Below are 46,391 nucleotides of genomic sequence, written 5' to 3'. Positions count from 1 at the left end.
AGAAAAGTGGAACCGCCTCGCTCAGGACCGACAAGCATAAGACAAAGATCAGTGAAGGTTGCTCTTTAACCTTTGCTGGGCTTTGGCTTATGACCTCGAGGGACTAGGCGGTGGAACTAGACATCACGAAAAGTGGAACCGCCTCGCCCAAGACCGACATTTTTAAAAAAACTGTCTTTATCGCTAAGGCCCTCAAAAAAAAAGTCCCTACTGTTTACACAGTAGGGACGAACATTCTAGTCGCGGTACCACCCTAGTTATTAGTACTCAAATATAACAATACTAATATCTTCATTTCATAACGGCTCTTCACCGTCTTCCCCTCACTATTTCGTTTCGAAGAAGATGCTCCGGGACTGTAATTCATGTTGTTTTTTGTACTGATTTGCACCAACCATCAGCTCTCTGTCACAGGGAAAACATCACTACTTTGTTCCTTTCATTGCTTTACACTATTCAATTTATTTTTACTTAAAAATAAAAAAAGTCCCTACTGTCTACACAGTAGGGACGAAATGGTTAAATTCGCGGTACCACCCTAAATTATTAGTATGTAAATTACTATACTAATATCTTCATTTCATAACGGCTCTTCACCGTCTTCCCCTCACTTTATTGCTTCGAGGAAGATGCTCAAGGATTGTAATTCATGTTGTTTTTTGTACTGATTCACACCACCATCAGCTCTCTGTTACAGGGAAAACACCACTACTCGAGTTCCTATCATTGCTTTTCGTCATTTGATTAATAACAACTTTATTCCTAAACGAACCAAATGTCAACAATTTTTTATCCCAAAATAAAGTTATACTAATATATTTTACAGGACTTATCTATTTAGAATAGGACATTAAAACATTTTTTTAACCGAACAAATTATTTTTTATACTAAAGTAAACAATACATCGAATCGTTTTCTCCAAAAAGACAGTCAATTCACATGGTGCTAGAGTAATTCACCTAAGAACATACTTTACTGCAGTCTCTCAACAACTTATCTATTCAGTAGAATGCTAACATTTCCACTCCACTAAACTCCTTATCAAATTTAATTATTTCGATATAATTACTCACGATATTCTTGCTAAATAAAATTCTATCTTTATCTTTATCCATACAGCACAAAGTCAATAGAAAAAGCACAATCTTAATAGATTGTGCTCTTTTAAAAACTTATGCAGTTACATCTCGTTTTGAAAATACGTAAAAAGCTAGGAATAGGAAAACAATCAAATAACATATTAATACAATGCTCGAGAAAGCCATCGTCATTCCTTCAACTAAAGGTGCTCCATCCATATATTGCATTAGATTTGTGTTTGCAAAAAGTATGTATTTTGCCCATTCATATTTTGCCGCAATCAACGTAGTAATTATATTTCCCATAAATAATAAGAAGATTGATAAACCGATGGCAATCGTATTGTTTCTAAAGATTGTAGAGACCATAAATGCCATCGTAGCAAGCATAAATGTGTCAATGAAACTTAGTAAATATAGCTTTGCAGAATATAGTAAACGACTTTGCTCTTCAACATGCCCATCTACATATGCTAAGTAAGATGGATTCCCATCAGCTGGGCCAAAAAGTATTAAACCTATTACTAGAGATGCACAAAATAAAACCGCTAAAAATACAAGACCAAACAGAGTACTAGTTAAATATTTCGCTAAAATAATTTTACTTCTAGAATAAGGTCTAATTAGTAACAATTTAATCGTTCCCCAGTTAAATTCACTTGCTACAATATTTGCAGCAATAATAATTGTGAATAAACCCACTAGTACAATCACGTCTGATGTGCTATCAATAAATGTCCAAACATTTCTCTCCTCATTCGGAGTTATATCATGTTTTATTCTATATTCATTTACTGCTATGTTTTTTTCAATAAATTTTCTATTTGGATCGTTTTTACCGACTTCTTTTAAATCTTTTTTCATTGAATCCGTTTCTTGTTGTAATACTTGTTTCCATTTATCATCAGTTACTTGTTGAGATTTACCTTCTGAATATTTTGTAAAACCTCCTATCACTCCTACTAAAATAATAACAAGAGCAATCATGACAAGTGTTCCCGGTCTTTTTATAATTTTTATCCATTCATTTTGTATCAATTTTATCATAGTCATATTCCCTTCTCTTAGAAATACTCAAAGTATGTATTTGTATTTATTTTCACTATCTTACACCGTTGAATTACACATTCGTTATTTCAAGGAAACGGTCTTCTAATGTTTTTGAATTCACCTTAATTCCATAAATTTTTACACCTGCATGAACTAATTTTTCTATCATATCAGGCACGTCTTCCCTAGATGCTTGAACATACAAATCACCTTTACTCACATCAACACTATATACAGACAGTATTTTTTGAGCAGAACTTATATCACTAACTTCAACAATATATGTTTGAGATTCTTCATTAATCAGTTCATTTACCGTTTGCACACCGACGAGCTCACCTTTTTGAATAATGCCAATTCGATCACACATCATTTCCATCTCAGATAAAAGATGACTAGATACAATAACAGCCATTCCTTTTTCTCGTGTTAATTTTTGTAAATAATCCCTCATCTCACGAATACCAGCTGGGTCAAGTCCATTTGTTGGCTCATCCAAAATAAGTACTTTTGGATCGTGCAATAAGCATTGTGCTAGTCCCAGTCGTTGCCTCATACCGAGTGAATAAGTTTTTACTTTACTGCGAATCGCACTTGTTAACCCTACAAGCTCGACAACCTCATCAATTTTCTCTTTCGTGATTCCTTTTACCATTCGTGCATATTGCATTAAATTATCGTATCCGCTTAGAAATTTATATAACTCTGGATTTTCAACGATCGCACCAATATTCGCAACAGCTTTTTCAAAGTCCGTTTTTATGCTGTTTCCGTTGATGATTACATCACCTTCAGTAATACTCATTAGACCAACCATCATCCTAATAGTCGTTGTCTTCCCAGCACCATTTGGACCTAAAAACCCAAAAACTTCTCCTTCATAAATATCAAAACTTAAATCAGAAACAATTTTCTTATTTTTGATTTCTTTGGATAAACCTTTAATTTGTACAATCGCTCTTCCCATGTTGTCCTCCTTATTAATAGCTGCTTAAAAGTATTTCAAAATAAAAAAATCCATCATACTTCTTTTTCTATTAAATTATTAAAAATCCTTTAAAAATGTTAAAATTTTCCTTTTTATTTATCGAATGTAGCTTTTTTGTATATTTTATTCACTTAAACTTAGATAAAAAATCAGATAGTACAATCAAAAATGAAACAAGCGTAATATGATATACAAATGGATCAGTGAGCTATTTTTCAGAAGTTCAAAGATAGAAAAATGGCATCACACTAACATCCAAATTTAAAAAGAGTACAGATAGAACATTATTGGAGCTTAACATAAAGTTAGTCATAGCTAGTTCTTGAAACATACTTTTAAACAATTTGTCATACGATTTAACACAATTATATTTCTTCATTACGTAATGCTTCTAAATGAGATAGTATCAACTGATGATCAATATTCACATGCCTAATTATGCGATTTTGATGGAGGATACTTGATTGGTAAACTATTTAAAATTATTTATGTATATTATTTTTTTACTTGTCGCAATTTATTTGGATATAAAATTGTAACTCGTCATTCTTTTGAATAGAAAGAAGAGAAAACCATGTTGGTGGTTTTCTTTTTTTATGTCGTATTTAGTTATTGACAATTTTTGCTTATAAAATATAATTAACTTATCATATGTTAACTAAAAATATAAATAAGTTAACATTAAGAATGGGGGATTTAAAATGCATCCAGAAAGATTGAAAATGCTTATTACTTCAGCTTTATTTGCATCGATTATTGGTATACTTGCACAAATATCTATTCCTTTACCTTTTTCTCCTGTACCGATTACAGGTCAAACACTAGCAATCGGACTTGCTGCAACAATTTTAGGCAGAAAATACGGAACGATATCAGTACTTATCTATTTAGCAATTGGTGCGATTGGAGTACCTGTATACGCTGAGTTTTCAGCTGGATTTAGTGCACTTATAGGGCCTACTGGTGGCTATTTAATTGGATTTATACCAACTGTATTAATCATTGCTTACTATATAGAAAAAACTAGATTCACAGTCTTACAAGTATTCATAGCAAATACGATTGGAATGCTAGTTACATTAATATTTGGAACAATTTGGTTAAAAATCTCTTTGGATTTAGGTTGGAAAGCAGCACTAACAGGTGGATTTTACCCGTTTATCATTTTAGGACTTGTTAAAGCATACTTAGCTGCTACAATTGGCGTTATTGTAAGAAAGCGTCTTGAGAAAGCTAATTTATTAAAAGTTGAAAGTAATATTTCAGCTTAATTAAAAAAAGAACCCTTTTAATGGGTTCTTTTTCAATATATTCATCTTCTTAATGAAACGTTTGTTTAGTTATTTCCCTATACATCTCCCTATGAAAAAGATAAACCACTCAAATGAGTGGTTTTCTTGTTAGTTTGAGACCTTAACTGATTGAACAACTGCACGGTCCTTTTTTTGTTTAATTGTTACAATATAATCTTGACCTGATTGATTATACTCATCCATTTGATGTTCTGGAATATAAAATCGATCAAGATTATGGTTGATATTCATTACTTTTTCGCCATTATCATATGTATCGTAGAGATATGATATTTTGGCACTAATATATTTTAATTTTTCAGGGCGTTGATCTGTTACAAAATCAAAAACGTAGAGCCCCTTTTCACTCTTTTTGAACACAATATAAACCTTCTGCCCTTCTTTTGGTTTCGCTTTACCTTTCCAATCCTTATCTTTAATTTCATCGAATTTATATGATAGTGCCGCATAGTGACCAAATAATGGCTCGATAGGATCTAAGCTTTCTGCCTCAATCTTAAAAGTCTCAGCAGTTTGTTTAAAGTACATAATGCTTCCAAGTAATGAAAGTAGCAAAATCAACTGAATAAGTGACAATAATATTAGTTTCATTTTATTTTGCATGTTCATCACCTCTTGCTTTTTTCGATTGTAAAAAGACGATATAGAGTATAACTGCAAGAATAATGAATACGATTGATTTACCTATGAAAGTAACAGATAAACCTGTGTAAATACCAATTACAAGAATAATAAAAGTAATAAAGCCAATGATCATACTTCTTTTTTCTTCATGTGAAACACCAAAGAATAAGCGAATACAAGAATAAGCGAATAATATTAAAACACCAACAATCATATTAGCTAATTCATCTTGAATACCCAAAATTGGTAATAGGAAAATGAATAGATAAATCCAGAGATAATTTTTAATTTCCTCATTATTTTTCCATTTTCTATAAACTGTATAGATGGCTAATAAAATGCACAATAGCATTAGAATATTGAAAACTGGAAAGGCTAATTCTTTTTGAATTTCATGGATTACATCATAAGTTACTCCCATGATCGTAATGATAAATGTAGCAATCCAAATAAATGGAGAAATGAAAGGTAGTAATACATAATCAATCACTTCAAGTTCATTAAGTAGCCACAAAACAAATATTACCGTGATAATTGGTATAATATACTGACGATCAGAAATTGTTTCAAAAAACACGATGATAGTATAGCCTAAAAAAGTATAGTTGAAGCTCGCATTCCAGCGAGTTTTCATTTTCATAAGGAAATAAATTGAACAAAGTAATAATGGTAGCTGTAAGAGATATACATAAGACGTTCCATTATCAGCACTATAGTTTAAACTAAATAATCCAATTCCTAAGAATAAATAATAAAACATGTCGTGCTTTAAAAAGTAATAATATAGAAAGGCTAATAAAGTCCAAGTTATAAGAAAAATTGGGCTATCGCTAGAAAATTGATACATTTGTACAATTAAAACGAAGGCACACGCATATCCAATTACATTTATGAAATTCAAACAATTTCCGAAAAGCTCTTTACCTTTTTGATAACTGATAAACGCCGCTGAATGAAAAATGATTAATGTAACAAAAATAATGACTAATCTTACAGTTTGATCGTAATTATTCCAGTTGCTTCCAACGAGCGCTAGTATTGAAAAAGCAACTAGTAAAGCAATAAGAAAGGGTACGATATTCGTTAAAAAGGACTGCTTCTCACTTTTATTCCTATGATTTTCATAGGTTAGGATTCTGCTTACAGTCTCGTCATCTATTAACTCATGAGACCGCCACTCTTTTAGTTTTTGATCGATTTTATTCATTGTTTGCCCCCTGTTTTGTAGTGCAAAATAAATACGCTACTTAACATCAAAATAATTCAATTGATTAAGAAACTTTTAATGTTTTAATATCATTATAAGCTCCAAATACTGTTTCTAGTATAAATAGTTCTAAGATTTAGATGATTAAGAGAATGAATCAAACGTTTGTTTAACTATTTGTTAAAAAAAGAAAAGCACCCCATTTCTGGAATGCCTCAAAAACATGTCCTATTTTCTTTTCTTCAATATTCTCTATATCTATTAATCCCAAATATTCGGTCGTTCAATATTCATTGTTCGCATGTAGTCCAATAATTGGCCAGTATGAACAGATTCATGATAAGCCACTCGTAGTAACATATCTCCTAGTGTACGGATATATCCTACGTCTGAACGATCTATTTTTACACTCTCTAGTTCAGAAACTTCTATTGATTTAAGATAGTTAATAAATTCATTTCGAAGAGGTACTGCTCTATCTAAATCATCTTGTACATTCGTAAATTCAATTAAGTCGTATGGATTTTCAGGATTTGATATACTTTTTCTATTTTGTAAGATTTGAAGATAAATATATTCACTTTCAAGTACATGCCGAACCATTTCCGCACAAGTTAAAGCTTTTTCATCTGGCTTCCAATTTAACATATTAGTAGGAATTGCTTGCCAAACTTTCAAACTTCTACGTCTAATTTCTTCAAAATTTAGTACAATTAAATCGATTTGGTTCATAAAAATCCCTCCTTATATTATTAGTAAATTATACCATAAATCAACTCGCAAAAAGAACTAATGTTCTCATTTTAATTTGGCCTACTTCTTTGTTTTTGCGTTTATTGTAGATTCCCTTTTCGTATGATAGTCTTTTCATGACGAGTAAATACTGAATATTCTTTTCAAAATGGAGGTAAAAATGTTCAAAATCATGATTGTAGAAGATGATGAGAAAATTAGAAAAATAGTCTCTGAAACTTTACAGAAATGGCAGTTTGAAGTAATTGAAATCAATCAGTTTGATCAAGTACTTACTGAGTTTGAGAAAGCTCAACCTCATTTAGTATTATTAGATATTAATCTACCGTCTTTGGATGGCTTTTATTGGTGTCAACAAATTCGGACGGTTTCTAAGGTTCCCATTATATTTCTTTCATCAAGAAATCAAAATATGGATGTCATAATGGCTATTAATATGGGTGGAGATGATTTCGTTCAGAAACCATTTGATTTAGGTGTTTTAGTCGCAAAAGTAAGTGCATTACTAAGAAGAAATTATACATATCAGGATGAAACTAATACGCAATTAATTCATCGTGACTTAAAGTTTCATTTAAATAACTCATCAATTGAATATCATAATAATTCAATTGAGTTATCTCGAAATGAATTTATTATTATGCAAATTTTAATGAGAAACATTGGTAAAATCGTATCGCGCGAGAATTTAATGCAAGCTTTGTGGAATGATGAACAATTTGTGGATGATAACACTTTGACTGTAAATGTAAATCGTTTAAGAAGAAAAATAGCTGGACTTGGTCTTGAAGAATTTATCATTACACGTAAAGGGCTAGGTTATCTAATATGAAGCAGTTTTGGCTATTTTTAAAGTTCGAGAAATCTTATCTTTATATGTTCATTATTAATAACATTGTATTAGGTGCTTTATTTTATACAGACCCGACAATCTCTTTAAAATGGCAAACATTCATATATGCAACTACATTAAATTTACTTATTTTAGCTGGTTTTTTACTTTATCGTTTTCAGAAAAACATTCATATTGTTCGTCGAATCGATGAAGAAGATCACGAGAACTTATCATTTGAAGGTTTCTTTTATCAACAGCATTTAGAGGAATTAAAAAAAAATCAAATTCGAACAATAAATGAAATTCAGTATAAACAGAAAGAGTATCATGATTTTATTGTATCGTGGTTTCATGAAATCAAAACGCCTATTTCAGTATTAAGTTTAATGCAGCAAACTGAATTTGATGAGAAAAGCTTAGGGGAAGAAATAACTAAAATCGAGCATTATGTAGACCAAGCCCTTTATTATGCAAAACTAGAAAACTTTCATCAAGATTATGAAATCGTAAATTGTAATGTGGAACGGATTGTAAAAGAAGTTGTGAAGAACAACTCAAAAGCGTTTATTGCTAAAAAAATCCGCTTGCACTTATCATTACATTCTACGGTTGTACAAAGTGATTCCAAATGGCTACAGTTTATTTTAAATCAATTGATTAGCAACAGTTTAAAATATACTAATAGTCATGGAGAAATCTCAATTTCTACTGAAGATACGGTGAAAGAAAAACGTTTAATTATACAGGATACAGGTATTGGTATTGATCAGCAAGATCTCCCTCGCATTTTTAATCGTGGGTTTACAGGTAAAAATGGACGTATTTATACAAAATCAACTGGTATGGGACTTTACTTAGCACAGGAGTTATCAAATAAACTCGGGCATTATATTACTTGTACGTCTGAAGAAAATGTTTTTACGAAATTCGTGATTCATTTTCCTAAAAATAATGATCCTTATTTATCGACGATAAAGGAAAATACATATTAGTAAACGAAAAAATCACAATTAAACTAATAAATAACATGAATATTAAAATTGGTAATGGTGGCGTACTAAGGTCTGATTGACTTAAGGACACCACTTTATAATTATAAAAAAGTATGTGTTGATTTCCACTGCAGGATGCTCGCTTTCCGTGGGGCGTGCGCTGAGCCTCCTCGGCGCTTTCGCGCCTGTGGGGTCTCACCTGTCCCGCTTCTCCCACAGGAGTCGAGCACCTTCCGTTGCAATCTTATTGTTTAATGAGAGGATGACTCTAAGTACTATCTTAAAATTACTGCCATTATAAAATACAATATTTATAAATTAAAGATCTACTTTTTATGTTTTTAGTTTAACCACCCTCTCTGACCAATTCAGTGTCATAGATACCTATAAAATATAAAAGTAAGAAAAAAATATATAAACATTTGAAGAAGACTTTGATGGTCACATCCTAAAAACAGTAAGAATGGTTCTGAAAGTGTAAAACTCTCATGTAGCTAGTTTTTTAACTAAATAATTAACGATAAATAATATGAGGACCAAATCCAATGCGATTTAGTCCTCTTATTATTTATCCTTATACACTTAAGCTGATTCCACACATGCATTGTCATTGTTTTTGTGATTCTTAACGTCTTTGGTTCACTATTTTATAGTAAATACTTGTAGATGATAAATATAATAAACAGTAAATCAAGGTATAGACTAGTAGGACTCCTAAAATTACACTTGTTAGTTCTGGAAAGTCTTGAACAGAGTCTAGCATGTAGTATTTTAGAATCAGCCAGCTATGAATGATGCCTAATACTAAAGGGGGCATGAAAACGAATAGTAATTGTTTACGAATTACTTTTTTCAAAACTTTATTATTTACTCCTATTTTACGTAGTATGGCATATTGTTTTTGCTCTTCAGTTGCTTCACGTAATTGTTTAAAGTAAATAACACTGGCTAGCGCAAACAGGGCTATGATTGCAAGGAAGCATGCTGAAAAAAGCATTAGTGAAGAGCTTTCAATTTGTTTTGAATATACATCAGCAAAGGATGAGTAATAGGCATTTGGTGTTTTTGCAACTACTGAGTAAATTTGTTTTGAAAGTGATTCAGCATTTTTGGCATTTTTAATTGTATAAATCTCATACTGTTGTTTGGTTGCATGGTCCTTTAACTCTGAGTATGCTACATCTGAAATAACTAGAACTGATGGTTTTTTGTCCATTGATCCATGTGGACTTGTTGCCCATCCAATTAGGGCATAATCCTTCTTTTCTACCAAACTGAAGGTCTTTTCTTGATTCGTTTTGATACTAAACTTAGGTCGCTTATTTCGCTCATATACTACTCCAAAGTCAGTTCCTTGAGAAAGCGAGACAGCTTCTGTTCCCTTTAGTTTAACTTTTTGGTCATCGCCTCGTTTTGAAACGATTTGATTGTAGGTAGTTTCGTTAAAAAGAAAAACTTCTTTTGAGAAATATGAAGGCTCCTCAAATGCTAATTTACGGTCAGAATTTGCTTTAGATACTAACCCCTCAATTGTTTCGTGATCTTCAATTTTATGATTTGATTTTATAATCAGACTTTCAATTTTCTCATTTGTTTCTTTATTAATAGATTGGTAAGCAATATTGTTCGGTAGGTTCCTGTCAACTGCCTCAAATTGTACCTTGTAATTAATCGTTACAAATCCAATTAATATGATTAAAATGGCACTAAATAAAGTTATAAACGTTAAGTTTAACGTATTACTTCTTATTTGAAACTTTAACGATGACGCCCAAAGTACTGTGTTACCTTCTCGATAATTTTTTCTACTACTAATATATTGAAGTAACCATCCAGTAAACTGACGGAAGAATAAATAAGTTCCACCTAATATGCCAATTGTTACTGTAATTAACCCTATTTTTGCGTGCTCCTGCCATAAAACCGACTCTCTACCACTACTAATACAAAAAATTGAAATCCCTAATAACAAGATTGATAGTAGTGCTAAAAATGGTGATGATTTAAACACCTTTTCCATTTTTGTATGAGCATGAAAAAGTTCAATTAATTGGACTCTTCTAATCATAAAGAAACTTTGAAAACTGATAATAACGGCAAGTAAAAAGAATAGTAATACAGTAGAACCAATCGCTTCAATTGGAAAATTCAAAGAAATGACGTTCGTATAATTCATTAAGTTCATTAGTAACATACCAAAGAACTTTGAAAGTAGTCCTCCTATTAACATGCCACTTACTAAAGAAAAACCACCGATCATTAGATTTTCATAGAATATCATTAATGTAATTTGTGTTTCACTCATTCCAAATAATAGATACATTCCAAACTCTTTTTTTCTTTGTTTCATAAAAAAGGAATTAGCATATAAAATAAAGAAAATGATAAATAGGAATATGACAACTGTCGCGATCATCACACCCATTTGGAAATTTTCCTTATTCTTAAGTGCATTAATAATATCTTCGTTATACATTAAAGCCGAGAATGTAAATTGAATAATAACACCGATAATCATTGAAACTAGGTAAATTGTATATAAACGAAAATTGCGCTTTATATTACGTCTCGTTAGCTCGAGAAGGCTCATGATTAATTACCTCCCATCAAGCTTTGAGTATCTAAAATGCGATCATAAAATGTTTTTTGATCCTGATCTCCTTTATAAAGCTCATTGACAATCTTTCCGTCTCTTAAAAAAATGACACGTTTACAATAACTTGCAGCATATGGGTCATGTGAAACCATTAATATCGTAGTTTGAAATATCTCATTTAGGTTCACAAGTTGTTCCAATAATTGTGTTGCCGAACGTGAATCAAGTGCTCCCGTTGGCTCATCTGCAAAAACAATAGCTGGATTTGTTATGATTGCGCGAGCAGAAGCAGCTCGTTGCTTTTGCCCCCCTGAAATTTCATTTGGATATTTATGAAGAATATCTTCAATATTTAAAGCCTTAATGATTGGACTTAAACGCTCTTCCATTTCTTTTGATGATACATTCCTTAGAGAAAGGGGTAATAAAATATTTTCTTTTACATTTAATGTATCTAGTAAGTTATAATCCTGAAAAATAAATCCCATATGTTCTTGCCTAAATTTTCTCAACGCCTTTTTATTTAAATCTAATAAGGATTGTTCTTCTAACCATACTTCTCCGCCAGTGAATTGATCGATTGTAGATAAAACATTCATTAATGTAGACTTACCTGATCCAGATGGACCCATTATTGCTGTAAACTCTCCTAAATTAACTATCAAATCAATATTTTTTAAAACGGTTGTTTTTCCGTAGTTTTTAGATAAATTCTTTGTTCGGATTACAGTTTTCATATTGATGACCTCCTATTCATGTTAAATATAATCTGAATTGATTTAGATAACCATCGATTTAACATGAACTAACATGACGATATTGTCACTTTCAAACAATATTTTGTTTTATGTTACCCTGCTACTGATAACTGATGCACGTACAGCACTCCCCAATCTATTCATAAAAAAACAGCCCTTTATCAAGGACTGTTATCTTTAATTATACCGGATATACACCATGCTTTTTCGTGCTTGGCGTTTCGTATGATTCCGAGTAGTACTCAAATCGTTTAATTAGTTCAGATCGAAGCTCTTCTGGTTGAATGACAACATCAACAACTAATTCTGATGCTAAACGGTAAATATCAATATCCTCTGAATACTCTTTACGCTTTTCTTGAATGAATGCAGCTTGTTCTTCTTTTGGTAAGCTTGCAATTTTATTAGCGTATACTGCGTTTACTGCAGCTTCAGGACCCATTACTGCAATTTGAGCAGATGGAAATGCAATAACGCAGTCAGTTTCAAATGCAGGACCAGCCATTGCGTATAAACCGGCACCATATGCTTTACGAACAATTACCGAAATTTTTGGCACTGTTGCGTTACTCATGCTGTATAACATTTTCGCACCGTGTCGGATAATTCCTGCACGTTCTACTTTTGTGCCAATCATAAATCCTGGTACATCCATTAAGAATAATAAAGGAATATGGTAAGCATCACATAAATTGATAAATTTAGCTGCTTTATCCGCTGAATCAGGGAATAATACCCCACCTTTAACCTTAGGTTGATTTGCTACAATTCCAACACTTCGTCCATCAATTCTAGCAAAACCAGTTACTAATTCAGGTGCGAATAATTTTTTGATTTCAAAGAATGAATCTTCATCTACTACTCGATCGATAAACTCATAAATAGAAAATGGTACGTTTTGATTACCTGGAATCATTTCAGCTAATGATTTTTCTTTTACTACTGGGTTCTTAGCTTCTACAACAGGTGACGCTTGTTTAAAGTTGGCAGGTAAAAATGATAAATACTCTTTTACTTGTCGAATTGCATCTTCTTCTGACTCACATAAAACATCCCCACATCCTGAAACTGAACAGTGCATTCTAGCTCCGCCCATTTCTTCAAGCGTTACTTTTTCACCGATAACCATTTCAGCCATACGAGGTGATCCTAAATACATAGATGAGTTGCCTTCAACCATGAATACAGCATCACAAAATGCAGGTATATACGCACCACCAGCAGCTGATGGGCCAAATAATAAACAAACTTGAGGTACTTGGCCAGACAGCTTAATTTGATTATGGAATATTCGTCCTGCGCCTCGTCTTCCTGGGAACATAAATACTTGGTCAGTAATACGTGCGCCAGCTGAATCTACAAGGTAGATTAATGGGCATAGCATTTTTTTGCAAGTTTCTTGGATACGAATAATTTTCTCTACTGTTTTTTCACCCCAAGATCCTGCTTTTACAGTAGAATCATTTGCCATTACACAAACTGTACGACCATTAATCTTTCCGATTCCTGTAATAATTCCGTCTGCTGGAAACTCATCATTTACGCAATTGGCAAACAAACCATCTTCTACGAAACTATCTTTATCTACTAGCTGATTAATTCTCTCTCTAGCAAAAAGCTTTCCAATTTTAGCATTGCTCTCATGATACTTTTCTTTCCCACCAGAAAGTATTTGGTCTTTTCGAGCTTGATATGTTGCTTCGTTTGACATGTGAGTTACTCTCCTTTGTATTGTGGTTTACGTTTTTCTTGAAACGCATTTAAGCCTTCCATACGGTCCTCAGTATGTAGTAATCTTTCGTACTCGTATGTTTCTAATCTTAAACCTAAATCTAATGGTAGATCGAAGCCAGATTGAATCGCTTTTTTTGCTGCGCGTATTGCAAGAGGTCCCTTACTTGCAATTGCTTCACAAATTTCTAATGCTTTATTTTGTAATTCATCTAATTCAACAACATGTTCTAAAATTCCAATTTGCTCAGCTTCTTGTGCATTTAATCGTTTACCTGTATAGATTAATTCCTTAGCTTTTCCAATTCCAACCAAGCGTGGTAGTCTTTGTGTTCCACCAGCTCCAGGAATAATCGCTAAGGATGTTTCTGGTAAGCCTACTATTGCATCTTTATGAGCAAGGCGAATATCACAAGCTAAAGCAAGTTCCAAGCCTCCGCCTAATGCAACGCCATTAATAGCTGCGATTGCTGGCATTGGAAGCTTTTCAATTTTAAAGAATAGGGATCCAATCATAGCAACGGTTTCCCTAGCTTCACTTTCAGTCATGCCTCTTCTTTCCTTTAAATCAGCTCCACTGCAAAAGTAAGAAGAACCACTACCTGTAAATAATACTGCACGAATATCTGATGCTTTTGATAATTTGTCCATTTCATCATGAAGAGCATCTAATAACTCGCGAGATAAGGAATTTGCTTGTTTCGTTCGGTTAAGCGTAAATACTCTTACATGTCCAATATCATTTACAAGTAAACAGGATTCCATTTAAATACTCTCCTTTGAACCATTCCATACGGAAAATAATTTACTAACTGGCGTCAAGTTCATCGTCTCAGAAATATAATTTGTCGCATGGTGAAGTTTCTTTTCATCAACACCAGTTGAAATACCTAATCGATGAAGTAATGAAACAATATCTTCAGTTGCTACATTTCCACTTGCTCCCGGTGCATATGGACAGCCACCTAACCCTCCAGTTGACGAATCGAATCGTTCAATTCCAAATAACAATGAAGTATATAGATTTGCCATCGCACGACCGTATGTATCGTGAAAGTGCATTGCAATCTGATCAACAGATATTTCTTTTAATAAATCCTCTAAAAATTCATTTACTTGATATGGTGTAGCAATGCCAATCGTGTCTCCAAAAGAAATTTCATCTACACCATAGTCAACTAATTGATTAGCCATTTTAATAACTTGAACAGTATTGATATTGCCTTCATAAGGACAACCAAATACTGTTGATATATATGCTCTTGTAGATTTTTTATGCTGTTTACATTCAGTAATCATCGAACGAATTTCACTCATTGACTGCTCAATACTAGCATTTTTATTTTTCAAATTATGTGTTTCACTGGCAGAAACGAAAAAGTTAATTTCATCTGCATCAGCTTCAAATGCACTGATTAGTCCTCTTTTATTTGGGACAAGCGCTGCATAAGTAACCCCATCTTTTTTGTTAAGTTTTGTGAATAGATCAACAGAGTCACTAAGTTGTGGGATCCAGTCTGGCCTAACAAATGATGAAACTTCAATATAAGATAAACCACTTTCTACTAATAAATCGATCCATTCAAGCTTCTTTTCTGTTGGAACAAACTGCTTCTCATTTTGTAACCCATCACGTGGTCCAACTTCCCTTAAAATAACTGATTGAGGTAGTTTCATTTGTTTACTCCTAACCTAGCTTTTCAACTTGGATTAATGAGTCGCCTTCATTCACAAAATCGCCTTCTTGCACAAATACATTTACAACCTTGCATTTATATGGTGCAGCATGTGGAATTTCCATTTTCATAGATTCTAAGATGACATATTCGCCGTCACTATTGATTTCGTCTCCTACTGCTACTAGTAATTTCCATACGCTACCTGCCATCATTGCCGTTAAATTTTCCATTATATAAACCTCACTTTACTTTTTGATATTCACTAATAAAATTAGTCGCATAATCGCCTTCTTGGAATGACTTCGTAGAAAGAATATCAATTAAAAATGGCACATTCGTTTTAATTCCTTCAATACGTACATTTGATAAATACGACTGAAGTTGATGCACTGCGTCTTTTCTAGTTTTTGAAGTCACAATTACTTTCGCTAAAAGTGGATCATAAAATGGCGATACAACCCAACCATCGTAAAGATGTGTATCAACCCTCACACCTTCTACCTCTGGAAAACTACAATGTTGAACAGTTCCAGGAGATGGGAAAAACGTTTTAGGATCCTCCGCATAAACCCTTACCTCAATCGAGTGTCCATTCATCTCTACATGATGTGGACGAATTGGAAGAATTTCACCAAATGTAATGCGGAATTGCCATTCAACTAAATCAATTCCTGTAATCCCTTCAGTAACGCCGTGTTCTACTTGTAATCTAGTATTCATTTCTAAGAAATAGATATTTTCGTTCTCATCTACTAGAAATTCAATCGTACCTACATTTATATATTTCATTTTTTTAGCAATTGTAAGTGCATACTCTTCTAATTTTTTGCGTCCATGTGATGAAAGAAATGGTGATGGTGCCTCTTCAACAACCTTTTGGTTTCTTCTTTGAATTGAGCAGTCTCTTTCAAACAGGAACACTATATTGCCAAGTGTATCTGCTGCAATTTGTGCTTCAATATGTCTTGGTTTTAAGATTGCTTTTTCAATAAATACATCATCATTTGCAAAGAATTGAAGTGCTCTTGTTTGAGTTGCAGCAAATTCCTTTTCTAGTTGCTCTTGATTCTCGATTAATTTCATACCAATCCCACCACCACCACTGGAGGCTTTTAACATGACAGGATAACCAATATCGAATGCAATTTCTTTTGCTTCTTCTACAGATTGAATTGGGTGAGAGTTCCCTTTGATAACAGGAATATTTAATTGCTCCATGAGCTGTCTAGCTCTAATTTTTTCACCCATCATTTCTAAATGTTCAGGCTTAGGACCTACAAATAAAATTCCAGCTTCTGCACATTTTTTAGCAAAATCACTATTTTCTGATAGGAAACCGTAACCTGGATGAATTGCAGTTACGTTGTTTTCTTTAGCCAACTGAATAATATAATCGCTATTTAAATACGTATCTTTTGTATGGTTTCCTTTAAGAGGGAAAGCCTCATCACTTAACTTAACATGCAAACTTTCCTTATCAGCCTCTGAGTAGATAGCAACAGTTTGATAACGCAGTTTTTTACATGTTTGGATAATTCTGCATGCGATTTCCCCGCGGTTTGCAATCAGTATTTTGATCATATTCTCGCTCCTTATCGGCATCCTAATTGTCTTGCAATAACGATACGTTGAATTTCAGAAGTTCCTTCACCAATTTCAAGTAACTTAGCATCACGTACTAAACGTTCAATACCATATTCCTTCATGTATCCGTAACCGCCATGAATTTGTAATGACTCATTCGCAATTTTGGAAGCGATTTCAGAAGCGTATAACTTAGCAAACGCCGCTTCTTTTGTAAAAGGTTTTCCATTATCCTTTAACCATGCAGCTTTGTGTACCATATTTCGAGCTAGTTCAATTCCCATTGCCATATCTGCTAGCTTAAATTGAATTGCTTGGAAGCTAGAAAGAGGCTGGTTAAATTGTTTACGTTCTTTTGAGTAAGCTAATGCCTTATCAAAAGCCTTTTGTGCAATACCTACAGCAAGAGCTGCGATTGAAATTCTTCCACCATCTAATGTATATAAAAACTGGCCAAACCCTTTATCCGGATTACCTAGAATATTTTCTTTCGGTACTCGTACTTCATTTAAAACAATTTGAGTCGTATTTGATGCCCTTACACCCATCTTGTCATAAGGATCTGTAATCGTTAATCCTTCTGAATCGGTAGGTACAATAAATGCACAAATATTTTTCTTTCCTCTTTCATCTATTGAAGTATAAGCTGTAACAATAATTGTATTTGAATATTGAGCATTCGTAATCCAGCATTTCTCACCTGTAATCACGTACTCGTCTCCATCTAATACTGCTCTTGTTTGTGTTCCCCCAGCATCAGAACCAGCATTAGGTTCTGTTAAGCCGAATGCGCCAAGCGTTTTTCCTTGTGCCATTGGAACCAAGTACTTTTGCTTTTGTTCTTCCGTACCAAAATAATAAATTGGAGATGCGCCAAGTGAAATTGTGGCAGCAAAACTTAAACCAGTTCCACCACATGCACGTCCTATTTCTTCTACAGCTATTGCATAACTAATTGTATCGCTTCCGCTTCCACCGTATTCTTCAGGAAAAGGAATACCTAACAAACCTAATTCACCCATTTTTTGGAATGTTTCAATTGGGAATCTACTATCGCGGTCATTTTCTTCTGCAAAAGGCTCAATTTCCTTCTCTGCAAAGCTTCGTACCATTTCTTGAATCAATTGCTGTTCTTTAGATAATAAAAAATCCATGTGCTAGTCACTCTCCTTTTAATAGTAAGGTACGTTTTAAAAAACGTAAGAATGCCTCCAACTGTCGGTTTTCTCAGTGGAGTCAGTTTATATCTATATTAAAAAATAATATAGTCTTACAATTGATAATATTCGATATATTATACCAATTTCCTTTGTGCAAAATTCTTATAATTTCGACAAATTAAGACAAGTGGTTAGTACAAGGTATTGAATGCCGATATTTCATTCCAAATACAAAAACACTACCTTAAGTAGTGTTTACTTAATATATATATGAAGTTAGTAATATAGACATTCCTTTTATTTTGTCCATGTTTAGGAATAAATTGGTCACTTGAACAGCTTGTTCGGTGACATATATCAAGTCTCATCAGTCCCTCTATTTATATCTACCGCCATAATGAATCCTTGTTCATTTATCCCTTACATTTAATAAAATCTTACCAATACTTTGTCGACTCTCTAGTAATCTATGAGCACTCACGGCTTCTTCTAATGAAAATTGATGACCTATTTTAATCGTTAACTGGCCATTTTCAATAAAGTTGAATATTTGTTTAGCCGTTTCCTTCAATAACTCAGGGCGTTCTTTTCTTGTTGTACCTAAACTAAATCCTAAAATAGATCGACAACTTGAATGCAACTGTTCTGTATTAAAATGTCCTACTTCCCCACTTGAGTTTCCAAAATGAACGAGCCGACCATATGGTGCTAAACATTGTAAACTTTGCTCAGATATTCTACCAGCTATTGAATCTAGTACAATATTTGCTCCTTTACCGTCTGTTAATTCATTTACTTTTTGAGCAAAGTCTTCCTTTTCATAACAAATAACATCATCAGCACCAGCAGCTTGTGCAACTTCAGCCTTCTTTTCGTTTCCAACCGTGCCAATGATTTTACCTGCACCTAAAATCTTAGCAATCTGTATAGCTGTAGTCCCTACTCCTCCAGCTGCAGAATGGATTAGGACTGTTTCTCCTTTTTCAATTACAGCTACATCGGCTAATAATTTATATGAAAGAAAAGATACAGTTAGACATGACGCAGCTATATCAAATCCGACTCTTTTTGGTATATGAAATGTTAAATTTTCATTTGCTACTACGTATTCAGCATATGAGCCACCAACTGGAAATGCCGCTACTCTCTCTCCGACTTTAAATTGCGTTACTTCCTTTCCAACAGCAATAATGACACCAGCAGCATCCAATCCTGGGATAAATGGAAATGTGCCTTGCCCTTTTTTTCCGTATCTTGATTTTATATCTGCAAAATTAACACTGGCTTTTTCTACTTTAATTAACACTTGCTTTGAGTTAAATGTAGGGATATCTAAATCAACATACTTTAATACTTCTGGTTTACCGAACTTAGTTACAACAACCGCCTTCACGCTATTCACCTCATTTATAACCTTTACTTTCATTTTACAATTTGAAAGACTTGTTTAAAAATAGCGTTTTATTATGAGGTACAATAAGAAAAACTTATTCATGATTGGATCATATCGATTTCACCAATAAAAAAACTACCTTACCATATAGATAAGATAGTTTTACAATTAATCATTCATTTTAATGATGAATGTTTCTGCTGCTCCTTTAATATCTTCTTTCCCTAAAATAGCAGATACAATGGCAACACCGTCTATTTTCGTTTTCATCAGTTCAGTTACATTTTCTTCATTAATTCCACCAATCCCAACAATTGGAATCGAGATTGCTTCACGGATTACGTGTAATTGTTCTAGTGATACAGACTTTGCATCTAATTTTGTACTTGTTGGATAAATAGAGCCAATCCCAACATAATCAGCACCTTGTTCTTGTGCAAGAAGCGCTTCTTCTAATGTCGTTGCAGACACTCCAATAATCATATCTTTTCCGACGATTTCCCTTGCTACCGTGAGTGGTAAATCCTCTTGACCAATATGTAAACCTTCTGCTTTTATTGCAAGTGCAATATCTAATCGATCATTGATAACGAGTGGAACACCATATTTTAATGTTACTTCTTTTACCTTTAGCGCAAGTTCATAAAAGTCTAAGCTACTGCAGTTTTTTTCTCTTAGCTGAACAATCGTTGTTCCACCTTTAATTGCATCCTCAACTGACTGGATTAAATCCCTTCCCCCTAATACATCTCGGTCTGTCACTAGATACAGCTTATAGTCAACTTTATTTCTTAATACACTCATTCAATTTTACCTCCTTTTAGCAATGTTTCTGCTGACATTTTGGAGATTTCATCAAATAAGTTTACTTTAAATGTTCCAATTGCTTGGTCCTTTGTTAAACGTTCCTTTGCCAACTCACCACTTAACCCCATAATCGTAATGCCGGTAATTGCAGCAAGAAAATAATCTTTTGTTACACCAGCGAATGTTCCAATTAAAGATGTACTCATGCATCCTGTTCCTGTTACATCTGCAAGCATTTTATCACCATTTGAAATTTTACAAAGTTTATCTAATGATGCCACAATGTCAACGGCTCCAGTAATGGCTACAACCGTACCTAATTTCACTGCTAAAGCTCTAGCAATTTCAACGCCATTTTCTTCATTCGCAACTGAATCAACGCCTTTAATCTGTACATTTATTCCTGCGATTATTTTTATTTCAGACATATTTCCACGTATGACCGCGAATCGAACTTCTTTTAATAAAATAGCCGTTGTCTCCGTTCGGAGTGTAGTAGCTCCTACACCAACTGGATCCAAAATAACTGGGATTCCAAGTTGGTTTGCTTTTTTTCCTGCCGTGATCATTGATTGAATTGTTCTTTCGTTCAACGTACCAATATTGATGACTAGTGCTGATGCAAAAGCTAACATTTCCTCAACTTCTGCTAAATCATCTGCCATGACTGGCGAACCACCAATCGCAAGAACCATATTTGCACAATCATTAACCGTTACATAGTTTGTAATATGATGTACTAATGGTTTTTTACCCTTTACATCTCCAATTAACTGACTGATTTCATTAAGAACTGACATGTTTATTTCCCCCTACATGCTGATTAGTAAATTTATTTATAACAAATTGAACGACAATATAAATCAAACCAATGACTACCATACTAGGAATAGTTGCTCCTAGAAAACTATCAAATTGTACAAACTGTCGATAGATAAATATCCCAACTACCCAAATAAGCATAGCAACCCAATCTAACATTAAGGTTTTTCTAATTTTTGTACGCTTTAAAATAAAATAATCCGTTAACAAAATTGCATACAAAGGTGCAAAAAAAGAACCAATTAAATATAAAAATCCTTCATATTTTTCAATCGGAAATACCATTGCAAGTATTGTTCCTATAATCGTCAATACAATTGCGACATGCTTTCCATTTAATTTGGGAAATACAGTTGTCAATGAAATACCACCAGAATATGCATCCATAAAAGTAGTCGTAACTGTTGCTAACACAACGATTCCAACTGCAAATAATCCAAGATTTGCACTCATTAGAACTGCCACTGGATCATATTCATTAAATGCTAGAGCAGCCCCTAGTCCGATTGCATACATCCATGAACTACCAACCATATAACCAACGAAACTTCCAATTGCACCTTCACGAGTTGACTTAGCAAAACGAGTATAGTCACTTATTAATGGAAGCCATGATAATGGCATGATAACGGATAGTTCTACTGCAGCACCAAAAGACATCTCAGAAGTACCAGGTTTAAAAAGGAATTCACTATGCTTGAAAATAACAAAGCACAAAACAATCGTTAGTAAAAATAATAGCGCTACTGCTACACTATTTAACTTCTTCCAAGCATTTTGACCAAAATATAACCAAATACAAATCAATAAGCCAACAATAAGACACCATACCCAAGGCTGATTAAAATGAAAATCAGATCTAGTTACTACATTAATAGATCTAGCTCCTGTAACAATCATAACTGCCGTCCAGCCCACTAGTTGCAACACATTTAATATAGAAAATAAATAACTGCCATATCTTCCAAATGATATTTTAGTAGATTCCATTGCCGTTAAACGCTCTCTTGAACCGATAACGCCACCTAACACAAGAAGTAGCGTACCAAGTAAATGTCCGATTAGAATAGCAGTCAATCCTTTTGTAAAACCTAAAGGTGCAATGAGCGCACCAGTCATAATTTCAGCGATTGAAACTGCGGCACCAAACCAAAGTGTTGCGAAGTTCCATCTTGTTAAATTGCCAGTTTGTTTAGACATGCAAAATACCCGCCTTTTGATACATTGAATAAAAATGATGTACGGGACCTACGCCCTTCCCGATGGAGAATGAATGTTGAATTGCTAATGTTATGTATTCTTTTGCCCTACTAATTGCTTCGTTTAATTGAAATTCATTTGCCAGATTAGAAGCTATGCTTGATGATAAAGTACACCCTGTACCATGTGTATTATTGGTAGCTATTCTAGTACTCTTATAATAAGTAAATTCATCCCCATCATAGCTAACATCTGTCGCATCGTTTTCTAAATGACCACCTTTTACAAGAACAGCTTTAGCACCTAATGTATGAATCAAAATTGCAGCCTCTTCCATCTCTTGAATAGTTGAAATGCTTTTACCTGTAATTACTTCTGCCTCAGGTAGATTAGGTGTTATGACAGTTGCTAATGGAATCAATTCTTGAATTAACGCTTCTTTCGCATCTGGGCTTAACAAATCATAACCGCTTTTCGAAACCATAACTGGATCAACGACAATGTGCTTTGGCTTATACTGTCTTAGTTTTTCAGCAATGATTTTAATCGTATCAATTTGTGATACCATCCCAATCTTTACTGAATCAACTTCAATATCAGTAAAGATTGCATCTAGCTGACTTGCTATCATTTTTGGTGTTATATCTTGAACTGCAAATACACCTTGTGTATTTTGAGCCGTCACTGCGGTAATCACACTCATGCCAAAAACACCATGAGCTGAAAATGTTTTCAAATCCGCTTGAATTCCAGCCCCACCACTTGAGTCAGAACCCGCAATTGTTAATACTTTTTTCAATTTTTTTCCTCCCATTTAGTGAATAGACTTTTTTGATCTACAGATAGAAGTTGTGGATTGATTTAGAGAACAAAAAAAGCACAAATCCCCATAGGGACTTGTGCTCGAACAAATCAATGTTGTAAATGCATATAAATATGCATTTAATCGCTCACTTTCCTACGCTGGCATTATCCAGATCAGGTTAAAGGGTCAAAGACAATTGTGTCTTAATCTCAGCCGACCATTTACGGCACCCCTAGTACTATTCAAAATATCAAATTGTATTTCTCTTACATATTAATTAATACTATTACTAAATTCAAGTAGTTAGACTAATTTATTCATCTTGAATGATTTACATTTAGTTTGAAGATCATTTGTTGGTCAAATTTGGTCTTAGCTTATCCATTTTTCACAAGGAGTTGTTCGCTTGTTAATAGTAAGCCAGAATCAATATAAAACCGCTCTGGATGTGGATGGCTGAGAAAATCATGATGAGAAATAGACCAACCGTATGCCCCTGCATAGCTAAATAAGAGAATATCACCTACTCTTAATCTAGTTATATTTACATCTCTTGCAAGTACATCATTAGGAGTACATAACTCACCTGCTACTGTAATGTTCGCATTCATTAGTTCAGGACGCTCAAATGAGTATGACCAATTTTCTACTGGAACAATTGTAAAAGGATGATTTTGTTTCCAAGCAGCTGGAAGTCTTAAATGGTGACTTCCACCACGGAGTACACAAAAATATTGTTCATGATTTTGTTTAATATCTAAAACCTCAGTCGCATAATATCCACATGATGAGGTAATATAACGTCCACATTCAAATAAAATTTGCCAGTTTTTATCTTTGTTTTTTTCTATGATTTTATGTAAAACAATCATAAATTCTTCCCAGTTAAACTGGTCATGTAATTCTAGATAGTTAATACCGATTCCACCTCCTACATTCAGGTAGGAAATATCTAGATTAAACTCACTTTCCCAAGCTCTAGATAATGCAAAGCAATGGTCTACAAAATAAGCATGTGCCATCGCATCAATATTATTAGACATGGCATGAAAATGAAAACCGCATAGTTTTATATTTGGCATTGATTTCACTAGTGATATTGCCTTTGGTATCTCTTTTTCATCAATACCAAATTGAGTTGGAACACCAGCCATTTTTAACTTGGCATTCGGTACAGACCGGCGAAGATTCACACGAAATAAAATCGATACATTAATTTCTCTTTTTTTGGCAATATGGTTCACTACATTTAGTTCATGGAAACTCTCCACATGTAATAAAGTCACACCGTGATGGATTGCCATGTCAATTTCTTCATAAGTTTTTCCAGGACCACCGAACAAAATCGGAATATGCTGATCGACTGACCTAACTTTTTCAATTTCCCCTAAAGAAGCAACTTCAAACCCACTTACATGTGGAGCTAACGTTTTAAGCAGCGTTTCATCAGAGTTGGCTTTAATTGCGTAGAATAACTGACAGCTTGCTGGAAGAGTTGTCAAAAGTGCTTCTACGTGACTACGTAATTTTGATAAGTCATATATATAAGCACAAAGTGGTTTCTCTTGTTTCATTCGATAAGTTTGCACAATATTTTCAATCAACTTTCTAAAACCTCCATCGAATTATATTTTCATGATTTGTTTTCTTTTCATCACAATCATTAATGTCGTTATAATACAACCTAATCCCATTACATTACCTGCCAAGTGAGTTCCTAAACTCGTTGCTATTGCTCCAATTAATAACGCTCCTAAAGGAATAAAGCCTCTGTCCATTAAAGCGATACTTAATATTCTGCCACGAAGATGATCTGGTACTTGCTTCTGTAACGTAATGCGGCTTAATGTACGATAAGTTTGACTAGTTAATCCAACTAAAAACATCGCGATACTGGCAATCATTAGATTTGTTGTTCCAATAAATAAAAGTAAAGAGCAGCCAAAACTAATGATTGAATAGATTAACCATTTACCTGGTTCATTGATTTCTTTACCGATAGATAACCATGTCGTGCCTGCAATTGCTCCGACTGATGAAATCGATAGTAACATTCCAAACCCTTCAGGTCCTAAGTGTAGAAGCTCTCTAGCAAATAATGGCGTCATTGTTGTATAAGGGAATCCAAATATCATTGGGACAATCGCAAGTATGAGTAATGACTGCACTGACGGTTTTTCTCTAACAAATGTTACTGCCTCTAATAAGGTAATTTTCTCTCCTTCTGCTTTCCTTTTTAATGGTTGAAAGTTTTTGCGAATAAGAGATAAAGAGATTAATACACTAAACGTCCCCCAAGCATTGATATAAAATATATTGGCAATATCAGTCATTCCAATTAATAATCCTGCAATTGCTGGCCCAATCATACGTGATAGATTAATGATCATCGTATTAATTGCGATTGCACTTGCCATCGAAGATTGAGGGACAAGATTTGGAATAAAAGCATTACGGACTGGTGGATCCATAGCTGCAAGCATGGCCCTTAAAGTCACAATGAAGGCAAATAACCAAAATGCTGGTTCCTCCTTAATGAGAAATCCGAGTATAAATGTTAATAACATCATGCCGATTTGCAGCCAAATCAATACTTTTCTTCGGTCCATCCTATCAGCCAATATTCCAGCTGGTACACTTAGTAAAAATGTAGGAACTAAGCGACAAGCATTAATAATACCTAAATGAATAGGCGAATTTGTAAACTGGAGGACTGCCCAATTTAGTGCAACTAAATCCATCCAATCGCCTACCCTAGAAATGAAACTGCCAGTCATGAATATTGTGAATGACTTAGATTGAAACGCAAAGCGCGGTGTTTTCTTTATATCTTGAACTTCAACTTGTGCCATATAACTTACTTTACCTTTCACTTAAAATCATGAAGTGGATTTGGGACAATTGCATACGAATACCCTTTCATATCCGGATCTAAACGCATTTTCGCAAGTGCCTTGTGTTCTACTTTCGCTTTATATAAAGCATCTCGATCAATAATGACATTTTCAGCATACAAAACATCAGCTTCAAGCTCTTCAAACACTTTACGACATAATAAGTGAATTTCATTCCATAACTCTCTTTCACTTAATCCATAAGTTTTACAGGCTTGAAGAATTAACTCACCAAAATGATTTTGGAAAACTGTATAAAATAGTTTATTATGCACTTCATTTAACTGACTCGTTACTGTCACTGATCCAGGATAAAAATCAGCATGAAATTGATGTTTTTCAAGCCTTTCCTTATGTATTCGAACACCACCCCAATCTCGGAAAAGCAAACGAACAGGTCGACCATCTTTAAATACCATCACACTATTTTGTAAATGTCCTTCTAAACCAATTCCATATTTAACAAGAAGTGTTAGAGCACCCGGAATGATAAGTGAAGCGTATTCCTTGATAAACTGAGTCACAGCACTTCTGACAGATGTTTCATTCGTTTCTTTTGAAAACTTCTCAATTAATTCAGCAAATATCATCTTTTCCGAAATAGGTGACTCAGAAAATAGTGAGCTACCGACAATTGCAACTTCATTCTCTTCTATAAACGATTCAATATTTTCTCGAAGAACCGCTGAAAGGTTTCTATTCTTATGCTGGTTATCTTCATTTATTTTAAAATTATAGCCAGCCACCTCACATACAGGAATAAAAGTTTTACGTAACCCATTCTCCATATTCATTATGGTTCGGATGAGTCTAGTAAAGACTGTTGAATTATTGGTTGTATTTGCAGATATGGTACGTACTGTAGAGGTCATCTGACTATTTACTGCTACTTTTATTGCAAATGAATCCACATCTCTATTTTCAAGAGGCACTAATGTTCTAAATGATGAAGTTGAGCCACTTGAAACAGTATAATCATCGATCGGTACGACCACTTTCTCTGCTATTTCCTCTTCATAAATACCAGGTATGGCATTTTCAAGTTGCCATTGGTGTACTGGCACAATTACATAATTTTCAATTAAAAGATTTATGTCTCTAAATTGCTTTTTTACCACTCTTTCTAAGTCGGGGTAAGATTGGAATAGAAGAGCATTCGCATCCACTTCATTTTCATTTACTACACACCATTCAGCATACTCTTTTTTAATCGCTACAAAATGGATTTGTGCAACACCATCGAATTCTGGAGAAAATCGAAAAACATCATCAGGCTCCATGCCAATCTTTGTTTTCGTACCCGGGTGAAGATTATGACCTTCTATCGTTAATTGCTCGAAAAACAAGCTTGAATCAAATTGACTCACTTGTTTTTTCTTTTTTATTACCCAATCAATCGCATTAAACACGCCTAACTTTTTTACATCACTTTGTAGTTCTTTCTTCTTTAGCTCCCAGTATGCGTAGGACAATGCCAAGTTGGCGCTGCCATTTACCAATTCATCTGCTAATTGCTCCCAAGCGAATATAATTCCTTCTTGATAAGCTACTTTATGTCGTCGGATTAACTCCAAAAACTCCACCGAATGATTGATTACATTAACATTACTTTTTGACACGTGTAAAATAGCGCCATCAACATCAATTCGATTAAAAGCATAGGTTTTGCTGATAGGAATTACAATGCATTCATTTTGGTGCAGTGGATAAATTTTATATGTTCTTCCGATATCTAAACCGAACGATTGTAGCTTTTGAAGAACTGCTTGCCAATACTCATCAATCGCAGATACATTTAATGCATAAATCGTATCAATCACATATAAATCATGAGATTTAGAAGTAAGTTCAAAAATATTTTCTCTTAACATTGAACCGACAAGTCGCTTTAATATCCCTGTTCTTCCTTTTTCAATTGAGTTCATGAAGTAAGAAATCAAATTAGGATTATGTTCTTCTAAGAATGTTTTTATCTTCAATTCGTCTTTTAATAAATGACCTTCTCGAATGGTTTTGAAGGCTGTTTCCAAATCATCATCATCAAGAACTTGAGTTAATCTTGTATTCATAATTGATTCGCCCCTTTCCAATTATCACTCATTGGATTTTGAACCTTCATAAATGAATAGGCAGAGATATCTCCTCGAAGTCTCATTGTAGCTAAAGCTTTTAAGTTAATCATTGGTTGGAAAAATGCTTCTTCATCTGCAGCCGCTTGGTCTTTGATTGTAGCGTCCTTTTTCAATTCTTTAAAAATAGCTCTACTAACTTTTATGACTACTTTCCAAAGTTGCTCTTCTTCAATATCTAAAGCACGTACAATGCATGTGATTAATTCCGCAAAATGATTTTGCATAACAGAATACGAAATAATACTACGTAATTGACTTTCCTGGTTTGTGACAATAGATGAGTTCGGATAAAAATCTGCTTCATATCCCTGTCTCCATAATCTTGCAGGTAATATTCGAATGCCACCAAAATCTCTAATTAACATACGCACAAGTTCTCCGTTTCGGAAAACAGATACACTATTTTGCATATGACCTTCCAAACTAATTCCATATCTAACCATTAATGTTAAAAATCCGGGTAGAGCTACTTGTGCATATTTTTCAATAAATAGATTAGTAGCTTCTATACGATCCATTCCATTATGTTTTTTCGCGAATTCTTCAATTAATTCAATAACGATTGGCTTTCCACTAATCGGTGATTCTGCTATTAATGAAGCTGCTGCCATAGGAATTTCATCCTCATGACGAACATAACTTTCAGGATTCTCTCTTAAAATTGAGGCTAAATTAGCCTGGTGTGTTCCTAATTCTTCATCAGATAATCCTTTTCTGTCTGGTTGAAAAAATACACCTGCTTGTTCTTTTAGAACAACGAAATTTCCGTCAAACTCACTTTCTTTTTTTTGTATAGCATCAAGTATGTTCGAAAGAATCGGTCCATTTACAACAGAGTTAGGCGATACCGTACGGATTGCACTTGTTGTTTGTACATTCACCGCAGTTTTTATATGATGCTTTCCTTCTCCTAACCTTTGGATTGGTGCTAATGAACGGAAGGAAACCAAGGATTGTGTTGAAATTCTATAATTTTCAATTGGTATTATCTTTTCCAATTGCATTTCTTCTTTGTATAATACGTTTAAAGTATTTTTAAACTGCCACGGATGTACTGGTATTAACTCATATCGTTCAGGATTTAATCCTTTTTTATGTAAAGTATTAAAAACAGCTAGTTGTAAGCCTTCATACTCCTCGTATAAACGTCTCGTTACTGATTGATGATCAATAGATGATATATGACAGCTTTCCTTTTGTACTGCTACTAAAGCAACCTCAGGGGTTGCCCCCCACTCAGGTGAGTATTGAATAACATCTGCAACCTGTAAACCAAATTTAGTTTTAGCGCCTGGATGCAAAGGATGACCTTCGACTACACATTGTTCATAAAAAGCTAGTGGACTAAAATATTTACTTTCTTTCTTCTGCTTCAGTACCCATTCTAACGAGGTTTGACAATTAGCGTTTTCAGCTTCTTTCATTAAATCAATATTTCTAATCGATGCACCCGTCAATGCTAACGTTAAATTTGCTACACCATTTTGTATTTCAAGCTTAAAGCGTTCATATTGTTCTACTTCTGCTACGTCTAACAATCCTTCTTGCTTTAGTAAATCTATAAATGCAACAGGATGGGTTAGTATGTTTGTTTGTTCTTGATGAATAACAATTGGATCACCTAAAACATCAAACCTTTCTAAAGAATGATGTTTACTCACAGCAAATTTTACTGTTTTTCCGCTAGGAAGATTAATGCATATATTTGATTCATTTCCATCTAGTCTTACAACTCTATCTTCTTCAATGAGCTTCTCACGAATAAAGGCTTGTAGAAGACGTTGAAAAATACCTCTTCGTCCAACTTTTATATTTGAAAGATAACTATTCAATAAATCAGGTTTTTCACTTTTAATATACGCAAGTGTATTTAGCTCCTCCTGATCAAATAAAGTATGATCAATTGTTGTATTTTTGTTCTGAACATCAAGCATTTCTAATCATCCCCTAATCATAGATTATTTCAAATGAAAATGATAATTATTATCATTAAAAACTCAGTTACTATAATAGTTGAAAATGATTATCAATGTCAACTGTGTTAAATGTAAAATTTTTCTAAATATCTATAAAAAAAAGCGAAAAATCTAGGACTTTTCGCTTACTTTCCACTATATCGATCTCAATTAAACTAATAATCTTTTATTTACATTTAATATTTGATAAAGTTCATCAAGATTTTGTATTTCATAGGTTGGAATTAGATTAGTATCATTTTGCTTTCTAAGAGGATTAAACCAGCAAGTATCTAATCCCGCTTGGTGTCCACCTTTAATATCAGCGTTTAAAGAATCCCCTATTATTAACCCTGTATTCACATTAAAATTAGGTATTCTCTCAAAAACATAATCAAAATATTCCTTCATAGGTTTTTGGAAACCAGTGTCCTCAGATACAAAAATATCTTTAAAGATCGGCTGTAAACCAGACGCACTTAATCGTTTATATTGAGTCAGAGAATCTCCATTCGTCACGATGTATAAATCGTAATGATTTTGTAGATTTTCTACTAATTCAAAAGCACCATCTACAAGTTGTTTTCCTTCTTCTAAATATTGTCGATAACTTTTTTCTAGTAATGCTCCATCAACAATGTGTCCATACTCTTTTAATAAAGTCGAAAACCGTGTATTTAATACTTCAGAACGTTCGATAATTCCATCTTCAAATTGCTTCCAAAGGCCTTGATTAATGACTCTATAATGAGACTCAATCTCTGGTGTCAAATTTAATTGATGCTCTTCAAAAAGTAAACGCAAAGCTACTTTCTCCGCTGCTCCAAAATCTAATAAAGTATCATCTACATCAAATAATAAAGTTGTGTATTTATTCATAATTATCTCCCCGTTTAATCGTATCACTTATTGATATGATAATAGATTCATTGCATCATATTTTAAGCAGCCTGCGATTCTTGTTTTTCACTCTCACCGCTCAGTTTAAATAAAATCATACCAGACATAATAATTAGTACGCCAATACATTCCTTCAAGGTAAAAGGAACTTTTTCAAGTCCAAACATCCCGAAAGAGTCAAATAAGACTGCAAAGAGCAATTGAGAGGCTAAGGCGATTGATATTGCATACGTTGGCCCAAGATATTTAACCCCTTGCACTAAACAAGTAACAACACCGACACCAATAAATCCACTAAACCAATACCAAGGTTTCATATTCTGAAAATGAAATAAACTCGTTCCTTCAATAAAAAGACCTATAACTAAAGATGCTAAAAATCCCATTCCTAAAACGAGTGTTGTTGTTGTCTGAGACCCAGCTCGTTCGTTTACTTTACTGTTAAAAATATTTTGAAGGCCAACTAACGAACCTGCAAGGACCGCCAAAAATAATCCAATTACCATTGTGACAACACTCCTAATTTCGTTTATCTTCATTACTATTCATAAATGCTGTGACCTGAAAGCGAGACTAGTCCCTCTCGATCCTTTATAAGAATAAAACCATCCTTACGCTCCACTAAACCATCCATACAAAACTGTTGGATAACGCGATTCATATGTCGATAACTCGTTCCAATTAAATTTGCTACATCTTTTAATGTTGCTGAACTCAATTGATCTTCCAAAAGTGAATTCGATTCATCAAAGGATACCGATAATAAATAACTAGCTAATCGGACTTCAACAGGATGCATTAAATTAAAACTCAAAGAATTTGATTTTATATAAAATTTTTCTGTAATAATTTCTAGTAAAAACTGTAGTAATGGCGGAAAATCTTTTCCATATTTTTTTAGCCATTGATGATGAACGCCAATCATGTGAACTGAAGAAACTGCCTCCACTGTATTGAGAAAATCTGTACCACGAACGTACTCAATATCACCAATTACTTCCACCGGCTTCTTAAAAGAAAGAATTAATGTTCTTCCTTCAATTGAAGTCGTATAAATCTTCAGTTTCCCTTTAACAAGGAAGTATAAATAATGTGGAGAATCACCTTGAGAACAAATAAGCTCTCCTTGATCAAAGCTATACAATATTAAGTGTGGCATTAACTTGTCATTAAAAATTGATTCAATCTTATGATTTTTTAAATAATAGCTTAACAGCTCTTGATCCTTCAATTCCTTCATAATGTTGTTCAGCTCCACACGTTTACGTTTTTTATTTATCTTAATAGCCTAAGATCACCACTCCAGCTATCATCATTGTAATGCCTATAAATTGTAATGGTCGCTTTTTCTGCTTTACGACATTGAACCAACCAGTAAGATCTACTAAATAAGTCATACATAGCTGAGCAATTAATAAAGCTGAAATCGAAATTGTTACACCGATCTTATGAATAGATGTAACATTACTGAAAATAATGATTGCACCCAATGCGCCACTAGTCAAATATAATGGCTTTACTTTTCTTAGCATTTGCCATTTTCCGTCTTTCACAAATAATAAAATAATAAATGCTAATATAAACCCAGAAAATTGCGTAATCGTTGCTGTTTGCCAAGTTCCTATATCCTGACTAATATGAGCATTGGCTACACCCTGTATCGTTATAAAAGCACCACCTAAAAAAGCAAATAAGCTCCCTTTCATTTATGTTCTCTCCCTAATTTTATTTTCTCTATTATTAAAAGATATCTACATATAACTTGGGAAGGACATATGTCCTAAAAGTAACAGACAAAATAATAAAAGGATCTTCTACTTAGAAGATCCTCTGTCACTATTACTTCATTATTTCGTTCTTTTTTATAGATTGAATCAAATGTTTAACCTCAGAAACTTTCTCCTCATTCAATAATTCTACAATTTTACTCCCAACAACTACACCATCACAATCTCGACTTAATTCTTTCACTTGTTCAGAAGTAGAGACACCAAAACCAGCGAGTACGGGTATACTACTTAATTCTTTTACACTTTTTAAAAATGTAGCCAGATCTCCATTAAATTCATTTCGAACTCCAGTTATTCCTTTTACTGTAACAGTATAAAGAAAACCTCTGCCTTTTTGCGCAATTTTTTGGATTCTGTCTTTTGGAGTAGTCATTGTCACTAATCGAATTAGCTCAATTCCAGCTAACTCTAGTTGATTGACAATCATCCCTTCTTCCTCAATCGGTAAATCGGGTATAATACAACCATCTATTCCTGCTTTTTTACAATTTGAGACAAACTTTTTTATTCCATAGGCCATAATTGGATTCATATAAGTCATAATAATGATCGGGATTGAAATCTTTGAGCGAATTTCATTCAATTCATCTAGAACATCTCGTAATGTTGTTCCAGCTTGTAAAGCACGGATTCCTGCTTTTTGTATCGTTGGTCCATCAGCAACAGGATCCGAAAATGGAATACCAATTTCAATTGCAGATGCACCAAACTCTTCAAGTAGAGCAAGTCGCTCTCCAAGCACTTCTAATCCACCATCACCTGCCATTATATATGGAACAAAAAGCTTTTCTCTATTTAGTAGTCGCTCTGAAAATTGTTGTTCAATTCGGTTCATTTTAAGCTTCCCCCTTTAAAAATTCACGAACAGTATGAACATCTTTATCGCCTCTACCAGACAGACAAATAACTAAACTTTCATCTTCCCTCATACTTGCAGCTTGTTTTATCGCAAATGCAACAGCATGAGCACTTTCTAATGCAGGTATAATACCTTCTAATTTTGCAAGCAGTTGAAACGCGTCCAAAGCTTCTTTGTCAGTAATTGATTCATATTGAACTCTGCCTATATCCTTTAAGTAGCAATGCTCTGGACCAACACCCGGATAATCTAGTCCAGCTGAAATAGAATGTGCTTCTTGTATTTGTCCGTGCTCATCTTGAAGAAGATACATTAACGCTCCATGTAAAACACCAGGAACTCCTTTTGTTAGTGAAGCTGCTTGTTTGTCAGTATTAACACCATGACCTGCCGCTTCAACACCAAAAAGTTGCACAGTATGATCTTCAATAAATGGATGGAACATTCCGATAGCATTACTCCCTCCGCCAATGCAAGCTACAACTGCATCCGGTAGTCTATTGTTTCTAGCAAAAAACTGCTTCCTTGTCTCTTTCCCAATTACACTTTGAAAATCACGAACCATCATTGGAAATGGATGAGGTCCCATAACAGAACCAAGTAAATAGTGGGTATCATCCACATTTGCAACCCAATAACGTAGTGCTTCATTGACAGCATCCTTTAAGGTTGCACTTCCAGATTCAACACTTACAACCTTTGCACCAAGAAGCTCCATTCTGAAAACATTAAGCTCTTGTCTTTTAACATCTTCAGCACCCATGAATATAACACAATCAAGATTAAGCAGGGCACAGACTGTTGCAGTCGCTACTCCATGCTGCCCCGCTCCAGTTTCTGCTACTATTTTTCTTTTTCCCATTTTGACTGCAAGTAGTGCTTGACCGATTGTATTATTAATTTTGTGAGCACCAGTATGATTTAAATCTTCTCGTTTTAAATAAATTTGAGCTCCATTTGCATACTTTGTTAAATTCTCTGCATAATAAAGCGGTGTTTCCCGCCCTACATAATCTTTTAATAGTTTTTCTACTTCATTAAAAAAACTCGGATCATTCTTTACGTTTGTATATGCTTCCTCTAACTCAGTAACGGCTTGAACAAGTGTTTCAGGTATATATTTTCCACCATACATTCCGAAGTGCCCCTTCAAATCAGGCATTACATAACTTTTCATATCAAATTCCTCCTCTTTTTACTGTTGTAATAAAAGCTTCTATTTTCTTTTCATCCTTCTTGCCATCTGTTTCTACTCCGCTGCTTACATCAACCATCACTGGTTTCACGATTTCACTTGCAAATAAAACATTATCAATCGTCAACCCACCAGCTAAAATCAAGTTTCTTTCAATATTTTTATGAATAAGTAGATTCCAATCAAATGTTGTCCCATTCCCGCCTCTATACGGTCCAAGAGGGCTATCTACTAAAATATAATCACAATGATATTCAGCGATTTGATCAATATCTGATTCAGATTCTATTCGAATAGCCTTTATAACTGGATAGCGTATTGCTTGGCAAAACGCAGGAGATTCATCTCCGTGAAGTTGTAAATGAGTCAACCCAACTTCTTCAAAAATCGATTCTACATTCTCCTTTGTTTCATTTACAAAGACACCTATTTTGAGAATATGTTTTGGGAGTGTTCGAATGATTTCCTTAGCTTTAGATACACTAATTTGACGTTTACTCTCAGCAAAAACAAAGCCGATTGCATCAGCTCCAGCCTCTATAGCGAATTGCGCTGTTTTACAATCTGTAATCCCACAGATTTTCACATTCACTGTATTGCCCCCTTCAATTTAGGAACCATTAAATCTTTCATACTAGTAGTCAAGTCTTCACTTCTCATTAAAGCTTCTCCTACAAGTACACCTCTTGCACCTGCAGCACTGACCCTTTTCGCATCCTTATTCGTAAATATCCCACTTTCACTTATGACATAGCTTCCAAATGCTTGAATAGATGGTGACAATCTTTCAGTTACTTTTAAATCAACTTCAAATGTTTTTAAGTCTCGATTATTGATTCCAATTAACTTAGGACCGACTTCAAATGCTTTTTCTAAATCAGCTTCATTATGGACTTCCATTAACACTTCCAGGTTTTGATGTATCGCATATTGATATAACGCACATAGTTCAGAAGAAGTTAAGGCAGCTGCGATTAATAGAATAATATTTGCTCCATTTTCTTTTGCTAAATCTATTTGAACTTGATCAATGATAAAATCCTTACATAAAATTGGAATGTCTACCGCTTCTCTAACAAGTCTTAAATCATGAAATGACCCTTTAAAAAAGGTAGCATCTGTTAAAACCGAAATTGCGGCTGCTCCATTATCTGAATAATTTTTGGCTTGCTCTGCTGGGTTTAAGTGAATATTTATATCCCCCTTAGAAGGTGAAGCTCTCTTAAACTCAGCAATAACTGATAAGGTGTTTGCTTGTTCAAGCTGTTGGATGAGTGAATATGTTGTTTCTTTCATTAATTCTTTTCTTTTCAACTCTTTCAATTTTTTTACTTCTTTCCGTTTTTCATCAAGAATTCGCTCCAAAATAGTTCCCATTTAAATCACCCCTTTTTTGAGTTGTGTCGTTTGTTCTACTAACAGACATAATTTTTCATAAGCAGCTCCAGAGTCTATACTCTCTTGCGCTTTTTTGATGCCATCTGAAATATTTTGCACCGTACCCGATGTATAGATTGCAAGTCCTGCATTTAATAAGACCGTGTCACGAAATGCTCCCTTTTCTCCCTTTAAAACGCCTAAAAGGATGTCTGCATTCACTTTCGAATCTCCTCCGATAATTGATGCATTAGGATAGCAGCTTAGGCCAACTTCTTCGGGATGTAGCGTCATTTTTTTCAGATTTCCATTTTCCAATAGGACTAAGTGATTTTTTCCTTCAAGAGAAGCTTCATCAAGATGACCTGCACCATTTATTACAATTGCCCTTTTTCGTCCAAGTTTTTTTAATACTTCAGCAAACATTTCTAAATAATCACGTCGATAAATACCCAATAATTGCGTTTCTAACTCAATCGGATTTGTTAAAGGTCCGATTAAATTAAAAATCGTTGGAATTTGCAACTCTCGTCTTACCTTCATCACTTTTTTTAGCTTCGGGTGAACATGTGGTGCGAATAAAAAAGCAATCCCAATCTTTTCTAATAATTCTTCTGCATAATGAGATGGAATGGATAAGTGAACGCCAAGCTCTTCTAAAACATCCGCACTTCCTGTTTTACTAGACATACTTCTGTTGCCGTGCTTAGCTACTGTTAATCCGGAGCCGGCAATGACGAATGCCGATGTCGTACTTACGTTAAAGCTAAGTGAACGATCTCCACCTGTTCCACAATTATCAATGACATTCTGAAACTTTCGAGAAAACCCAATCGTATTGCTCCTAATTGCATTTACAAGTCCTGCTATTTCATCAACTGTTTCTCCCTTTGTTTTTAAAGCAATTAAAAATGCAGCAATCTCACTATCAGATATCTCTTCATCCAAAAGCATTTGTCCAACTGCTAATTGCATTTCCTCCGCCGAAAAGGATTCTTTATTTGCTAATCTTTGAAGATACTCTTTCATGTCTAAACTCCTCCTTAATCTCATTTAAAAAATTTTGTAATAACTGCTTACCTTGCTTTGTACCGATCGACTCGGGGTGAAACTGCATGCCATAAATCGGATATCTTCTATGCTTGATTGCCATAATTTCTTGATCATCCATTGATGTTGCTAATGTTTCAAAGTAATATGGTAAACTCTCCTTTTTAATCACCAGGGAATGGTATCTCATGACCTCCAAAGGCTGTTGTAAGTATGCAAATAAACTACTTCCATGGTGTGTAATGTTTGATGTTTTCCCATGTTTAATAGTCATTGCTTTTTGAATAGTGGCACCAAAAACATAGCCAATTGCTTGATGGCCTAAACAAATCCCAAGCATTGGAATTGAGTCATAAAACCTTTTTATCAAATCAAGCGTCTCGTATTTTTCTTCTGGTTTACCTGGTCCCGGTGAAAGTACGATTGCTTTTGGCTTTAACTGTTCGATCTCCTCTATGCTGATTTTGTCATAACGAGCTACATATACTTCTTCTCCGAGTTCTCCTAGAAATTGATAAAGATTGTACGTAAATGAGTCATAATGATCAATTAGTAATATCATGATTTCCCTCCAAAAAAGCTTTCATCTTATGAATCGTTTCCTCATACTCTTGTTCAGGTGAACTGTCGTAAACAATACCCGCACCTGCTTGAATAAAGGCTTTATCGTTTTTAAATATGATCGTTCGAATCGCCAAAGCAAAATCCAGATGTCCATTTGCTGAAATATAACCAACAGCTCCAGAGTAAACGCCTCTTTTTGATTCTTCTAATTCATTAATGATTTCCATTGCCCTAATTTTCGGTGCACCAGAAACAGTTCCAGCTGGCAAACATGATATAAAAGCATCAAGTGCTGTATATGGTTCTTTTAAATTCCCACTAACCTCAGATACTAAATGCATGACATACTTGTATTTTTCAATGTCCATAAATTTTTCTAATTTTACCGAACCGAATTCACAAACTTTGCCTAGATCATTTCTCCCTAAATCAACGAGCATTTTATGTTCAGCTAATTCCTTTTCATCTTGAATCAAATTTTTCTCAATCGTTTCATCTTGTTCGAGGGTCTGCCCTCTACGCTTCGTACCAGCAATCGGGTTTGTGATCACTTGACTACCTCTCACTTTGATTAAGCTTTCTGGAGATGTACCTGCCACTACGCTTGTTCCAAAATCGATAAAGTACATATAAGGAGAAGGGTTTTGAATTCGTAACTTACGGTAATAATCAAACGGGTTCCCTTCAAAACTTGCCTTCATTCTCTGGGATAAAACGACTTGAAATATATCTCCTGACTGAATATAGCTCTTTGCCTTCTCTACCTTTGTCATATATCGCTGCTTCGTTACTTCGGGGTTGAAAGTTGAAAATGTGAAAGGCATTTGCTTCTTCTCAATCTTTTCATTCAATATTTCTTGTTTAAGATCTTGAATTTCCCTTTCAAGCATTTCAGTAGTTGTTTCATTCGAAAGTTTGATCCCGACAATTGATATTTGTTGCTCTAAATGATCAAAAACAATCACAACTTCAAAAAACATGAGATGAATATCCGGCATTCCAATCGTATCTTCTAAACTTTTTCCAATTTCCTCAAACTGTCGAACGATATCATAACCAACATATCCAATGCCTCCCCCTATGAATGGCATTTGGTAATTATCAATCTCTTTTTGTTGAGGTATTAACTCCTTTAATTTTAAAAATGGATTCCCTTTGAACTCTTCTCTATGTCCATTTCTATATAAAACTTCTCCTTGTTGATTCGTCCCAATTAACTCAAACACTGGACTGCGACCAATAAATGAATATCTGCCAGCATCCTGGTGCTTAAATGAGCTTTCGAATAAAAACTTCTTTGTTCCAGATAATTTGTTAAAAAGAGATATTGGTGTGAATGTATCTCCTTGCAATGTTTCAAATAAGATTTCTACTTTGTTTTGTATTGATGACATATCACTTTAACCTCCTAAAATTTACTTGTTTATAGTTGGCTCTGATCGAACCAAATAAATAAAAAAAGTCCCCTATACGCACAGAAAACTGTACATATAGAGGACGATTATTTTATACCGCGGTACCACCTCGATTGGATTAGAAAACGTCTAATCCCACTTTCAGATACGGGAAATCTTTTCACATCACATGATATGAATCAAATGATGTTACTAAGTCTCCGATATCCTATCCTTATAACGGTGGAAGTCCGTGCATCCCTACTATCAATTTCAAGATGCCTCTCGTAAGCCCATTCGATATAGGTTCCTGTGTCAGACTCTCACCAATGTCTAACTCTCTGTGACTTTCACCAATATTTACTCTTCTTACTCAGCGATTTACCAATATGATTTTAAAAATAAAGACAAAAAGGCCCCCCGTCTTAAAAAGGACGAGAGACCCGTGGTGCCACCTTCATTAGCTGATAAACAGCTCGCTTTGTCAGTATCCAATTTTGCTGAATACTCGCCTCTTATAACGAGGAGGCTACTCGCCAAAGCCTACTACTAAACGAACGGTTCGGTTTGGAAGCTCGGAAGTCCATTCGCAATTACTTTCACACTGATTCTCACCAACCATCAGCTCTCTTTAGTTTCCGTAATTGTTACTACTCTTCGTCAACGCTAAGTTAAAATTTAATTGTCCTAATACTAATATGTGATAAAAAAAAAGTCAATGACTAGAAAATAAATTCATAAAAATATTATTCGGGAGCAAGTACATGTTTTTGTCGATAAACATTAAAAACATTTAGTCAGATAACTACTTCAATGTGATTTTATTGATATTTTTTGGCAACTAGAAATTCTACAAATGGTAATGTAATCATTGATAATACTAATAATAATAGGAGCATTATATTAATAGAACCTGAAACTAATTTATCAATCACTGCCGCTAGAAACACAAATATCATTATTAGGAAATAACTAATTTTTGAGCTTTTCTCTATGATTCTTTGCCCCAATTCTTCCTCTTGTAAAATACCATCCTTCTCTTCTTTCGATCCCCAAGTAATTGCAGTTAAAAACAATATTAATAAACCGCATATTGAACTAACTTCATTAAACCCAACTTCTTTTCCAATCCAAATTTTATAAATAGTAAACCCCACTACAATTATTGAAGCAATACCAGATAATACTGCTGTAATCCCTCGAGTCCTCATTAATCACTCTTCCCCTCAAAACAAAATAAATCATCTACTGTAATGCCTAAGTTTTTAGCTATATTAAATGCCAGTAGTAAACTTGGATCATATTTATTATTCTCGATTGCATTAATCGTTTGTCTACTTACATGACACAAATCTGCTAATTTCCCTTGTGAAATCTCTAATTTTTCTCGATATTCTTTTATTCTATTCATCATGATGACTTCACCTTTTTAGTAAAATATGTAAAATATGTTTTACACTTATATAGTAATAAAATAGATTTTACATGTCAAATATGTTTTACACCCTTTTAAAGACAAACAAAAAAAGACCTGTTTTAACAGATCTTCTCATTTACTATTATACAATAATCATTTCAATGAAAATCTAATATTAAACGTCGTTCCATCTGAGCTTGATACAAAGTCAATCGTAGCATTATTTCTTTTTGCGATTGCATAACAGATTGCCAATCCTAGACCCGTTCCATTTTCCTTTGAAGTGACAAACGGAGTAGAAATTCGATCATTTATTTCGGGAGGAATCCCTATTCCGCTATCTATTATTGATAAAATAACCGCACCATCTTCATGATACGTTTTTATTACTACCGAGTCATGTGGCTTCATTGCATCTAAAGAATTGCTTACCATATTCAAAAGTAGCTGGCGAATTTCGTTTTGATCAATTTTTATAGTTGGAATACTAGATAATTCTAATTGTATGAACTTATTTTCTTTTAATGCTCTCGTTTCAAGCAAAGGAATTAAAGTTCTTATGATTCCATTTAAATCATTAAACTCAATTTTATTAGGCTTAACTTTAGCTATATCAAGAAATTCCGAAATGATGTTATTTACACGGTTCATCTCGTCGATCATTAACGCGAAAATATCCTTATAGTCACTTAAATCATCATTCTCTGAAATCACTTGCAAAAAGCCTTTTACAATTGTAAGTGGGTTCCGTACTTCATGAGCGACACCCGCTGCCATCTCACCAATAATTCTAATTTTCTCAATATACATTTGCTCTTCTTCATACTTTTTCTTCTCTGTTACATCCGTAAATATAGATAAAATCCCATTTTTATCAGGAATAACTCTGATTTCTACAGCTCTTTTAGAATACTCAGTAATGATTTCAAATGTCTGTATTTCCTGTTCATCATAGGCTTTATTGTAATATTTATAAACATCAGTTCCGATATAATTCGGTAATACATCCCACATGCAAGCACCAATTAGCTCTTCTTTTGGCTTCTCAATCATTGCCTCCGCAGCTTTGTTAATAAAAACAAATTCCATTTTTGCGTTTAGGTAATAACACCCTTTAACCATATTCATTAATACTTCATGCAAGTCTACATGCTTACTTAGTCTTTTCTCATCTAAAAATGACATATCCTCTAACGATTCCATAAAGAGTGCCTCCTCTCCTTTAGAATAGCACCGTAGATATACAGAAAGAACGGAAGAGCTTGTTAAGAAACCTATTATGTAAATTCTATCTTCCAAATTTTCTATAATTTAAATTCTATCAATTTAAGAATAACATATTTCTAAAATTTCTGAAAATAAGATTATTGCTCATTCTGATTAAATTGATAGATTATTTTTTCTGTTGAATAACATGATTTATTTTTAAACATAGTCCAATGATAAAATATAAAATCCCATTCAAAAATACCGCCCAACCACATCAAATACTTCACAATACAATTTACTTTTCATGATATGTATTCAATAAATACCACATTTTTCCTTTTTTAACTTGCAAATTTAATCTAATTAGATTAATATCTAATTAGATACCAATGAAAGTAGTTGATAAATAATGCAGCTAAACAAGATTGTTGATTTTCATAAAGCACTTGGGGATCTTAACCGTGTTCGTATAATCGCTTTGCTTCAGCAAGGTCAATTGAGTGGTCAAGAGATTGCCGGAAAGTTGGGTTTAAAACCCCCGACGATTACACATCATATTTCGAAGCTTCGAGAAGTTGGTTTAATTAAGGAACGCAGAGATAAGAACACAATCTATTTTTCTATTAATTTAAAAATATTGGAAATGAGTGCAAAATCAATTATAACTATCGGTACAGGAGGGAATTCAACCATGGAAATGTCAGTTACTGAAGAAGAGCGTACAGCCATTATCAATAATTTCTTCACAAAAGATGGAAAATTAAAGATTTATCCTGCACAAAGGAAGAAAAAACTAGTAGTACTTGCTCATATGATAAAAGGATTAGAATTTGGAAGAGTTTATCAAGAAAAAGAGATTAATGAATATTTGAAACAATTCCATGATGACTATGCTACACTTCGACGTGAACTAATTATGTGTCAATATATGTATCGTGAAAATAGTTTATATGAGTTAAACCCTGTTGAATTATGGTGGTTAAGTTAATTAAGGCAATTTCACCTAAATATAAAAAACCTACCTTAGAAACGAATTTTAGGTAGGTTTATTTTTATCAAAACTTTATATGAATTCTTAATGACGTTCCAATTTAAACTTAAGATGAAATTCCCTTCCCACCTTCTGGCTTGAGAGTAGCAATTCTTTCCATTCCGGTAATAATTGGTTTCGCTTGTTTGATTAATAATTGTGTAGACTCAAGAGTTAACGACTCTCGATGAGCATTCTCGCTGCTCCATACTTCGTATACAAATACTGAATTTGGCTCATTCTCGCAAATGCTTACATGATACATTTCACATTCATCCAAATTCTCCATAGATTCAGCTGCTCCCAATAAAATATTTACTAAAGATTCACGTTCATCCTCTTTTACTGTAAACTTGCCAAACAATCCGAATTTACTCATTCATATTCTCCTTTATGGTGTTATTCATCTTTACTTATTTCTACAACGTACTGATAATTACCTATTATTTCCATAAATAAAAGAGTTAACATGTAGACATTCACCAAAATATAAAAGAAAAAGAACGAACTTTTGTATCCAACCTATTGGTTAAGTCTGTAAATTTGGCGTGCAATAGATTCGATAATATAAACTACCGGTACTTGCGTAGTAATATTAGCTTCTTCAAAATATTCCTCTGTTACGTAGTCATTTCTTCAAATGGCGTAAAACTATAATCATGTCTATTATGAAAGTCCCTGGTATCAGTGACTTTCTTTTTACTTTAATAAAGAATATATATACGCATCAAATGGCACACCATTTTGGTATAGATAATTTCTCAATAACCCTTCTTTTTGAAAGCCCAGTTTAGTCAACAATTTAATTGAAGCTTTATTTTCAGTAAAAACAACTGCACCAATTCGCTTTATAGCTAGCTCTTCAAACCCATAAGAAACCACTTTGCATACTGCCTCTGACGCGTAACCATTACCCCAATTATCAGGGAAAAGGGCATAGCTTAAATCCGCTCTCTTGTGCTCTTGTGACCACTCTTGAAATCCAATTGTTCCGACAATACCTTCCTTCCCTTTCAATTCTATACCCCATTTAATCCCTCGTTTTTCATTGAAATTCATTGAAAAATTTCGAATGATTTGTTGAACTTGATCTATGCTTGTTAATGGTGTTTGCCCATAATAACGCAATACCTCTTTATTTGAAAAACAGCTTAATATGTCAATTGCATCATCTTCTTTTAGTTCTCTCAATACTAAACGATCCGTTTCTAGAATAGGAAACATTCTTCATCTTCCTTTGCTTAATACTACCCCTTAGAGTACTTAGCACTTTTAGAAAAGGGTAATATTTCATTTTTTACGTATCCTCATTTATGGTTTTTAAAAATGGTGTTTTAATTATTGAATATTATACTATAGCGATGCTTATCATTCCTTGTTTACTACTGTTCCAGAATTTTTGCATAGAATGTAGCTCTACTAACATCAACTAATCATGTGTTAAATACAAATAAAATTATATATTCTATTTTTGGATGAGTCTTTTTTTGAACATAATATTATAATTAGTTAAGATCCGTTTTCATCAAATTATAGTAGTTATGTTATTCATAACTTTTGAAAGGACTGTTTCTATTGAAAATTGCATTTATTGCACATGATGGTAAGAAAGCTGACTTAGTGAATTTTGCTAAAGCGTATGAATCTATTTTGTCTAAACATGAACTATTTTCTACTGGTACAACTGGTACAAGAATTATGGAACAGACAAAATTACAGTTACATCGTTTTAAATCAGGTCCACTAGGTGGAGATCAAGAAATAGGAGCTTTAATCGCAAAAAATTTAATGGATATCGTTATTTTCTTTAGAGATCCTCTTACACCGCAACCCCATGAACCTGACATTTTAGCGTTACTTCGCTTATGCGATGTTTATTCTATACCTTTGGCGACGAATATGGGAACTGCAGAAATTTTAATACATGGTTTAGAGCGTGGAGATTTAAATTGGAGAACAGTTATTCATGAAAAGGAAAGCGAAAACAAGTGATTCTAAATAGGAGATTCCCTAAATTGGGTATTTAGTAAAGCCGCAAATGCGGCTTATTTTTATTGAATTGTCCGTTAGTAAGTTGTTTTGTACACAAATTTTTAAAAATTATAAGACTTTTTTTAAACCTAAAATTCTTTATAGTTAAAGTAAATAATCTAGAGGTTTAATGACAAAAATCCAATTTATATAAGTGAGGAATAATGATGAAAATTGATACACCAAATATCCCAAGAGAATTACAATTAAGAAATTTTACCGATATTTTTTATGAAGAGGATCCTGAATTAGAGATGTGCGAAATAAACGATTCTGTTTTTGAAAATGAAGTTGTTGAGAGAGCAAGATTATCAAAAATGGTGATTAGAAATTGTAGGTTCAATAATACTGATTTTAGAAATATCGATATAATTGATGTGCATTTTGAAGACTGTGATTTTTCAAATTGTAATATGAGTAAGTCTTCCATTCACAGAGTCATTTTTACGAATTGTAAATTATTAGGTGTAAATTTTATGGATTCTAGCTTTGGTAACGTACAATTTGATCAGTCTGTCTTAAATTTGGCATTACTTGGAGATTCAAAGTTAGAGAAGGTAATTTTTCAAGCTTCTTCATTAAAAAATACGGATTTTTACGATTGTAAATTTAAAAAAATTGATTTTATTAACTGTAATCTTGATGAAGCTAATTTTGAACAAACATCACTAAAGGGGATAGATATTAGTACTTCTACATTTAGTGCACTAACTGTTTCGATTGAAAGTTTAAATGGCTGTAAAGTTTCATCATATCAAGCAATTCAGCTTGCGAGCTTGATGGGATTGAAGATTACTGATTAGAATTTGTTTATAGGCAAAAAAATTTCAATTTAAAAACAGGTAGCAATAATAGTAACGGGTTCTCTTCTAGAGAGAAAACAATTTTTTACAGTATGAATTGCTATGTATTTCGCAACAAATTAACACCATAAATAACACTGAGAGAGAATTGATTTTACAGTCTATTCTCTTTTTTATATTCGGCTCTGTAAAAAAGACTGTTGATTTCCATTCCAGGTACTTCGCTTTCCATGGGGCGTGACTTGAGCCTCCTCGGCAAGCCTCCGGGGTCTCAAGTTTCCCGCATCTCCCATAGGAGTCTTCGTACCTTCCATTCCAATCACTCTCTAACTTACGTTTCTCTTTTCATACTCTAAATGCATTTGCTAAAATCAACAATTAATATTAACAGAGTTTTTTATTTAAAATAGCATA

At 33.7% G+C, this 46,391-nt stretch carries 44 protein-coding genes, 1 pseudogene, 1 riboswitch and 4 other annotated features; of the genes and pseudogenes, 6 read left to right on the top strand and 39 right to left on the bottom strand.

Going from position 1 to position 46,391, the window contains the following annotated elements:
• Positions 1–220: 220 nt before the first annotated feature.
• Positions 221–452: a binding site (T-box leader), on the bottom strand.
• 51 nt (positions 453–503) lie between these two features.
• Positions 504–736 (bottom strand) — a binding site (T-box leader).
• Between the two features lie 437 nt (positions 737–1,173).
• Together ACX6U0_RS19165 and ACX6U0_RS19160 are read right to left on the bottom strand one after the other, a co-directional pair.
• Positions 1,174–2,127, bottom strand: a complete 954-nt coding sequence (locus ACX6U0_RS19165; protein ID WP_464961456.1) for an ABC transporter permease — start codon at positions 2,125–2,127, stop codon at positions 1,174–1,176.
• Between the two features lie 73 nt (positions 2,128–2,200).
• Positions 2,201–3,097: an ABC transporter ATP-binding protein gene (locus tag ACX6U0_RS19160; protein ID WP_464961455.1), complete on the bottom strand. Its 897-nt coding sequence runs from the start codon at positions 3,095–3,097 to the stop codon at positions 2,201–2,203.
• 722 nt (positions 3,098–3,819) lie between these two features.
• Here ACX6U0_RS19160 and ACX6U0_RS19155 point away from each other — a divergent pair.
• Positions 3,820–4,389, top strand: coding sequence for a biotin transporter BioY (locus ACX6U0_RS19155; RefSeq protein WP_464961454.1), 570 nt, complete (start codon positions 3,820–3,822; stop codon positions 4,387–4,389).
• Between the two features lie 129 nt (positions 4,390–4,518).
• Here the strand turns inward: ACX6U0_RS19155 and ACX6U0_RS19150 are convergent, their stop codons facing one another.
• The 3 genes from ACX6U0_RS19150 to ACX6U0_RS19140 form a co-directional block, all read right to left on the bottom strand.
• On the bottom strand, positions 4,519–5,034 hold the full coding sequence (locus tag ACX6U0_RS19150) for a GDYXXLXY domain-containing protein (RefSeq protein WP_464961453.1): 516 nt from the start codon (positions 5,032–5,034) through the stop codon (positions 4,519–4,521).
• Positions 5,024–6,262 (bottom strand): DUF2157 domain-containing protein, encoded by a 1,239-nt coding sequence (locus ACX6U0_RS19145; RefSeq protein ID WP_464961452.1) that lies wholly within the window; start codon positions 6,260–6,262, stop codon positions 5,024–5,026. The genes ACX6U0_RS19150 and ACX6U0_RS19145 overlap by 11 nt, the downstream gene beginning before the upstream one ends.
• A gap of 261 nt (positions 6,263–6,523) precedes the next feature.
• Positions 6,524–6,994, bottom strand: coding sequence for a DinB family protein (locus tag ACX6U0_RS19140; protein WP_464961451.1), 471 nt, complete (start codon positions 6,992–6,994; stop codon positions 6,524–6,526).
• A gap of 181 nt (positions 6,995–7,175) precedes the next feature.
• Between ACX6U0_RS19140 and ACX6U0_RS19135 the strand changes: the two genes are divergently transcribed.
• Together ACX6U0_RS19135 and ACX6U0_RS19130 are read left to right on the top strand one after the other, a co-directional pair.
• Positions 7,176–7,847: a response regulator transcription factor gene (locus ACX6U0_RS19135; protein ID WP_464961450.1), complete on the top strand. Its 672-nt coding sequence runs from the start codon at positions 7,176–7,178 to the stop codon at positions 7,845–7,847.
• Entirely contained in the window at positions 7,844–8,842 is a 999-nt protein-coding gene (locus ACX6U0_RS19130; protein ID WP_464961449.1) for a sensor histidine kinase, read from the top strand. The genes ACX6U0_RS19135 and ACX6U0_RS19130 overlap by 4 nt, the downstream gene beginning before the upstream one ends.
• Before the next feature lie 625 nt (positions 8,843–9,467).
• On the opposite strand, the gene ACX6U0_RS19125 is transcribed toward ACX6U0_RS19130, so the two are convergent.
• The 31 genes from ACX6U0_RS19125 to ACX6U0_RS18975 form a co-directional block, all read right to left on the bottom strand.
• Complete coding sequence (locus tag ACX6U0_RS19125; RefSeq protein ID WP_464961448.1) at positions 9,468–11,432, bottom strand: ABC transporter permease; 1,965 nt, start codon at positions 11,430–11,432, stop codon at positions 9,468–9,470.
• 2 nt (positions 11,433–11,434) lie between these two features.
• Positions 11,435–12,175, bottom strand: coding sequence for an ABC transporter ATP-binding protein (locus tag ACX6U0_RS19120; protein WP_464961447.1), 741 nt, complete (start codon positions 12,173–12,175; stop codon positions 11,435–11,437).
• Between the two features lie 202 nt (positions 12,176–12,377).
• Positions 12,378–13,907, bottom strand: a complete 1,530-nt coding sequence (locus ACX6U0_RS19115) for an acyl-CoA carboxylase subunit beta (protein WP_464961446.1) — start codon at positions 13,905–13,907, stop codon at positions 12,378–12,380.
• A 5-nt stretch (positions 13,908–13,912) separates the two neighbouring features.
• Entirely contained in the window at positions 13,913–14,692 is a 780-nt protein-coding gene (locus ACX6U0_RS19110) for an enoyl-CoA hydratase-related protein (RefSeq protein ID WP_464961445.1), read from the bottom strand.
• Complete coding sequence (locus tag ACX6U0_RS19105; RefSeq protein ID WP_464961444.1) at positions 14,693–15,604, bottom strand: hydroxymethylglutaryl-CoA lyase; 912 nt, start codon at positions 15,602–15,604, stop codon at positions 14,693–14,695.
• A 10-nt stretch (positions 15,605–15,614) separates the two neighbouring features.
• Positions 15,615–15,836 carry a biotin/lipoyl-containing protein gene (locus tag ACX6U0_RS19100; protein WP_464961443.1) on the bottom strand — a complete coding sequence of 74 codons (222 nt, stop codon included), beginning with the start codon at positions 15,834–15,836 and terminating at the stop codon, positions 15,615–15,617.
• A gap of 10 nt (positions 15,837–15,846) precedes the next feature.
• The gene (locus tag ACX6U0_RS19095; RefSeq protein ID WP_464961442.1) at positions 15,847–17,187 is read right to left on the bottom strand and encodes an acetyl-CoA carboxylase biotin carboxylase subunit; all 1,341 of its coding nucleotides are present in this window, start codon (positions 17,185–17,187) and stop codon (positions 15,847–15,849) included.
• 11 nt (positions 17,188–17,198) lie between these two features.
• The gene (locus ACX6U0_RS19090; RefSeq protein ID WP_088000952.1) at positions 17,199–18,344 is read right to left on the bottom strand and encodes an acyl-CoA dehydrogenase family protein; all 1,146 of its coding nucleotides are present in this window, start codon (positions 18,342–18,344) and stop codon (positions 17,199–17,201) included.
• Positions 18,345–18,759: 415 nt separating this feature from the next.
• Positions 18,760–19,743, bottom strand: a complete 984-nt coding sequence (locus ACX6U0_RS19085; RefSeq protein WP_464961441.1) for a quinone oxidoreductase family protein — start codon at positions 19,741–19,743, stop codon at positions 18,760–18,762.
• A gap of 168 nt (positions 19,744–19,911) precedes the next feature.
• Positions 19,912–20,547, bottom strand: coding sequence for a thiamine phosphate synthase (gene thiE / locus ACX6U0_RS19080; RefSeq protein WP_464961440.1), 636 nt, complete (start codon positions 20,545–20,547; stop codon positions 19,912–19,914).
• The gene (gene thiM / locus ACX6U0_RS19075; protein ID WP_464961439.1) at positions 20,544–21,350 is read right to left on the bottom strand and encodes a hydroxyethylthiazole kinase; all 807 of its coding nucleotides are present in this window, start codon (positions 21,348–21,350) and stop codon (positions 20,544–20,546) included. The genes thiE and thiM overlap by 4 nt, the downstream gene beginning before the upstream one ends.
• Complete coding sequence (gene cytX / locus ACX6U0_RS19070; RefSeq protein WP_464961438.1) at positions 21,337–22,572, bottom strand: putative hydroxymethylpyrimidine transporter CytX; 1,236 nt, start codon at positions 22,570–22,572, stop codon at positions 21,337–21,339. Before cytX ends, thiM begins: the two co-directional genes overlap by 14 nt.
• The gene (gene thiD, locus ACX6U0_RS19065) at positions 22,565–23,371 is read right to left on the bottom strand and encodes a bifunctional hydroxymethylpyrimidine kinase/phosphomethylpyrimidine kinase (RefSeq protein ID WP_464961437.1); all 807 of its coding nucleotides are present in this window, start codon (positions 23,369–23,371) and stop codon (positions 22,565–22,567) included. Before thiD ends, cytX begins: the two co-directional genes overlap by 8 nt.
• A 139-nt stretch (positions 23,372–23,510) precedes the next feature.
• A riboswitch (TPP riboswitch) is annotated at positions 23,511–23,621 on the bottom strand.
• A gap of 133 nt (positions 23,622–23,754) precedes the next feature.
• Complete coding sequence (locus ACX6U0_RS19060; RefSeq protein WP_464961436.1) at positions 23,755–24,981, bottom strand: type III PLP-dependent enzyme; 1,227 nt, start codon at positions 24,979–24,981, stop codon at positions 23,755–23,757.
• A 21-nt stretch (positions 24,982–25,002) separates the two neighbouring features.
• Positions 25,003–26,229 carry an MFS transporter gene (locus ACX6U0_RS19055; protein WP_464961435.1) on the bottom strand — a complete coding sequence of 409 codons (1,227 nt, stop codon included), beginning with the start codon at positions 26,227–26,229 and terminating at the stop codon, positions 25,003–25,005.
• Positions 26,230–26,246: 17 nt separating this feature from the next.
• Positions 26,247–28,340: an IucA/IucC family protein gene (locus tag ACX6U0_RS19050; protein WP_464961434.1), complete on the bottom strand. Its 2,094-nt coding sequence runs from the start codon at positions 28,338–28,340 to the stop codon at positions 26,247–26,249.
• Entirely contained in the window at positions 28,337–30,337 is a 2,001-nt protein-coding gene (locus tag ACX6U0_RS19045; protein WP_464961433.1) for an IucA/IucC family protein, read from the bottom strand. The genes ACX6U0_RS19050 and ACX6U0_RS19045 overlap by 4 nt, the downstream gene beginning before the upstream one ends.
• A gap of 192 nt (positions 30,338–30,529) precedes the next feature.
• Positions 30,530–31,237 carry a YjjG family noncanonical pyrimidine nucleotidase gene (locus ACX6U0_RS19040; protein ID WP_464961432.1) on the bottom strand — a complete coding sequence of 236 codons (708 nt, stop codon included), beginning with the start codon at positions 31,235–31,237 and terminating at the stop codon, positions 30,530–30,532.
• 62 nt (positions 31,238–31,299) lie between these two features.
• Positions 31,300–31,764, bottom strand: a complete 465-nt coding sequence (locus ACX6U0_RS19035; protein WP_464961431.1) for a DMT family transporter — start codon at positions 31,762–31,764, stop codon at positions 31,300–31,302.
• Positions 31,765–31,799: 35 nt separating this feature from the next.
• Positions 31,800–32,498, bottom strand: coding sequence for a Crp/Fnr family transcriptional regulator (locus ACX6U0_RS19030; RefSeq protein ID WP_464961430.1), 699 nt, complete (start codon positions 32,496–32,498; stop codon positions 31,800–31,802).
• Positions 32,499–32,538: 40 nt separating this feature from the next.
• A complete protein-coding gene (locus tag ACX6U0_RS19025; RefSeq protein ID WP_464961429.1) occupies positions 32,539–32,964 on the bottom strand; it encodes a DMT family transporter in 426 nt (141 codons plus the stop codon).
• 133 nt (positions 32,965–33,097) lie between these two features.
• Positions 33,098–33,883 (bottom strand): tryptophan synthase subunit alpha, encoded by a 786-nt coding sequence (gene trpA / locus ACX6U0_RS19020; RefSeq protein WP_464961428.1) that lies wholly within the window; start codon positions 33,881–33,883, stop codon positions 33,098–33,100.
• A 1-nt stretch (position 33,884) separates the two neighbouring features.
• Positions 33,885–35,084 carry a tryptophan synthase subunit beta gene (trpB, locus tag ACX6U0_RS19015; protein ID WP_464961427.1) on the bottom strand — a complete coding sequence of 400 codons (1,200 nt, stop codon included), beginning with the start codon at positions 35,082–35,084 and terminating at the stop codon, positions 33,885–33,887.
• 1 nt (position 35,085) lies between these two features.
• Positions 35,086–35,694: a phosphoribosylanthranilate isomerase gene (locus ACX6U0_RS19010; protein ID WP_464961426.1), complete on the bottom strand. Its 609-nt coding sequence runs from the start codon at positions 35,692–35,694 to the stop codon at positions 35,086–35,088.
• Positions 35,691–36,479 carry an indole-3-glycerol phosphate synthase TrpC gene (trpC, locus tag ACX6U0_RS19005; RefSeq protein WP_464961425.1) on the bottom strand — a complete coding sequence of 263 codons (789 nt, stop codon included), beginning with the start codon at positions 36,477–36,479 and terminating at the stop codon, positions 35,691–35,693. The genes ACX6U0_RS19010 and trpC overlap by 4 nt, the downstream gene beginning before the upstream one ends.
• A complete protein-coding gene (gene trpD, locus ACX6U0_RS19000; RefSeq protein WP_464961424.1) occupies positions 36,480–37,508 on the bottom strand; it encodes an anthranilate phosphoribosyltransferase in 1,029 nt (342 codons plus the stop codon).
• On the bottom strand, positions 37,477–38,091 hold the full coding sequence (locus tag ACX6U0_RS18995) for an anthranilate synthase component II (protein ID WP_464961423.1): 615 nt from the start codon (positions 38,089–38,091) through the stop codon (positions 37,477–37,479). Before ACX6U0_RS18995 ends, trpD begins: the two co-directional genes overlap by 32 nt.
• Positions 38,075–39,487, bottom strand: coding sequence for an anthranilate synthase component I (gene trpE / locus ACX6U0_RS18990; protein ID WP_464961422.1), 1,413 nt, complete (start codon positions 39,485–39,487; stop codon positions 38,075–38,077). The genes ACX6U0_RS18995 and trpE overlap by 17 nt, the downstream gene beginning before the upstream one ends.
• A gap of 96 nt (positions 39,488–39,583) precedes the next feature.
• Positions 39,584–39,873 (bottom strand) — a binding site (T-box leader).
• A 41-nt stretch (positions 39,874–39,914) separates the two neighbouring features.
• Positions 39,915–40,160 (bottom strand) — a binding site (T-box leader).
• A gap of 148 nt (positions 40,161–40,308) precedes the next feature.
• Positions 40,309–40,698, bottom strand: coding sequence for a hypothetical protein (locus ACX6U0_RS18985; protein WP_464961421.1), 390 nt, complete (start codon positions 40,696–40,698; stop codon positions 40,309–40,311).
• Positions 40,698–40,901, bottom strand: coding sequence for a helix-turn-helix transcriptional regulator (locus ACX6U0_RS18980; RefSeq protein WP_464961420.1), 204 nt, complete (start codon positions 40,899–40,901; stop codon positions 40,698–40,700). Before ACX6U0_RS18980 ends, ACX6U0_RS18985 begins: the two co-directional genes overlap by 1 nt.
• Positions 40,902–41,057: 156 nt before the next feature.
• Positions 41,058–42,107 carry an ATP-binding protein gene (locus ACX6U0_RS18975; protein ID WP_464961419.1) on the bottom strand — a complete coding sequence of 350 codons (1,050 nt, stop codon included), beginning with the start codon at positions 42,105–42,107 and terminating at the stop codon, positions 41,058–41,060.
• A 415-nt stretch (positions 42,108–42,522) separates the two neighbouring features.
• Here ACX6U0_RS18975 and ACX6U0_RS18970 point away from each other — a divergent pair, with 415 nt between their 5' ends.
• Positions 42,523–43,101, top strand: coding sequence for a DUF2087 domain-containing protein (locus ACX6U0_RS18970; RefSeq protein ID WP_464961418.1), 579 nt, complete (start codon positions 42,523–42,525; stop codon positions 43,099–43,101).
• Between the two features lie 109 nt (positions 43,102–43,210).
• Here ACX6U0_RS18970 and ACX6U0_RS18965 read toward each other — a convergent pair whose 3' ends face one another.
• The 3 genes and pseudogenes from ACX6U0_RS18965 to ACX6U0_RS18955 all read right to left on the bottom strand — a co-directional run bounded on the left by ACX6U0_RS18965 (position 43,211) and on the right by ACX6U0_RS18955 (position 44,367).
• Entirely contained in the window at positions 43,211–43,522 is a 312-nt protein-coding gene (locus tag ACX6U0_RS18965; protein ID WP_464961417.1) for a putative quinol monooxygenase, read from the bottom strand.
• A 143-nt stretch (positions 43,523–43,665) separates the two neighbouring features.
• Positions 43,666–43,770, bottom strand: a pseudogene (locus ACX6U0_RS18960) (RpiR family transcriptional regulator); the annotation flags it as partial.
• A 72-nt stretch (positions 43,771–43,842) separates the two neighbouring features.
• A complete protein-coding gene (locus ACX6U0_RS18955; RefSeq protein WP_464961416.1) occupies positions 43,843–44,367 on the bottom strand; it encodes a GNAT family N-acetyltransferase in 525 nt (174 codons plus the stop codon).
• Positions 44,368–44,718: 351 nt separating this feature from the next.
• Here ACX6U0_RS18955 and ACX6U0_RS18950 point away from each other — a divergent pair, with 351 nt between their 5' ends.
• The gene (locus ACX6U0_RS18950; RefSeq protein ID WP_464961415.1) at positions 44,719–45,135 is read left to right on the top strand and encodes a methylglyoxal synthase; all 417 of its coding nucleotides are present in this window, start codon (positions 44,719–44,721) and stop codon (positions 45,133–45,135) included.
• A 206-nt stretch (positions 45,136–45,341) separates the two neighbouring features.
• Entirely contained in the window at positions 45,342–45,977 is a 636-nt protein-coding gene (locus ACX6U0_RS18945; RefSeq protein ID WP_464961414.1) for a pentapeptide repeat-containing protein, read from the top strand.
• Positions 45,978–46,391: the final 414 nt, after the last annotated feature.

It is taken from the genome of Gottfriedia sp. ABJ_BB2_2 (assembly GCF_055484705.1).
This window is presented reverse-complemented; position numbering and strand designations above follow the sequence as displayed.

What these genes read in the sequence shown, in the direction of transcription:
- ACX6U0_RS19130 (WP_464961449.1), top strand. Translation starts at nt 7,844, where the DNA reads ATGAAGCAGTTTTGGCTATTTTTAAAGTTCGAGAAATCTTATCTTTAT.
- ACX6U0_RS19120 (WP_464961447.1), bottom strand. Translation starts at nt 12,175, where the DNA reads ATGAAAACTGTAATCCGAACAAAGAATTTATCTAAAAACTACGGAAAA.
- ACX6U0_RS18965 (WP_464961417.1), bottom strand. Translation starts at nt 43,522, where the DNA reads ATGAGTAAATTCGGATTGTTTGGCAAGTTTACAGTAAAAGAGGATGAA.
- ACX6U0_RS18995 (WP_464961423.1), bottom strand. Translation starts at nt 38,091, where the DNA reads ATGATATTACTAATTGATCATTATGACTCATTTACGTACAATCTTTAT.
- ACX6U0_RS18955 (WP_464961416.1), bottom strand. Translation starts at nt 44,367, where the DNA reads ATGTTTCCTATTCTAGAAACGGATCGTTTAGTATTGAGAGAACTAAAA.
- ACX6U0_RS19045 (WP_464961433.1), bottom strand. Translation starts at nt 30,337, where the DNA reads ATGCTTGATGTTCAGAACAAAAATACAACAATTGATCATACTTTATTT.
- ACX6U0_RS19150 (WP_464961453.1), bottom strand. Translation starts at nt 5,034, where the DNA reads ATGCAAAATAAAATGAAACTAATATTATTGTCACTTATTCAGTTGATT.
- ACX6U0_RS19035 (WP_464961431.1), bottom strand. Translation starts at nt 31,764, where the DNA reads ATGGTAATTGGATTATTTTTGGCGGTCCTTGCAGGTTCGTTAGTTGGC.
- thiE (WP_464961440.1), bottom strand. Translation starts at nt 20,547, where the DNA reads ATGAGTGTATTAAGAAATAAAGTTGACTATAAGCTGTATCTAGTGACA.
- cytX (WP_464961438.1), bottom strand. Translation starts at nt 22,572, where the DNA reads ATGTCTAAACAAACTGGCAATTTAACAAGATGGAACTTCGCAACACTT.
- trpD (WP_464961424.1), bottom strand. Translation starts at nt 37,508, where the DNA reads ATGAAAGAGTATCTTCAAAGATTAGCAAATAAAGAATCCTTTTCGGCG.
- ACX6U0_RS19105 (WP_464961444.1), bottom strand. Translation starts at nt 15,604, where the DNA reads ATGAAACTACCTCAATCAGTTATTTTAAGGGAAGTTGGACCACGTGAT.
- ACX6U0_RS19095 (WP_464961442.1), bottom strand. Translation starts at nt 17,187, where the DNA reads ATGATCAAAATACTGATTGCAAACCGCGGGGAAATCGCATGCAGAATT.
- ACX6U0_RS19030 (WP_464961430.1), bottom strand. Translation starts at nt 32,498, where the DNA reads ATGAAGGAATTGAAGGATCAAGAGCTGTTAAGCTATTATTTAAAAAAT.
- ACX6U0_RS19100 (WP_464961443.1), bottom strand. Translation starts at nt 15,836, where the DNA reads ATGGAAAATTTAACGGCAATGATGGCAGGTAGCGTATGGAAATTACTA.
- ACX6U0_RS19140 (WP_464961451.1), bottom strand. Translation starts at nt 6,994, where the DNA reads ATGAACCAAATCGATTTAATTGTACTAAATTTTGAAGAAATTAGACGT.
- ACX6U0_RS19090 (WP_088000952.1), bottom strand. Translation starts at nt 18,344, where the DNA reads ATGGATTTTTTATTATCTAAAGAACAGCAATTGATTCAAGAAATGGTA.
- trpC (WP_464961425.1), bottom strand. Translation starts at nt 36,479, where the DNA reads ATGGGAACTATTTTGGAGCGAATTCTTGATGAAAAACGGAAAGAAGTA.
- ACX6U0_RS19160 (WP_464961455.1), bottom strand. Translation starts at nt 3,097, where the DNA reads ATGGGAAGAGCGATTGTACAAATTAAAGGTTTATCCAAAGAAATCAAA.
- ACX6U0_RS19165 (WP_464961456.1), bottom strand. Translation starts at nt 2,127, where the DNA reads ATGATAAAATTGATACAAAATGAATGGATAAAAATTATAAAAAGACCG.
- ACX6U0_RS19040 (WP_464961432.1), bottom strand. Translation starts at nt 31,237, where the DNA reads ATGAATAAATACACAACTTTATTATTTGATGTAGATGATACTTTATTA.
- ACX6U0_RS18975 (WP_464961419.1), bottom strand. Translation starts at nt 42,107, where the DNA reads ATGGAATCGTTAGAGGATATGTCATTTTTAGATGAGAAAAGACTAAGT.
- ACX6U0_RS18985 (WP_464961421.1), bottom strand. Translation starts at nt 40,698, where the DNA reads ATGAGGACTCGAGGGATTACAGCAGTATTATCTGGTATTGCTTCAATA.
- ACX6U0_RS19050 (WP_464961434.1), bottom strand. Translation starts at nt 28,340, where the DNA reads ATGAATACAAGATTAACTCAAGTTCTTGATGATGATGATTTGGAAACA.
- ACX6U0_RS19025 (WP_464961429.1), bottom strand. Translation starts at nt 32,964, where the DNA reads ATGAAAGGGAGCTTATTTGCTTTTTTAGGTGGTGCTTTTATAACGATA.
- thiM (WP_464961439.1), bottom strand. Translation starts at nt 21,350, where the DNA reads ATGTCAGTTCTTAATGAAATCAGTCAGTTAATTGGAGATGTAAAGGGT.
- ACX6U0_RS19125 (WP_464961448.1), bottom strand. Translation starts at nt 11,432, where the DNA reads ATGAGCCTTCTCGAGCTAACGAGACGTAATATAAAGCGCAATTTTCGT.
- ACX6U0_RS18980 (WP_464961420.1), bottom strand. Translation starts at nt 40,901, where the DNA reads ATGATGAATAGAATAAAAGAATATCGAGAAAAATTAGAGATTTCACAA.
- ACX6U0_RS19135 (WP_464961450.1), top strand. Translation starts at nt 7,176, where the DNA reads ATGTTCAAAATCATGATTGTAGAAGATGATGAGAAAATTAGAAAAATA.
- trpE (WP_464961422.1), bottom strand. Translation starts at nt 39,487, where the DNA reads ATGTCATCAATACAAAACAAAGTAGAAATCTTATTTGAAACATTGCAA.
- trpB (WP_464961427.1), bottom strand. Translation starts at nt 35,084, where the DNA reads ATGAAAAGTTATGTAATGCCTGATTTGAAGGGGCACTTCGGAATGTAT.
- ACX6U0_RS19115 (WP_464961446.1), bottom strand. Translation starts at nt 13,907, where the DNA reads ATGTCAAACGAAGCAACATATCAAGCTCGAAAAGACCAAATACTTTCT.
- ACX6U0_RS19110 (WP_464961445.1), bottom strand. Translation starts at nt 14,692, where the DNA reads ATGGAATCCTGTTTACTTGTAAATGATATTGGACATGTAAGAGTATTT.
- ACX6U0_RS18970 (WP_464961418.1), top strand. Translation starts at nt 42,523, where the DNA reads ATGCAGCTAAACAAGATTGTTGATTTTCATAAAGCACTTGGGGATCTT.
- ACX6U0_RS19155 (WP_464961454.1), top strand. Translation starts at nt 3,820, where the DNA reads ATGCATCCAGAAAGATTGAAAATGCTTATTACTTCAGCTTTATTTGCA.
- ACX6U0_RS18945 (WP_464961414.1), top strand. Translation starts at nt 45,342, where the DNA reads ATGAAAATTGATACACCAAATATCCCAAGAGAATTACAATTAAGAAAT.
- ACX6U0_RS19145 (WP_464961452.1), bottom strand. Translation starts at nt 6,262, where the DNA reads ATGAATAAAATCGATCAAAAACTAAAAGAGTGGCGGTCTCATGAGTTA.
- trpA (WP_464961428.1), bottom strand. Translation starts at nt 33,883, where the DNA reads ATGAACCGAATTGAACAACAATTTTCAGAGCGACTACTAAATAGAGAA.
- ACX6U0_RS19055 (WP_464961435.1), bottom strand. Translation starts at nt 26,229, where the DNA reads ATGGCACAAGTTGAAGTTCAAGATATAAAGAAAACACCGCGCTTTGCG.